Annotated in this window: 54 protein-coding genes, 1 tRNA gene and 2 pseudogenes; 32 read left to right on the top strand and 25 right to left on the bottom strand. The window is 67.7% G+C overall.

Annotated features, from left to right (window positions below; all coding sequences use genetic code 11):
- Positions 1–71: 71 nt before the first annotated feature.
- The 4 genes from QSJ19_RS21290 to QSJ19_RS21275 all read left to right on the top strand — a co-directional run bounded on the left by QSJ19_RS21290 (position 72) and on the right by QSJ19_RS21275 (position 3857).
- Positions 72–1379 carry an MFS transporter gene (locus QSJ19_RS21290; RefSeq protein WP_286322998.1) on the top strand — a complete coding sequence of 436 codons (1308 nt, stop codon included), beginning with the start codon at positions 72–74 and terminating at the stop codon, positions 1377–1379.
- 68 nt (positions 1380–1447) lie between these two features.
- Positions 1448–1651: an NfeD C-terminal domain-containing protein gene (locus QSJ19_RS21285; protein ID WP_286322997.1), complete on the top strand. Its 204-nt coding sequence runs from the start codon at positions 1448–1450 to the stop codon at positions 1649–1651.
- 139 nt (positions 1652–1790) lie between these two features.
- Positions 1791–2930, top strand: coding sequence for a flotillin family protein (locus tag QSJ19_RS21280; RefSeq protein WP_286322996.1), 1140 nt, complete (start codon positions 1791–1793; stop codon positions 2928–2930).
- 60 nt (positions 2931–2990) lie between these two features.
- Positions 2991–3857: an MBL fold metallo-hydrolase gene (locus tag QSJ19_RS21275; RefSeq protein WP_286322995.1), complete on the top strand. Its 867-nt coding sequence runs from the start codon at positions 2991–2993 to the stop codon at positions 3855–3857.
- A gap of 79 nt (positions 3858–3936) precedes the next feature.
- Here QSJ19_RS21275 and QSJ19_RS21270 read toward each other — a convergent pair whose 3' ends face one another.
- Both QSJ19_RS21270 and QSJ19_RS21265 read right to left on the bottom strand, forming a co-directional pair.
- On the bottom strand, positions 3937–4611 hold the full coding sequence (locus tag QSJ19_RS21270) for a Crp/Fnr family transcriptional regulator (protein WP_286322994.1): 675 nt from the start codon (positions 4609–4611) through the stop codon (positions 3937–3939).
- A 185-nt stretch (positions 4612–4796) separates the two neighbouring features.
- Entirely contained in the window at positions 4797–5069 is a 273-nt protein-coding gene (locus QSJ19_RS21265; RefSeq protein WP_187588019.1) for a hypothetical protein, read from the bottom strand.
- A gap of 157 nt (positions 5070–5226) precedes the next feature.
- Here QSJ19_RS21265 and nth point away from each other — a divergent pair, with 157 nt between their 5' ends.
- Genes nth through QSJ19_RS21245 form a run of 4 tightly spaced genes read left to right on the top strand, consistent with a single transcriptional unit; the run spans position 5227 to position 8817 of the window.
- The gene (gene nth, locus QSJ19_RS21260; RefSeq protein WP_502876304.1) at positions 5227–6018 is read left to right on the top strand and encodes an endonuclease III; all 792 of its coding nucleotides are present in this window, start codon (positions 5227–5229) and stop codon (positions 6016–6018) included.
- Positions 6015–6776: a TlpA family protein disulfide reductase gene (locus tag QSJ19_RS21255; protein WP_502876303.1), complete on the top strand. Its 762-nt coding sequence runs from the start codon at positions 6015–6017 to the stop codon at positions 6774–6776. The genes nth and QSJ19_RS21255 overlap by 4 nt, the downstream gene beginning before the upstream one ends.
- On the top strand, positions 6773–7621 hold the full coding sequence (locus QSJ19_RS21250; RefSeq protein WP_286322993.1) for an NUDIX hydrolase: 849 nt from the start codon (positions 6773–6775) through the stop codon (positions 7619–7621). The genes QSJ19_RS21255 and QSJ19_RS21250 overlap by 4 nt, the downstream gene beginning before the upstream one ends.
- On the top strand, positions 7618–8817 hold the full coding sequence (locus QSJ19_RS21245) for a MarP family serine protease (RefSeq protein WP_286322992.1): 1200 nt from the start codon (positions 7618–7620) through the stop codon (positions 8815–8817). Before QSJ19_RS21250 ends, QSJ19_RS21245 begins: the two co-directional genes overlap by 4 nt.
- 260 nt (positions 8818–9077) lie before the next feature.
- Here QSJ19_RS21245 and QSJ19_RS21240 read toward each other — a convergent pair whose 3' ends face one another.
- The 5 genes from QSJ19_RS21240 to acs form a co-directional block, all read right to left on the bottom strand.
- Positions 9078–10022 carry an alpha/beta fold hydrolase gene (locus QSJ19_RS21240; protein ID WP_286322991.1) on the bottom strand — a complete coding sequence of 315 codons (945 nt, stop codon included), beginning with the start codon at positions 10020–10022 and terminating at the stop codon, positions 9078–9080.
- 3 nt (positions 10023–10025) lie between these two features.
- Positions 10026–10565, bottom strand: coding sequence for a phage holin family protein (locus QSJ19_RS21235; RefSeq protein WP_286322990.1), 540 nt, complete (start codon positions 10563–10565; stop codon positions 10026–10028).
- Positions 10566–10682: 117 nt separating this feature from the next.
- Positions 10683–11681 carry a MerR family transcriptional regulator gene (locus QSJ19_RS21230; RefSeq protein ID WP_286322989.1) on the bottom strand — a complete coding sequence of 333 codons (999 nt, stop codon included), beginning with the start codon at positions 11679–11681 and terminating at the stop codon, positions 10683–10685.
- Complete coding sequence (locus tag QSJ19_RS21225; RefSeq protein ID WP_502876306.1) at positions 11668–12351, bottom strand: HEAT repeat domain-containing protein; 684 nt, start codon at positions 12349–12351, stop codon at positions 11668–11670. Before QSJ19_RS21225 ends, QSJ19_RS21230 begins: the two co-directional genes overlap by 14 nt.
- 141 nt (positions 12352–12492) lie before the next feature.
- On the bottom strand, positions 12493–14445 hold the full coding sequence (gene acs, locus QSJ19_RS21220) for an acetate--CoA ligase (protein WP_286322988.1): 1953 nt from the start codon (positions 14443–14445) through the stop codon (positions 12493–12495).
- A gap of 187 nt (positions 14446–14632) precedes the next feature.
- On the opposite strand from acs, the gene QSJ19_RS21215 reads away from it, so the two are divergent.
- Positions 14633–15406, top strand: coding sequence for an oxidoreductase (locus tag QSJ19_RS21215; RefSeq protein WP_286322987.1), 774 nt, complete (start codon positions 14633–14635; stop codon positions 15404–15406).
- A 571-nt stretch (positions 15407–15977) separates the two neighbouring features.
- Here QSJ19_RS21215 and QSJ19_RS21210 read toward each other — a convergent pair.
- Positions 15978–16862, bottom strand: coding sequence for an HAD family hydrolase (locus QSJ19_RS21210; protein WP_502876302.1), 885 nt, complete (start codon positions 16860–16862; stop codon positions 15978–15980).
- A gap of 353 nt (positions 16863–17215) precedes the next feature.
- Between QSJ19_RS21210 and QSJ19_RS21205 the strand changes: the two genes are divergently transcribed.
- The 10 genes and pseudogenes from QSJ19_RS21205 (at position 17216) to QSJ19_RS21160 (ending at position 24903) form a co-directional block, all read left to right on the top strand.
- Positions 17216–18199, top strand: coding sequence for an esterase/lipase family protein (locus QSJ19_RS21205; RefSeq protein WP_286322985.1), 984 nt, complete (start codon positions 17216–17218; stop codon positions 18197–18199).
- Positions 18200–18291: 92 nt separating this feature from the next.
- Positions 18292–19353: a septum site-determining protein Ssd gene (gene ssd, locus QSJ19_RS21200; protein WP_286322984.1), complete on the top strand. Its 1062-nt coding sequence runs from the start codon at positions 18292–18294 to the stop codon at positions 19351–19353.
- Positions 19350–20522 (top strand): TadA family conjugal transfer-associated ATPase, encoded by a 1173-nt coding sequence (locus QSJ19_RS21195; protein ID WP_286322983.1) that lies wholly within the window; start codon positions 19350–19352, stop codon positions 20520–20522. Before ssd ends, QSJ19_RS21195 begins: the two co-directional genes overlap by 4 nt.
- 10 nt (positions 20523–20532) lie before the next feature.
- On the top strand, positions 20533–21327 hold the full coding sequence (locus QSJ19_RS21190; protein WP_286322982.1) for a type II secretion system F family protein: 795 nt from the start codon (positions 20533–20535) through the stop codon (positions 21325–21327).
- 11 nt (positions 21328–21338) lie between these two features.
- Entirely contained in the window at positions 21339–21944 is a 606-nt protein-coding gene (locus QSJ19_RS21185) for a type II secretion system F family protein (RefSeq protein WP_286323024.1), read from the top strand.
- 89 nt (positions 21945–22033) lie between these two features.
- A complete protein-coding gene (locus QSJ19_RS21180) occupies positions 22034–22252 on the top strand; it encodes a DUF4244 domain-containing protein (protein WP_286322981.1) in 219 nt (72 codons plus the stop codon).
- Positions 22253–22324: 72 nt separating this feature from the next.
- Positions 22325–22690, top strand: a complete 366-nt coding sequence (locus QSJ19_RS21175) for a TadE family type IV pilus minor pilin (protein WP_286322980.1) — start codon at positions 22325–22327, stop codon at positions 22688–22690.
- The gene (locus QSJ19_RS21170; protein WP_286322979.1) at positions 22687–23079 is read left to right on the top strand and encodes an Rv3654c family TadE-like protein; all 393 of its coding nucleotides are present in this window, start codon (positions 22687–22689) and stop codon (positions 23077–23079) included. The genes QSJ19_RS21175 and QSJ19_RS21170 overlap by 4 nt, the downstream gene beginning before the upstream one ends.
- 135 nt (positions 23080–23214) lie before the next feature.
- On the top strand, positions 23215–23727 hold the full coding sequence (locus tag QSJ19_RS21165) for a hypothetical protein (protein WP_286322978.1): 513 nt from the start codon (positions 23215–23217) through the stop codon (positions 23725–23727).
- A gap of 127 nt (positions 23728–23854) precedes the next feature.
- Positions 23855–24903 (top strand): annotated as a pseudogene (locus tag QSJ19_RS21160) (TIGR03857 family LLM class F420-dependent oxidoreductase).
- Positions 24904–24936: 33 nt separating this feature from the next.
- On the opposite strand, the gene QSJ19_RS21155 reads toward QSJ19_RS21160, so the two are convergent.
- Both QSJ19_RS21155 and QSJ19_RS21150 read right to left on the bottom strand, forming a co-directional pair.
- A complete protein-coding gene (locus QSJ19_RS21155) occupies positions 24937–25488 on the bottom strand; it encodes a hypothetical protein (RefSeq protein ID WP_286322977.1) in 552 nt (183 codons plus the stop codon).
- Positions 25481–27808, bottom strand: coding sequence for a DEAD/DEAH box helicase (locus tag QSJ19_RS21150; RefSeq protein WP_286322976.1), 2328 nt, complete (start codon positions 27806–27808; stop codon positions 25481–25483). The genes QSJ19_RS21155 and QSJ19_RS21150 overlap by 8 nt, the downstream gene beginning before the upstream one ends.
- A 328-nt stretch (positions 27809–28136) precedes the next feature.
- Here QSJ19_RS21150 and QSJ19_RS21145 point away from each other — a divergent pair, with 328 nt between their 5' ends.
- The 3 genes from QSJ19_RS21145 (at position 28137) to topA (ending at position 32411) form a co-directional block, all read left to right on the top strand.
- A complete protein-coding gene (locus QSJ19_RS21145) occupies positions 28137–28340 on the top strand; it encodes a cold-shock protein (protein ID WP_004022110.1) in 204 nt (67 codons plus the stop codon).
- 153 nt (positions 28341–28493) lie between these two features.
- A complete protein-coding gene (locus tag QSJ19_RS21140; RefSeq protein ID WP_286322975.1) occupies positions 28494–29081 on the top strand; it encodes a hypothetical protein in 588 nt (195 codons plus the stop codon).
- Between the two features lie 228 nt (positions 29082–29309).
- Positions 29310–32411, top strand: a complete 3102-nt coding sequence (gene topA, locus QSJ19_RS21135; RefSeq protein ID WP_286322974.1) for a type I DNA topoisomerase — start codon at positions 29310–29312, stop codon at positions 32409–32411.
- A gap of 139 nt (positions 32412–32550) precedes the next feature.
- Here the strand turns inward: topA and QSJ19_RS21130 are convergent, their stop codons facing one another.
- Complete coding sequence (locus QSJ19_RS21130; protein WP_286323023.1) at positions 32551–34008, bottom strand: adenylate/guanylate cyclase domain-containing protein; 1458 nt, start codon at positions 34006–34008, stop codon at positions 32551–32553.
- Positions 34009–34180: 172 nt separating this feature from the next.
- Between QSJ19_RS21130 and QSJ19_RS21125 the strand changes: the two genes are divergently transcribed.
- Positions 34181–35467, top strand: a complete 1287-nt coding sequence (locus tag QSJ19_RS21125; RefSeq protein WP_286322973.1) for a DNA polymerase III subunit delta' — start codon at positions 34181–34183, stop codon at positions 35465–35467.
- A 34-nt stretch (positions 35468–35501) separates the two neighbouring features.
- Here QSJ19_RS21125 and QSJ19_RS21120 read toward each other — a convergent pair whose 3' ends face one another.
- Positions 35502–37139 (bottom strand): acyl-CoA synthetase, encoded by a 1638-nt coding sequence (locus QSJ19_RS21120; RefSeq protein ID WP_286322972.1) that lies wholly within the window; start codon positions 37137–37139, stop codon positions 35502–35504.
- 231 nt (positions 37140–37370) lie between these two features.
- Here QSJ19_RS21120 and QSJ19_RS21115 point away from each other — a divergent pair, with 231 nt between their 5' ends.
- From QSJ19_RS21115 to QSJ19_RS21100, 4 genes are read left to right on the top strand one after another with little or no spacing between them, the layout of a single operon-like run.
- Positions 37371–38219 (top strand): ABC transporter ATP-binding protein, encoded by an 849-nt coding sequence (locus QSJ19_RS21115; protein ID WP_286322971.1) that lies wholly within the window; start codon positions 37371–37373, stop codon positions 38217–38219.
- Positions 38212–38988, top strand: coding sequence for an ABC transporter permease (locus tag QSJ19_RS21110; protein ID WP_286322970.1), 777 nt, complete (start codon positions 38212–38214; stop codon positions 38986–38988). The genes QSJ19_RS21115 and QSJ19_RS21110 overlap by 8 nt, the downstream gene beginning before the upstream one ends.
- Entirely contained in the window at positions 38985–39782 is a 798-nt protein-coding gene (locus tag QSJ19_RS21105; protein WP_286322969.1) for an ABC transporter permease, read from the top strand. Before QSJ19_RS21110 ends, QSJ19_RS21105 begins: the two co-directional genes overlap by 4 nt.
- 38 nt (positions 39783–39820) lie before the next feature.
- Positions 39821–40900, top strand: a complete 1080-nt coding sequence (locus tag QSJ19_RS21100) for an ABC transporter substrate-binding protein (RefSeq protein WP_286322968.1) — start codon at positions 39821–39823, stop codon at positions 40898–40900.
- Here the strand turns inward: QSJ19_RS21100 and QSJ19_RS21095 are convergent.
- From QSJ19_RS21095 to QSJ19_RS21045, 11 genes and pseudogenes are all read right to left on the bottom strand, one after another.
- Complete coding sequence (locus QSJ19_RS21095) at positions 40890–41813, bottom strand: LysR family transcriptional regulator (protein WP_286322967.1); 924 nt, start codon at positions 41811–41813, stop codon at positions 40890–40892. The genes QSJ19_RS21100 and QSJ19_RS21095 overlap by 11 nt on opposite strands.
- 10 nt (positions 41814–41823) lie before the next feature.
- On the bottom strand, positions 41824–42030 hold the full coding sequence (locus tag QSJ19_RS21090) for a hypothetical protein (protein ID WP_286322966.1): 207 nt from the start codon (positions 42028–42030) through the stop codon (positions 41824–41826).
- A 148-nt stretch (positions 42031–42178) separates the two neighbouring features.
- Positions 42179–43159: an ABC transporter substrate-binding protein gene (locus QSJ19_RS21085; protein WP_286322965.1), complete on the bottom strand. Its 981-nt coding sequence runs from the start codon at positions 43157–43159 to the stop codon at positions 42179–42181.
- 163 nt (positions 43160–43322) lie between these two features.
- Entirely contained in the window at positions 43323–43508 is a 186-nt protein-coding gene (locus tag QSJ19_RS21080) for a hypothetical protein (RefSeq protein ID WP_286322964.1), read from the bottom strand.
- Positions 43509–43848: 340 nt separating this feature from the next.
- A pseudogene (locus tag QSJ19_RS21075) lies at positions 43849–44988 on the bottom strand (IS3 family transposase).
- 218 nt (positions 44989–45206) lie between these two features.
- Complete coding sequence (locus QSJ19_RS21070) at positions 45207–45965, bottom strand: hypothetical protein (RefSeq protein WP_286322963.1); 759 nt, start codon at positions 45963–45965, stop codon at positions 45207–45209.
- A 403-nt stretch (positions 45966–46368) separates the two neighbouring features.
- Positions 46369–46444, bottom strand: a tRNA-Thr gene (locus tag QSJ19_RS21065).
- A gap of 69 nt (positions 46445–46513) precedes the next feature.
- Complete coding sequence (locus tag QSJ19_RS21060) at positions 46514–47377, bottom strand: esterase/lipase family protein (protein WP_502876300.1); 864 nt, start codon at positions 47375–47377, stop codon at positions 46514–46516.
- Between the two features lie 75 nt (positions 47378–47452).
- On the bottom strand, positions 47453–47884 hold the full coding sequence (locus QSJ19_RS21055) for a VOC family protein (RefSeq protein WP_286322962.1): 432 nt from the start codon (positions 47882–47884) through the stop codon (positions 47453–47455).
- A gap of 59 nt (positions 47885–47943) precedes the next feature.
- Complete coding sequence (locus QSJ19_RS21050; protein ID WP_286322961.1) at positions 47944–48399, bottom strand: helix-turn-helix domain-containing protein; 456 nt, start codon at positions 48397–48399, stop codon at positions 47944–47946.
- A gap of 7 nt (positions 48400–48406) precedes the next feature.
- Entirely contained in the window at positions 48407–49042 is a 636-nt protein-coding gene (locus QSJ19_RS21045) for an ASCH domain-containing protein (protein ID WP_286322960.1), read from the bottom strand.
- Between the two features lie 45 nt (positions 49043–49087).
- On the opposite strand from QSJ19_RS21045, the gene QSJ19_RS21040 reads away from it, so the two are divergent.
- Positions 49088–49756 (top strand): 4a-hydroxytetrahydrobiopterin dehydratase, encoded by a 669-nt coding sequence (locus QSJ19_RS21040; RefSeq protein WP_286322959.1) that lies wholly within the window; start codon positions 49088–49090, stop codon positions 49754–49756.
- A gap of 57 nt (positions 49757–49813) precedes the next feature.
- Here the strand turns inward: QSJ19_RS21040 and QSJ19_RS21035 are convergent, their stop codons facing one another.
- On the bottom strand, positions 49814–51040 hold the full coding sequence (locus tag QSJ19_RS21035) for an NAD(P)-dependent malic enzyme (RefSeq protein WP_286322958.1): 1227 nt from the start codon (positions 51038–51040) through the stop codon (positions 49814–49816).
- Between the two features lie 249 nt (positions 51041–51289).
- Here QSJ19_RS21035 and QSJ19_RS21030 point away from each other — a divergent pair, with 249 nt between their 5' ends.
- The 3 genes from QSJ19_RS21030 to QSJ19_RS21020 are packed head-to-tail and all read left to right on the top strand — an operon-like array spanning position 51290 to position 55443.
- The gene (locus QSJ19_RS21030; protein WP_286322957.1) at positions 51290–51958 is read left to right on the top strand and encodes a GntR family transcriptional regulator; all 669 of its coding nucleotides are present in this window, start codon (positions 51290–51292) and stop codon (positions 51956–51958) included.
- Positions 51955–53355, top strand: a complete 1401-nt coding sequence (locus tag QSJ19_RS21025) for an MFS transporter (RefSeq protein WP_286322956.1) — start codon at positions 51955–51957, stop codon at positions 53353–53355. The genes QSJ19_RS21030 and QSJ19_RS21025 overlap by 4 nt, the downstream gene beginning before the upstream one ends.
- A 39-nt stretch (positions 53356–53394) precedes the next feature.
- On the top strand, positions 53395–55443 hold the full coding sequence (locus QSJ19_RS21020) for a DUF6541 family protein (RefSeq protein ID WP_286322955.1): 2049 nt from the start codon (positions 53395–53397) through the stop codon (positions 55441–55443).
- Positions 55444–55513: 70 nt separating this feature from the next.
- Here the strand turns inward: QSJ19_RS21020 and galE are convergent, their stop codons facing one another.
- Entirely contained in the window at positions 55514–56533 is a 1020-nt protein-coding gene (galE, locus tag QSJ19_RS21015; RefSeq protein ID WP_286322954.1) for a UDP-glucose 4-epimerase GalE, read from the bottom strand.
- An 87-nt stretch (positions 56534–56620) separates the two neighbouring features.
- Between galE and QSJ19_RS21010 the strand changes: the two genes are divergently transcribed.
- Complete coding sequence (locus QSJ19_RS21010; protein WP_502876298.1) at positions 56621–57544, top strand: alpha/beta hydrolase; 924 nt, start codon at positions 56621–56623, stop codon at positions 57542–57544.
- The last annotated feature ends 127 nt before the right edge of the window (positions 57545–57671 follow it).

Here is a 57671-nt window from a genome sequence, read left to right as displayed (position 1 = left end):
GCGATGCGCCGGGAGCGCAGTCTGACGGGGTGACGAACCGAGCCGTACCCGACCCGGGTACCCCCGAACCGATGACCGCCGCTCCCGGGGGCGGCCCGATCCGCGACGACGCGAGCCGCACCGTCCCGCGGGGTGCCGATCCCACGCCGTCGCGGACCCTCGCCGACGATGCCCGGCGGCGCGTCCAACTGCGCACCGTCATCCTGCTCTGTCTGGCCCAGGTGCTCGGCGGGCTGGCGATGGGGGCGTCGCTGGCACTGGGTGCGATTCTCGGCGAGCGTCTCTCGGGGTCCGAGTCACTGGCGGGATTGCCGACGACGGTCCTGACGCTCGGCGCCGCGGCCGCCGGTCTGCCACTGGCCGCACTGGCCCAGAGGTCGGGCCGACGTCCCGCCCTCGCGACAGGATTCCTGATCGCCGCCGTGGGCGCGTGCGTCGTGGCCGTCGCGGTCGACGTCGGATGGTTCGCCCTGCTCCTCGTCGGCATGGCCGGTGTGGGCTCCGGCACGGCGGTCAGTCTCCAGTCCCGCTTCGTTGCAACCGATCTCGCGAGTCCTCGCACCCGTGGGCGCGATCTGTCTCTGGTCGTGTGGATGACGATGATCGGTGCGGTCGCCGGGCCCGCGCTCCTCCCGATCGGCGCGGACCTCGCCGACATCGCGCACATCGACGAACTCGCGGGGCCGTTCGTCATCGGCGCGGTCGGCACTGCGGCCGCGGCCCTGGTGCTCTGGGTCGGGCTCCGGCCGGATCCACTGCGCTTCTCCGCCGACGGCGCACCGACCGCGATGGCGGCGAAACCATCTCTGGCCCAGGGATTCGACACGATCCGACGGACACCCGGCGCGCGGAACGCGGTCGCCTCGGTGGTCTGCGCGCACGCCGTGATGGTCGCGGTGATGGCGCTGACGCCGGTGCACATGACCCACGGTGGGGCGAGCCTGACGGTCGTCGGGCTGTCGATCAGCGCGCACGTGGCCGGTATGTATGCCCTCGCACCGGTGATGGGTCTGCTCACCGATCGACTGGGCCGCGTGCCGACGGTCCTCGTCGGTCAGGGGCTGTTGCTGGCGAGCTGTGTCGCCGGATTCGTCCTGCATGACAGCCAGACCGGGCTCGTCGTGGCGCTGGTCCTGCTCGGTCTGGGGTGGTCGGCGGCAACCGTCGCGGGCTCGACGATGCTGACCGACAGCGTCGCGGTGGCCATGCGGCCGCGGGTGCAGGGCATCACCGACACGTCGATGAGCCTGGCCGGCGCCGTCGCCGGGGCCCTCGCCGGTGTCGTCGTGGGGCTGTTCGGCTATCCCGTGCTGGTCTTGGCGGCGGGTGCGGCGAGCATCGCCGCCGCCGTTTACCTCGTGGTCGACCGCCCCGGGTGACGGCCGTCGTCGTCGCGGCTACGGTTGTGCCACCGCGGATGTCCGCGGCTGGATCGGAAGGGGACGGCGTGATCGGTGCGACGGGCGTGGTCACCCTCGCCATACCCGGTGGCGACCCATTGGGCGAGGTGGAACTGGCCGTCGGCGGCGGCACCGAGCGATATCTGGCCACAGCCGCCGAGCCGGTCGAGCTCGATCGTACGGTTCTGGTCATCGGTGTCCGGCCGGGGCGGGTCATCGAGGTCGAGCCGTGGTTCCCGGCCCCCGCCTGACCTCGCTGTCCGTGGCGCCGAGATCTGTCGTCCGAGCGAACGACAGCATGGAACCAGGCCGTAGCATGAGCCGTCCAAGAGGTGATCGTGTTCGCGCCGCGCGCATCTCCCGTGCGGTGCACCGACTGAGGAGGGCATAATGCTCGGCTACAACGTTCCCGAACCCGACGAGGCGATGCTGATCTCGGGCAAGAAGGGCCAGGAGGGAGCGCCGTTCGACGTCGTCGTCGGCCACGGCAAATGGGTCATGCCGTTCTTCCGTAAGGTCCGCTTCCTGTCGATGGCGTTGCACGAGGCCCAGATCCGCGAGGTGTGCGTGACGACCCAGGGCATCCAGCTCAACGTGCGTGCGGTGATCGCGCACAAGGTGGGCGGCGATGTCGCGTCCATCGTCAACGCCGGGCAGCGATTCATCTCCGAACAGGAGAACGAGATGAATCAGCTCACCGGGCAGGTCTTCTCGGGCCACCTCCGGTCGATCGTCGGGTCGATGACCGTCGAGCAGATCATTCGCGAACGCGACACGCTCGCCCGGCAGGTGCTCGAGGCGTCCAAGCGTGAGATGGGTTCCATCGGCCTGGTGGTCGACTCGTTCCAGATCCAGTCCATCGACGACATGGACTCCGGTTACATCAACGCGCTCGCCGCACCCAACATCGCGAAGGTGCAGCGCGAGGCGGCGGTCGAGCGTGCCCGCGCGGACCAGGAATCGGCCAAGGCGCAGCAGGAGTCGCTGCGCAACCAGGCCGACTACGAGCGGGAGACCTCTATCAAGCGTGCTCAGATCAAGTCCGAGACCGACAAGGCGAACGCCGAAGCGGCCCAGGCCGGTCCGCTCGCGGAGGCGCGGGTCAACCAGGAGATCATCCGCGAGCAGTCGGTGCTGGCCCAGGCACAGGCAGATCTGCGTGAGCAGCAACTGATCTCGGAGGTCGTCAAGCCTGCCGAGGCCGAGGCCCGCCGCACCCAGATCATCGCCGAGGCCGACGCGCGTGCCGTCGAGATCCAGTCCGCGGCCGCCGCGAAGCACAATCGCATCGCACTCGATCAGCAGATCATCGAACAGCTGCCGGCCCTGGTCGGCGAGATCGCGAAGGGGCTCGGGTCGTCGAACCTCACGGTGTTCAACGGCGCCGAGGGCGTCAACGAGGTGATGACCGGGGTGGTCACGCAGGGCGCCGCGTTGCTCAAGAGCCTGCAGAGCGAGTTCGTACCGAAGGTCGTCGACGAGGCGGCCGACGACACCGGACCCGTAACCCCTGAGCCGACTTCGCTCTGATGTGATCGCAACCACGCCCGTCGCCGGGTGGCGGTTGCGTCATGGGTAGTGTCGGAAGGCATGACCGACAACGGGAGTGACGCCGGGGACACTGCCGGTGACGAGATCGCACACCAGGCGGGGGACGTCCCGGTGCATCCGGCGTACGGCGTCGTGCGTGGGGTGACGCCGTACGCCTCCGTCCTGCTCTGCAACAACCCCGGCAACATGGAGCTCGACGGGACCAACACGTGGATTCTGCGGGCGCCGGGCAGTGCGGAATGCGTCGTCGTCGACCCGGGGCCGCCGAACAAGAAGGGTCACGTCAAGCGGGTCGCGGAGCAGCCGGGCATCGCACTCGTGCTGATCACCCACCGGCACTTCGACCACACGGGCGCCATCGCACGGCTGCGGAAACGGGTCGATGTCCCGGTGCGTGCACGGTCGGCCAAGTACACGCACGGGGCCGCACCGCTTGCCGATCGCGAGGTGATCGAGATCGCCGGGCTGCGCATCACTGTGCTGTACACCCCTGGCCACACGGGTGACTCGGTGAGCTTCCTGGTGGAGTGGGAGGACCGGCGCGCACTGCTGACCGGTGACACGATCCTCGGCAGCGGTACGACGGTCATCGACCCGTCGGACGGCACGCTGCGCGACTACCTGAACTCGCTGAACCGGATCATCGTCGAGGGTGAGGACGCGGTGTTGCTACCCGCCCACGGACCGGATCATCCGCAGGTCGGTCCGGTGGCCCGGTACTACAAGAAGCATCGCGAGGAGCGGATCGATCAGATCGTCGCGGCGCTCGACGATCTCGGCGTCTCGGCGAAGAAGGCGAAGCCGATGAAGGTCGTGCGGAAGGTCTACGCCGACGTCGACAAGAAGCTGTGGCCGGCTGCGCGGATGTCGGTCAAGGCGCAGCTGGAGTATTTGCGCGAGCACTGACGGAACACAAAGGACCCCCACCGACATCCGAAGCGATCCGGATCGGTGGGGGCCTCCTGGTCTGTGGTGTCCGCGAGACCTAGCGGGCGCGGCGGGCGAGGCGCTCGGAGTCGGCGATCAGCACGCTCTTGCCCTCGAGGCGCAGCCAGCCGCGCTGCGCGAAGTCGGCGAGGGCTTTGTTGACCGTCTCGCGGGACGCGCCGACGAGCTGTGCGATCTCTTCCTGGGTCAGGTCGTGCGTCACGCGGAGTGCGCCGCCCTCCTGCGTACCGAAACGCTGCGCCAGCTGCAGCAGCTGCTTGGCGACACGGCCCGGGACGTCGGTGAAGATCAGGTCGGCCAGGTTGTTGTTGGTCCGGCGCAGACGACGCGCGAGCACGCGCAGGAGCTGCTCGGCGATCTCCGGGCGATCCTTGATCCACGCCCGAAGGGCGTCGCGGTCCATCGAGACCGCGCGTAGCTCGGTCACCGTCGTCGCCGACGACGTCCGTGGCCCGGGGTCGAAGATGGACAACTCGCCGAACATGTCCGACGGTCCCATGATCGTCAGCAGGTTCTCGCGGCCATCGGGAGAACGACGGCCGACCTTCACCTTGCCGGACAGGATGATGTACAGCCGGTCACCGGGTTCGCCCTCGTGGAAGATCACGTGGCCGCGAGGGAAATCGACCGGTTGAAGCTGTTTGGTCAGCGCCGCGACGGCAGAGGGCTCGACACCCTGGAATATGCCGGCCCGCGCCAGTACGTCCTCCACCTAAGGAACCTTTCTCGTCCTGATCACACTCGCATGACAACCGCACACCAGGATTCCGCACGTGCCGCCGGCTGCAGTGTTGCCTCGTGCAACGCTACCCGCAGCCCAAGCATAAGTGTTGAATGGGTCACTGGCCGCACCATTGCGGCGAGTCGCGCAACTCCTCTGGTGGTGGATCCGCCGGTTCAGCTGGCCCGCTGCGGAGATGTCCGCAGGGTGGCCTCGGTACCCGCGGCGGCGGGCTCACCTTTCGTGCGGCGGCTGCGGAACTCGTCGAGCGCGGCCGGGAAACCCTCCTTGGCCAGCGTGTCCACCTGGTCGGCGTCTGCCGATTCGAGGAACTCCTCGACGTGATCGCGGGAAACCGCGAGACGATCGATCCTGGTCTGAACCTTTTCCATGGCAAGAGCGAAAAGCATCAGGACAGCCGGGAAGAGCAGCGCGGCGAGACCTTGCATGGGGAACAGTAAACACAATCCGATCTCCCTCCCGCCAACCCGAGTGGCCGCCTTCACCCACTTGTTACCAATGCGTCGCCTACCCGGCGACAACGAAATCCGGGAGTCGGACACGGTCCGCGAGTCCGTTGTCGGCGATCTGGCTAACCTGAATCAGGTGAGTGCACGCAAGACCCCGGACGCCTCCGTGACCCCGGCCCGTCCCCGTCGATCCAGGGCGCCCGAGACACCGCTCGGTCTGGTCCGTCGCGCCCGACGGATGAACCGGGCCCTGCAGGTCGCCTTCCCGCACGTCTACTGCGAGCTCGACTTCACCACGCCGCTCGAGTTGTCGGTCGCCACGATCCTGTCCGCCCAGTGCACCGACGTCCGGGTCAACATGGTGACCCCGGCATTGTTCGCGAAGTACCCCACCGCACAGTCCTACGCCGAGGCCGACCGCACGGAACTCGAGGAGATGATCCGCACCACCGGCTTCTACCGGAACAAGGCGAACTCGATCATCGGGCTCGGACAGGCGTTGGTCGAACGGTTCGACGGCGAGGTGCCGAGCACGCTGAAGGAACTCGTCACACTGCCGGGCTTCGGTCGCAAGACGGCCAACGTCGTGCTCGGCAACGCGTTCGGGGTGCCCGGGATCACCGTCGACACCCACTTCGCCCGACTGGTCCAGCGCTGGGGATGGACCACGGAGACCGATCCGGTCAAGATCGAGCACGCCGTCGGTGAGCTGATCGAGCGCAAGGAGTGGACCGACCTGTCGCACCGGGTGATCTTCCACGGACGCCGGGTGTGCCACGCGCGCAAACCGGCCTGCGGGGTGTGCATCCTCGCCAAGGACTGCCCCGCCGCCGGGACCGGTCCGATGGACAAGACGGAGGCCGCCCGGCTGGTGAAGGGCCCGGAGACCGAACACCTGTTGGATCTGGCCGGACTGTCGGCGCAGTGAACCAGACCCCCACCACCGATCCCGATCCCACCGATCCGGCGTCGGAACCCGACCCACCCGAGACGACCGCGCGGCTGGGCCGCCCGCGCCGTCGGTTCCCGGCGGCGGCCCGCTGGACCGTCGTCTTCATCGTCGTGATGATCGCGCTGATCGTCGCGATCTGGCCGCGCGACGACGGCGCGGGGCCCGGATCAGGAGCATTGCCGACGGCGTCCGGCGCGCGGGCCACCGACGCACAGGTCGACGACGCCCAACTCGCGCAGGCACGGACCGAGGCCGCGCTCGCACCGTGCCCGACGACCGGGCTCCCGGTCGGCGAGGGCTCGGTCCTCGCGGGCGTCAGCGCGCCGTGCCTGGCCGACGGCCGGTCCTACGGCGTCGGTGCCGGTACCGCCGGCAAGCCGTTGCTCGTGAACATGTGGGCCGTCTGGTGTCTGCCGTGTCGTCGGGAGCTGCCTGAACTCGCTGCGTACGCGGACCGCGCCGGCGATCAGGTCTCAGTGCTGACGGTTCACGCGCAGGAGGGGGCCCAGAACCCGTATCTGGCGCTGAAATTCCTCACCGAGACCGGGGTGCATCTACCTGTCGTGATGGACACGGATGCGAGGATCGCGGCCGCGCTGGGCGCGCCGCGGGTGTTCCCGTCGACGATCCTGGTGCAACCGGATGGCACAGTTGCCGAGGTGCTGCCTCAGGTGTTCGAGAACCCCGACCAGATCGCCGATGCGGTGCAGCAGTATCTGGGGGTGACGACATGACTGGTGGCTCATCGTCGGGAGCGCGGTCGTCGGGACCAGTCGTGCCGACCGAGCAGATCCCGCCCTGGATGCGACGGCTGATCATCGATGTCACGGCGGTCACGGACTCGGTGATGAATCGTGGCGGCGACCGGACCCGCTGGGCGTCGATGCTCGGGCGCAACCGCCGTGATGCAGCGGTCCTGGTGCTGCTCTCCGGCAGCTGGGACGGCGCCGCCGATCACCCCGGCGGTCTCCCCGCCGATGCCGAGGTGCTGCTCACCGAGCGCGCGCCCACCCTGCGCCAACACAGCGGGCAGGTCGCCTTCCCCGGTGGCGCCGTCGACCCCGGCGACGACTTCCCGGTCGGAACCGCGCTGCGTGAGGCGCAGGAGGAGACCGGCCTCGTCGCCGACGGTGTCGACATCGTCGCCAACCTCCCGTCGTTCCCGGTGCCGGTGTCCGGTTTCGACGTCACACCCGTCCTCGCACACTGGAGCCGACCCGGCGATGTCCGGGTGATCGACACCGCGGAGACGGCCCGGGTCGCCCGGGTCAATCTCCGTGAGCTGCTGTCGCCGGCCAGTCGATTCCAGGTGGAACGAAAAGTGCTGGGCGCGCGCGCCTATCGCGGTCCTGCCTTCATGGTCGACGGGCTTCTGGTGTGGGGATTCACCGGTGGGCTCATCGCGGCGATCAGTGAGGTGGCGGGGTGGGACGTGCCCTGGGATCGTGATGACGTCCGCCCGCTCGACGAGGCGATCGAGGCCGCCGGCAGCGCGCAGATCGTCGGCGAGGCGTCGGTGTTGTCGGACCCGATGCGGCAGGAGCTGCTCGACGACGAGCGCCGGGGCGGTCGTCGATGAGCGGGTCCGCATGGGTGGACCTCATCGTTCTCGTGATCGCGTTACTCGCGGCCGCCAGCGGATTCCGGCAGGGCGCCGTCGCGTCGGCCCTGGCGTTTCTCGGCGTGATCCTGGGTGCCGTCGCCGGGATTCTGCTTGCACCGCACGTCATCTCGAACTTCGACGACCGCACGGTGCGGCTGCTCGTCGGGGTGATCCTGCTCGTCGGTCTGATCATCGTCGGCGAGGTGTCGGGCATGGTCCTGGGCCGCGCCGCACGCAGCGGAATCCGTTCGCGGGGCGTGCGCCGCATCGACAGCGTCATCGGTTCGGTGCTGCAGGTGATCGCGGTGCTGGTGGCCGCATGGCTGCTGGCCATCCCGCTGAGCAGTTCGGCCGAGACCCAGGTGTCCACCGCTGTCCGCGGCTCGAAGGTACTCGGCGGCGTCGACGTCCTTGCGCCGCAATGGTTACGCGATCTGCCCAAGGATTTCAGCGCGCTCCTCGACAACACGGGTCTGCCGCAGGTCATCGGTCCGTTCGGCCGCACCCCGGTCGCGAACGTCGGACCGCCCGACCAGGCCTTGCTCACGCTGCCCGTCGTCGACCAGGTGCGGCCGAGCATCATCAAGATCGAGGGCAACGCGCCGAGTTGTCGGCAAGCTCTCGAGGGCAGTGGATTCGTCGTGTCGCCCGAGCGGGTCATGACCAATGCTCACGTGGTGGCCGGTACCCGTCGGCTGACCGCGACGTCGCCGAACGGTCAGCAACTGCCCGCGCGGGTGGTGCTGTTCGACAGCAGCAACGACATCGCGGTCCTCGACGTCCCCGGATTGACCGCGCCCGCACTGCCGTTCGCCGACCGCGAGGCCCGCACCGGAGACGATGCGATCGTGCTCGGCTATCCGGAAGCCGGTCCGTTCACGGTGAACGCCGTCCGCGTCCGCGACGTGATCAACCTGTCCGGGCCGGACATCTATCGCGCCGGACGCATCTTGCGTGAGGTGTATACCGTGCGCGGCCAGATCCGCCAGGGCAACTCCGGTGGCCCGATGATCAACGCCGACGGCGAGGTGCTCGGCGTGGTGTTCGGTGCCGCCGAGGACACCACCGACCAGACCGGATTCGTGTTGACCGCCAAGCAGGTGCAGAGCAACTTCACCGATTCGGAGGGGCGCTCGGCGCGGGTGAGCACGCAGGCCTGCGTGCACGCCTGACCCTCGCCGATCGTGCCCAGAATCGCGCCGATCGTGCCCAGAATCGCGCCGACCGTGCCCAGAATCCCGCCGATCGGGGCCCCGGACCCCGCCGACCGTGCCCAGAATTCTGCCGATTGTGCCCACACCGACCCGCCCGCCGTACGCGACATTCCCGATCATGCCGGCATCGGACCCGATCGATGGAATCCAGGGCACGATCGGCGAAAAACAGGGCACGGTCGGCGAAGTGGCGGATGCTTCCGGCGGCAGGTGCGGCCTCAGAAGGGTTCGCGGGCAAGTAGTTCGACGAGATGGTCGGTGACCTGGCCAGGCTGCTCCTGGTGGGCGAAGTGCCCGCTGCCGTCGACCTGCCGGTAATCCATGTGCGCGGCCCATCGCTGGCTGGCCGCCATCAGGTGGTCGAGGATGTACGGGTCCTCGCGGCCGCGCAGCGCCAGGACGGGGATGTGCAGCCGCTGGTTCATGAGGTCCATGAATCGCACACCGTCGGGGCGGAACTGGGAGCGGAACGCCCAGCGTTGGTACTCGAGGCTGCAGTGCGCGACATACGGGATCTGGACCGCTTCGCGATTGCGCCGGATGGTCTCGGTGTAGTCGTCGGTGTCCTGCCAGCCGTTGGATGCGCGCTCGGCGAAGAACTCCTCGATGAATGCTCCGTCGCGTCGGGTCAGGTGGCGCTCACCGACGCGGGGGAGCTGATTGCGGAGGAAACCGGTGAGGAACGCCGACCGCTGTCGTCGGTTGCGGATGACCTCGCGACGCAGTGCGCGTGGATGCGGCGATGCGACGACGGCTATGCGGTTGACCACGCGCGGGTGCAGGGTGGCCGTCGCCCAGCAGACCAGCCCGCCGTCGGCGTGACCGACGAGTGTCGCGTCCGTGTGGCCGAGGGAGCGGACGAGTCCGTTGGTGTCGCCGGTCAGTGTCCAACCGTCGTAGCCGCGAGGCGGTTTGTCGGTGTCGCCGTAGCCACGCAGGTCGACGGCGACGGCCCGGTATCCCGCCTCCGCCAGTGCGGTGATCTGATGTCGCCAGCTCCACCAGAACTCACCGAAGCCGTGTAGCAGCAACACGAGTGGACGATCCGCCGACCACCGGCCGTCGGCCTCGACGGCATGGAACCGGACGCCGTTCGCGCGGACGTCGAAATGGTGCCAGTCTCCGGGGACCCGGACGATCGACGGGTCGGGCGGGACCGACAAGACTCAGCCCCGCGCGGGGTCGTGCGCTCGGGGCAGTTCGGGATGGTCGCCGGCGCGGGGGCGCGACAGCGGGTCACCGGCAGCGTCGTGCTTTCCGGGCAGGACGGTCGGCACCTCGCGCACGGACTCGATGGTCTTCTTGGGTCCGCGGACCTTGCGGAACAGGACGTACCCGACGAACGCCATGATCACGGTGATCAGCACCAGGATCAGGAACACGATCAGGAACGCCAGCCAGCGCGGCATCCAGTTGTCGAGCAGTTCCGCCAGGAAGAAGAAAAAGAAGAAGCTCGAGTAGAGCGCCATCACGCCGGCGACGACCAGCAGGCCGGTACCGGCGCCGGCCTTCTTCGCCTCTCCGACGAGCTCGGCCTTGGCCAGCGCGACCTCCGACCGGAACAGCGTCGACACGCTCGCGGTGGCGTCCTTCACCAGGTTGCCGATCGTCGGCTCGCCGTCGCGGCCGAGCGTCGGGTCCGACAGCGGGATGGACGGGACAGATCCGGTGTCCTGCGTGGTCTGGCCGTGCTCGTTGCGGCTCACTGCATCCTCCGTAGCTCGGGTCTCCGGCTTATGTTGCCATGCGACCGGGCATCGGGGCGCGGGCGACCCGGGTCGCGGGCGCGGCATCTCACTCGCGTCCGGGGCGGCGCCACCAGCTCAACGCCTACGCATCCGCATCGACGCGACGGCCGCCACCGCCGGATTCTCGTCGCCGACGAGGCCCGCAAGCACGTCGACGGCTCGTTCACCGGGCAGTTCGACGAGGGCCTGGGCCACCCGACTGCGGGCGTCGGGCGGGATCGTCGTGTCGTGGACCAGCCGGTCGAGGTCGTCGGCTATCCGATCGGCATCACGCGGATCCCGTGCGAGGTCCCGGAGCAGGTCGGCGGCGTCGACGTCGTTGATCGCGTCGACGACCAGATCGATCAGTGCCGGGACGATATCGCGGTGGCCACGCGCACCGAGCGCCAGCACCGCGCGGCTGCGGACCGTGGCGTCGTCGTCGTGCAACGCCCGGCGTAGATCGTCGACGACCGTGGGGCCGGAGAGCTCGGCGATCGCCGACACCGCGCGCCGACGGACTCCGGCGTCCGACGATCGCAGTCCCGCGGCGAGGACGTCCGTCCCGGCGTCGCCGGCGGTCTCCGCCAGCGCCCACGTGAGAGCGCCCGACACGTTGAGATCCGATTCGGTGAGCACGGCTTCGGCGATGGCCTCGGACGACAGATGTGCGCCCGTCGCCGCGAGGGCGGCCCGGTGCCGGGTCGGTGCGGAGTCCGACCCCAGGTCGCGGATCAACCGCACCGACCGCAGCACGTCCTCCCAGCCGGCCGGCGTGGACGCCTCGATCCGGTGCAGCAGCGTGAGCAGCTCCTGCTCGCGGGCGAGTCGTCGGCGCGACTGGTCGGCCAGCTCGCCGATCAACTCGGTCGGTCCCGCTGGCCCGGGGGTGTCCAGAACACTCTTGACCTCGGCCAGCGACAACCCGAGCGATCGGAGTCCCTCGACGCGGAACAGACGAGTGATGTCGTCGGGCGAGTAGTCGCGGTACCCGCCGGACGTGCGTCCGGCGGGCGTCACGAGCCCGAGCCGGTCGTAGTGCCGGAGCATCCGGGTGCTGACCCCGGATCGCTCCGACACCTCACCGATCAGCATCGACACCCACCGTCGGCGCGTTCGTCAGCGACAACACCCGTCGGGCGTGATCCACCGCGTCCGCGAAGTCGCTGTCCGGATTCTCGATCAGGTGTTCTGTCACAGCCGCATGCCGGCGGACCGACTCATCCCGATGCGACCGGGCCGAGGCCAGCAGGGGGATGGCCGACTCACCGAGCGACACCAGGGCGCGGCTCAGACTGCGCTGAAGGTCGTGGTCGCCGCGACCGAGCTCGGCGACCAGCTCACCGGCCAACCCACTGATCTGGTCATCCGGCACCAGCATCACCGCGGCCCGCCACGCGCTGCGTGCGACCTCGTCGTCGGAGTCGTGCAGCAGGTCCGGCGTGATCATCGCCCAGACGGATCGGTCCCCGATCTTCGACAACGTGTGCAACGCCTGGCTGCGGGCCTGCGGAGTCGACGACGTGAGTTCGCCGACGACCCGTGTCACCGCCACATCGCGCGGACACCGGGTGAGCGCCCAGGTCAGCATGTCGCGCACGAAGAAGTCCGGATCGACAGCACACCGGCGCACCAGCTCGTCGACGAACGAGTCGTCGGGCTCGGTTCCCGCGGCCAGCGCCGCCCGCAGCCGGGTCGACGACTGCGGGGCCGACAACGCCCTGATCAGTCGTACCTGTCGATCGTCCTGCATCGCGTGATCCATCGCGATCACCTCCTCGCCATCCAGTGAAGACCTTGTCACCGTGTGAAGGTCAAGGATCGGCGCGACAATCGCGTCGCCCCGCCCGGAAATGATCCGGACGGGGCGAGGAGGCGATCGCGATCAGTTGGGTACGAGAGGTGGTCAGGCCTTCTTCTGCCGGATGGCCTCGAAGACCGAGGGGTCGACGAGGGTGGAGGTGTCACCGAGTTCGCGGCCCTCGGCGACGTCCTTGAGCAGGCGGCGCATGATCTTGCCGGAGCGTGTCTTGGGCAGTTCCGGGACGACGTTGATCTCGCGCGGCTTGGCGATCGGGGAGATCTCGATGGAGACCTGCTCGCGCAGTTCGGTGATCAGCTGGTCACCGGAATCCTCGACACCCTCGCGGAGGATGACGAAGGCGACGATGCCTTGGCCGGTGGTCTCGTCGGCGGCGCCGATGACGGCCGCCTCGGCGACACCGGAGTGACCGACGAGCGCGGACTCCACCTCGGCGGTGGAGATGCGGTGTCCGGAGACGTTCATGACGTCGTCGACGCGGCCGAGGACCCACAGGGCGTGGTCGTCGTCGTAGCGGGCGCCGTCGCCGGCGAAATACCAGCCCTGCTCGGCGAAGCGGGACCAGTAGGTCTCGCGGAAGCGTTCGTCGTCACCCCAGATGCCGCGCAGCATCGACGGCCATGGCTGATCGAGCACCAGATAGCCCTGCTCGCCGGCACCGACGGGTGTGCCCTGATCGTCGACGATGTTGGCGCTGATACCGGGCAGCGGAGCCATGGCCGAGCCGGGTTTGGCCGCGGTCACCCCGGGCAATGGGGAGATCATGATGGCGCCGGTCTCGGTCTGCCACCAGGTGTCGACGATGGGTGCGGAGTCTGCGCCGATGACCTCGCGATACCACTTCCATGCCTCGGGGTTGATCGGTTCGCCCACGCTGCCGAGCAGTCGGATCGAGCTCAGGTCGTGGGCGTCGGGGATCTCCCGGCCCCACTTCATGAAGGTGCGGATCAGGGTCGGTGCGATGTAATAGATCGTCACGCCGTACTTCTCGATGATCTCGAAGTGGCGATGTTCGTTGGGGGAGTTGGGAGTTCCCTCGTACACGACCTCGGTGGCGCCGTTGGACAGCGGCCCGTACACCAGGTAGGAGTGGCCGGTCACCCAGCCGATGTCGGCGCCGCACCAGAAGACGTCGCGTCCTTCTTTGTGGTCGAAGACGTAGTGGAAGGTGTAGGACGCCTGCGTCAGATAGCCGCCCGAGGAATGCACGATGCCCTTGGGTTTGCCGGTCGTGCCGGAGGTGTAGAGCAGGAACAGCGGGTGCTCGGCGTCGAAGGCCTCCGGTTCGTGCGTCCTCGACTGCTCGTCGACGGTGTCCTCCCACCACACGTCGCGCCCGGAGACCCAGCTGAGGTCGGGGTCGTGGTTGGTGCGACGCACCACCAGCACCTTCTCGACCGACGTCGCGGCGTCCTGGCCGGTGCCGAGCGCTTCGTCGACGGCGGTCTTCAGCGGCGCCGGCTTGCCGCGGCGGTACTGGCCGTCGGTGGTGATGACGAGCTTGGCCTCGGCGTCGTCGACACGCGAGCGCAGCGCGCCGGCGGAGAATCCGGCGAAGACCACCGAATGTGTCAGTCCCAGACGGGCACAGGCCAACATCGAGATCAGCGCCTCGGGCACCATCGGCATGTAGATCGCCACGCGGTCACCGGCGACGAGGCCGATGGCACTGAAGTAGTTGGCGGCCTTGGACACCTCGTCCTGCAGCTGGGCGTAGGTCAGGTCGCGTGAATCCCCGGGTTCGCCGACCCAGTGGATGGCGACGCGATCGCCTTTGCCGGCGGCCACATGCCGGTCCACGCAGTTGTAGGCGACGTTGAGCTTGCCGCCGACGAACCACTTCGCGAACGGCGCATCCGACCAGTCGAGCACCTGGTCGAAATCGGTGGCCCAGTCCAGACGCCGGGCCTGCTCGGCCCAGAACTCCAGACGATCGGCATCCGCGCGGTCGTACAACGCAGCAGTCGCATTGGCTTGCGCGGCGAACTCCTCCGACGGTGGGTAGCCCTGGGCGGACGAGGTGGTGGCGGGAGTCATCTTCTCAGTGAGCCTTTCACTATCGAGGACACATCTAGTGCCGTGACGTGCGTACATGCCGGGTTCTCATTGTGAGGGTAGTCACGTTGGAACCCCGTTGCAGGTGCCGATCGGTCCGAGCACCGCGGATCCGCGACGAAAGGTCCGATGCACACGACGAGCGGTGTCCTCATTATCGTGGGGAGTCGTGAGCCCTGTTCCCTCGGCGTCTGATCCGCTCGCCCCGCTGCTGGATCTCCCCGGTGTCCGCGAGGCCGCCGACCGCGCCCGTGACGCGCTGAGCGCCGTCCATCGGCACCCGTCGAATCTCCGGGGATGGGACAAGACGGCGACCGAGGCCTCGTGGCGGGCGGGCCGGTCGTCGGCGGCCATCGACGGAGGCAGCGTCGAACTCCGGCGCGATGGGGACTTCGACGACCCGATCCTGTCGGGTGCGATGCGGGTGGCCCAGGCGCTCGATGGTGACGCGCTCGAGCAGATCACCGGCGTCTTCCGTCGTGCGCCCGCCCAGGCCTTCGCGCGGCTGCACGTGCTCGCGGCCGCCGACCTCGTCGACGACGCGGACGAGTTGGGCCGCCCCAGTGACCGCCCGGGGGTGGCCGAGCGGCTGGGTCTGCTCGGTCAACTCGTCACCGGTTCCACCGCGGTGCCGGCCCCCGTGCTGGCTGCCGTGGTCCACGGGGAGTTGCTCGGGCTGGAAGCGTTCCCGACGGCGAACGGGGTCATCGCACGGGCGGCCTCGAGGCTGGTGTGTACGGCGTCCGGTCTCGATCCGCACAACCTGGGCGTCCCGGAGGTGACGTGGATGCGACGGGTCGATGAGTACCGAGCGCTGTCGGCGCAGTTCTCGCAGGGTTCCGCCGACGGCGTCGGCGGATGGGTGGTGCTGTGCTGCGAGGCACTCGAGGCCGGGGCTGCCGAGGCGCGGTCGATCGCGGACGCCGCGCGGTCCGGCGGCTGACGTTCGGCCAACCCGCGCAACACTTTTCGATGAACTCCCCAACAACGCACTGCGGGCGGCATCTCGGCCAGATGGCCGGGTTGCCGCCCGCGTAAGCACGGACCCAAGTTACCAAGCGTGCTCGGTGGGTTGTGTGGATCGCCTCGGCGATTGACCGCGTGCCGGTCGGTCGTCTCGGTGGTTCTCTTTCGAATGACGGTGCCGTGCAATCGAATCGAGCATCCTCGGATCGATTCTTTCCGTCCGGCGGACCTTGCGGCTCGCGAGAGATCGGATCGATTCGTCCGGCTCGACTGGGAACTCCTCGTGCTCCCGGTCTACGGCCCGTTGATGTCACCGGATTTCCGTGCCGACCCACGATGTCGCAGGCGCACAACGCTTTTGCCTCTATGCGGCGCGCTCCGCGTGGGTGCTTGCCGCCCGTGCTGGGAAGTGCTCGGCGTGGGGGTCCGTTCCTTCTCTTCCGGAGCGAACTTTGCCTTCCGAGATTCCGTAACCCCTTTTGTACACCGTGACCGCGGTCACAGCAAGAGTGATTCAGACCAATGTCGATTGGTGTCGTCTGTGCCACTCAGGCACTACGTGCGCGGTGTCTGCGGTGCAGGAATGCGTGCACGCCGACGCGGCTCACGGCCGCCAGACCTGCACCGACGGCCAGCGCCGCGGCCATCCTCGTCGGCGGTGTGGGGATGCGTGCGCGGAGCGGGACGGGGCGGTCGAACGACATCACCGGCCACCCTTCGTCGGTGGCGCGCCTGCGCAGCTGCCGATCGGGATTCACCGCGACCGGGTGGCCCACGGCGGCGAGCATCGGGAGGTCGGTGATCGAATCCGAGTACGCAAAAGACGCGGCGAGGTCGTAACCGCGGGACTTCGCCAGGGCCGTCATCGCGATCGCTTTGTTCTCGCCGTAGCAATAGAACTCGAGTTCGCCCGTGTAACGCCCCTCGACGACCCGCATCTCGCTGGCCTCGACGTGATCGACGCCGAGCAACTCGCCGATCGGTTCGACCATCTCGCGACCCGAGGCGGAGATGAGCACGACGTCGTGCCCGCGCCGGCGATGTTCGGCGATGAGGTCGGCCGCCTCGGCGAACACCAGCGGGTTGACGACGTCGTGCAGCGTCTCGTTGACGATGGCGCGGACCTGCTCCACATCCCATCCACGGCACATGTCGGTGACGTGGCGTCGGAGGTTCTCCACCTGATCATGGTCGGCTGCGGTCACGAGGAAGAGGAACTGGGCGTAGCTCGACTTGAGAACCGAACGGCGGTTGATGAGCCCTTCGTCGAAGAACGGGCGGGAGAACGCCAGCGCACTGGACTTCGCGATGACCGTCTTGTCGAGGTCGAAGAACGCGGCGACCCGGTCCGTGCGATCGGCCGGCGGCGTCGTCGACGTGCGCTCCGGCGAGGTGTCGGTCACGCAGGTCAGCGTACGGTCTCGCGGCCCCATCGGGAACCCCGGATGCAACGTGACTGCAGCGTAAAAGGGCAGGCTGCGATATGAAAATGTGACCTCACGACGAGGTTCGTTGTAGTTGCAATGACTCAAAAACGGTGTGTATAGTCGCCGGTAACCGGTTCACACCGGTGCCTTTCAGCCCGACCCCCCGGGGCTGAAACGCGATGACCCCGGCCTCCTCCCCCCCTGGCCGGGGTCGTCCTCTGTCTACAGCCTTTTCGGTGCCGGCCAGTGTGCCCGGTTCCCTGCGTGGGTCGGACCGGGACACTCGACCAAAACGGGGACACCTGACCAAGCACTTGCTAGGTTCACTCCCAGCCTTATCGATCCGGGGAGGGGTTCACATGTCGGTGAGTGCGAGGGCGCGCGGGCGGACGGCGATCATCGGGACGGTCCTCGCGTGCGCGATGACCGTCCTGGGAGCGGGGATCGCGCAGAGCGCACCCACTCAGCGGCCCGAGACGTTCAACTTCTTCTCCGGCATCCCCGGAGAGCTCGCCCATCCGGGTGGTTCGCTGCCGGGTTCCAACGACTACACGTGCCGACCGAGTGCTGCACATCCACGCCCGGTCATCCTCGTGCACGGCACCGGCGGATCGCAGCAGACGAACTGGGGAGCCTACGTCGCGACCCTGGCCAACCGCGGATACTGCGTCTTCGCGCCGACATACGGAGCGATACCGGGTGCGCCGTGGCCGGTCTCGGCGATCGGCGGCATGGGACGGATCCAGACGAGTGCTGCCCAGTTCTCCCGATTCGTCGATCGCGTCCTCGACGCGACGGGTGCGAGCACGGTCGACCTCGTCGGTCATTCGCAGGGCACCTACATGCCGACCTACTACCTGAAGTACCTGGGCGGCGCATCCAAGGTCAGCAACTATGTGTCGTTGGCGCCGTTGTGGCGCGGCACCCTCGGTGACACCCCGTTCCTCGCGCCGGCCCACCTGCCGCAGGAGCAGCCGATCACCCGGCAGTTGCTCGGCGACACCGAGTTGCCGATCTGTGCCGCGTGCACCCAGATGGCCGGCGGGTCGTCGTTCAACGCACTGTTGTGGCGTGGCGGGAGCCCGTACGTCCCGGGCATCGCGTACACGAACATCTCGACCCGGTACGACGAGCTGGTCCTGCCGTACACCGCCGGTCAGGTACCCGGCCGGCGCGGGGAACGCGTCCGCAACATCGTGGTCCAGGACGGTTGCCCGTCCGACTACAGCGATCACCTGGCGATCGCCGGATCCCGCCGGGCCGCCTACATGGTGCTCAACGCTCTCGATCCGGCACATCCGGTGCGTGTGCCGTGTCAGAACGTCCCGCCGTTCACCGGTTAGCGAGTTCTCCACAATCGCGCCGGATTCCACAGATCTCGTCACAGTCGCCCGCCGTGGCATGCCCGGCCGGACCGGACGACGACGATGGACTCGTGGCCGATGAACTCCTCACCCTGGTGGGTCCCGATCTCCATGGCGACGTCGCGCGCTGCGCGGCCGCTGCGGGCTACCGCATCGTGACCGCCCATCCCGCGGACTGTCGGCGGGAATGGTTGCGGGCCGCAGCAGTGGTCGCCGACGCCGACGCCGTCCGCGTCCTGGCCGGACAGTCTCCGCCCCGACGCACGGGCGTGGTCATGGTGACCGACGACGATCCGCCGTCAGACATCTGGCGCACCGCCATGGACTTCGGCGCCGAGCAGGTGGTGGCGTTGCCGGCCGACGAGTCGGCCCTTGTCGGGCTGCTGGGCGGATTTCGTTCGCCGCGAGGGCATCCCGGTGGAGCGATCGCGGTCGTCGGCGGTCATGGCGGAGCCGGGGCCACGACGCTGGCCGCGGCGGTTGCGATCACCGCCGGTGACGTCGCGTCGAGGGTGTTGCTCCTCGACGTCGATGAACACGGTGCCGGCATCGACCTGACCCTGGGTATCGAGGGCCGCGCCGGACTGCGTTGGCAGGACCTCACCCTGGAGGGTGGTGCGGTCCGGGCGGAGTCGCTGCACAGTGCGCTCCCGCATGTCGACGACCGACTCTCGGTGCTCGCCCCACGTCGCGACGGCCGGCGTCCGATCAGTGCGGACGCCGTCGTCGCGGCGCTCGACGCGGGTCGCGCCCACGGGGACACCGTGGTCATCGACGTCCCTCGCGCGGCAGGCGCTCTTGCCGACATCGTCCTCGACACGGTCGACCTCGCGGTCCTCCTCACCACGGCCACCGTGCACGGAGTCGCCTCGACACGCGCGGCGGCAGAGCGCATACATCGTCGTGGTGTCGTCGCGGGTCTCGCCGTCCGCGGGCCCGCACCCAGCGGGCTGCGAGCCGTCGACATCGCGGCCGCCGTCGACCTTCCGCTGATCACGACCTATCGCTCTGACCCGGGTCTGCCCGCACGTCTGGAGGCCGGACGTCTACGGGTGACACCGCGGAGCCCGCTCGGCCGCGCCGCTCAGGCGATCCGTCGTCGCGCCGCCGCCGACGACCGGCTCGCCGCATGAGTGCGCACGAGGCACTGCTCGACCGCGTCCGCGAGCGTCTCGCCACCCAGTCGGCCGAACCCACCGCGGAGGTGATCGCCGACGCGATCCGCGCCGAATCCCGAGGCATGCTCGGAGACACGGATCTGCTTGCCGCACTACGATTCCTGCAAACCGAGCTGATCGGCGCGGGACGACTCGAGCAACTGCTGGCCGAACCCGACGTCGCGGACATCCTCGTCGTCGGCGCCGACAACGTCTGGGTCGACCGTGGCGACGGATTGCAGCGCACCGGCATCCGCTTCGACGACGAGGCCGCGGTACGCCGACTCGCGAGCCGACTGGCGCTCAGCGCCGGCAAGCGGCTGGACGACGCGCAGCCCTGGGTCGACGGACAGCTCGCCGACGTCGGTCGCCGCGGACACACGGTACGGCTGCACGCGGTGATCCCGCCGGTCGCCACCGACGGGACGTGCATCTCGCTGCGGGTGCTGCGCACCGCCACCCGCGACTTCGAGGAGCTCGTCGAACTGGGTGCGATCCCCGAACCGACCGTGGCGACCGTTCGAGCAGTGCTGCGGGCGCGGCTGGCGTTCCTCATCATCGGCGGGACCGGCTCGGGGAAGACGACGCTCCTCGGATCGCTGATCGGGGCGATGGATCGCTCCGAGCGAATCCTGTGTGTGGAGGACGCTCTCGAGCTCGATCCGCCGCATCCGCACGTCGTCCGTCTGGTGGCACGGACGGCGAATGTCGAGGGCGTGGGCGAGGTCCCGGTACGTGCGCTGGTACGGCAGGCATTGCGGATGCGTCCCGATCGGATCGTCGTCGGAGAAGTGCGCGGTGCGGAGGTGATCGATCTGCTGACCGCGCTGAACACCGGGCACGAGGGGTGTGCCGGTACGCTACACGCGAACTCGACGGCCGAGGTGCCGGCCCGGATGGAGGCGCTCGCGGCGCTCGGTGGGATGGAACGCGCAGCGCTGCACAGTCAGCTGGCCGCGGCGGTACACGTCGTGTTCGGCGTCGCCCGCACCCCGGGCGGTGCGCGGGGACTCACCGAGATCGGCATGGTGACGCGCGACGACGACGGGTGGGTCCGGATCCGGCCGGTCTGGACGAGGCTCGGCGGATTCACCGATCTCGCCGACGACCTCGACGATCTCGTCGCCACGCGGTCGGCCCGATGACGTCGTCACCATGACCCCGATCCTGTTGGCGTCGGCCGTCGCCGTCCTGTGGTGGCCACCGAGCAGGTCGGAACACCGACTGGGTGGTATCAGGAACTCCGAGACCCCGACCGCGACCCGACACTGGCGGGTGGGCGCCCTGCTTGCGGTGCCGATTGTCGCGGCGGCGGCACTCGGTGTGCCTGCGGCGATCGCGGCCGTCCTGATCTGCGCGACCGTCGCCTCGAGGTGGCGTCGCTCGGCACGAGCCCGCGTGCGCGAGCAGGAGACGGCGGATCTGCTGCTCGCGCTGTCGGTCATGATCGCGGAGTTGTCGGTCGGGGCGCCACCCGCGCGGGCGTGCGCCTCCGCGGCGGTCGAGCTCGACGGCACGCGGCCCGGGTCACCGGTGTCGGCGGGGTTGGCCACCATGGCCGGACGTGCCGAACTCGGTGGTGAGGTGATCGCCGAGGACGGCACGAACGGTGAACTGTCCTGGCGTCGGGTGGGTATCGCCTGGCAACTGGCCGACCGGCACGGTCTCCCGATGGTCGAGTTGCTGACCTCGGCACGCGCGGACCTGCTCGCGCGGCGGCAGTTCGCGGCACGCACCCGAGCCGGATTGGCCGGGCCGCGCGCCACCGCCACCGTCCTCGCCGGGCTCCCGGTGATCGGTGTCCTGCTCGGCGAGATGATGGGCGCGAATCCGCTGGCGATTCTGACCGGCGAAGGTCTCGGGGGTGTGCTGCTGGTCGTCGGCACGGCACTCTCGGTGGCGGGATTGATGTGGTCGGAGCGCATCACCGACCGGGTGGCGGGACAGTGAATCCCGCGACGTTGTGTGCGGTGATCGTTGTCGCGGTGGCGATCTGGGTCTGGCCGGCGCCCCGGTGGTCGTTGGGCCGGGTGGTGGAACCCGGCGGCTCTGGGTCCGACGACCAGGACACCGGATCGTCGGACACCGACGATCCCTTCGCGACGGCAGCCGCCTTCGACCTGTTCGCGGTCTGCCTGCGGGCCGGGCTGCCGATCGGATCGGCGGCCTCGGTGGTCGCACGCTCGGCGCCGGCCGGGCTGGCCCGACCTCTGGCGTCCGCGGCCGAACGTCTCGGGTTGGGAGCCGATCCGGATCAAGCATGGCGTGATCTCGCGGAGCCCGTCGGTCACCGACGATGGTGTCGGGTGAAGATCGACGGGTCGGAGCGATTCGAGGCGCTGGCGACGATGGCCCGTCGTTCGGCGCGATCGGGTTCGTCGCTGGCGGGTGGACTGGAGGAACTCGCCGCGACCACGCGCCAACAGGCCCACGACGACGCACTGGCCGCCGCCGAGCGCGCCGGCGTCGCGATCAGCGGCCCGCTCGGTCTGTGTTTTCTGCCCGCGTTCGTCTGCCTGGGAATCGTGCCGGTCGTCGTCGGATTGGCGGGCGGTGTGCTCGGCTGAACGCCCGCCGACGGATCGAGGGAACCGATCGCCGGGTCCGTGCGTCCAAGAGTCACAAGGCGCAGACCGCGCCCAGAGGGGAGAACATCATGCATGACAGCACCTTTCACGAGCGATGGGGCCGGGTTCAGGAGGCGTTCGTCCGGCTGATCGCCGACGACGAGGGGATGAGCACGGCGGAGTACGCGATCGGGACGATCGCCGCAGCAGCCTTCGGCGCGATCTTGTACACAGTCGTCACCGGTGACAACATCGTGAGCGCGTTGACCGGCATCATCGGCAAAGCGCTCAACACCTCGGTGGGCTGAATCATTACGGCACAGCCGAACTCATCGTCGATCAGTCGTCATCTCCGACGTCTGGCCCGCGACGATCGAGGAATGGTCACCGTCGAGGGCGCGTATGCGATCGCTGCCATCGTGACGACCGTTGTCTTCGGGGTGGGTGCGGTCGCCGGTGCGTCGGTGCAGATCCGGTGCACCGACGCGGCACGCGAGGCGGCGCGGCTCGCTGCCGTCGGCGATCAGTCGGCACGGACGACCGCCGCCGCGATGGCCGGCGATGGAGCGCAGATCACGCTCAGCGACAACGGGTCACGAGTCGTCGCCGAGGTGAGATCGGACGTCTCGCTCCTGCCGATGCTGGAGGTGTCGGCTCGCGCCGTCGCCGCGAAGGAGCCCGATGACTCCGACGTCGGCATCTCCGGCACGCCGGCGACCGTCGCCGAGCCCGAGGATCCTCCGTGATCCAGACCGACCATGACCGCGGATTCGCCACTGTGCTGGGTGCTTTCGTGATCGCGGCCATCGCCGCGACGATCGTCGGCGTCCTCTACGTCGGTGGCGCGGTGGTGTCCCGACACCGGGCACAGTCGGCGGCCGACCTGGCGGCGCTCGCCGCCGCGCAGGAACTCATGCTGGCCGAGAAGGAACCGTGCGCGGTGGCACGGCAGCTCGTCGACGAGCAGAAGGTGAAAGGACGGCTCGCGCGCTGCGTGATCGACGGTGACGACGTCGAACTCACAGTGGATGTGCCGGTCTCACTGGGGCCGTTCGGCGTGCACCTGGCCACAGCGTCGGCGCGTGCGGGACCGGTCGGCGGTGGTTCCGAAGGTGCTGCAATGTCGGAAACGTGAAGAATCAGAGCGTTTTCCGTCACGGGGTGTGCGATGCTCTCGGCTCTCGCGCATCCTGTCGCTCTGGAACCCAAGGGTATACGGTGAAGATGCAGATGTGAACCGGGGTCGGGGTTTCGACGAGGAGTGACTCTGATGCGCAACCGACGACAACACGCGTTCCTGGCAGCGACAGCGGCGATATCGATGGGGGCCGGACTGGTGATCTCGACGGTGCCGGCCGCGGCCGCGACGCCCGCGACACTGTCCATCGAGGGCGACCTGCAGATCGCACCCGACGTGCATCTCCTGCGGATCGACGCGATGGGTGCTCGGGACAAGGACGGGATGACGAACGGCACCTATACGGCGACCGTGCTGACGGGCATGAATCCGACTCCGATCCAGGTCAAGGGTCCGGTGACCTGCATCTACGTCGAGGGCAAGACCGCATCGCTGGTCTACCCGATCAGCGACGTGCGACCCATCGGCGTGCCCGCTGGTCTGAAAGATGTTGCTGCGGTGCAGATCACCGTTCGGAAGGACGTCGAGGGCACGACCGACAAGGTCGGCGTGGTCGGTCCGTTGCCGACAGCGAGCTTCCAGGGGTGTGATCCGGCGGCGACGCCGTTCACGTTCGCCGGAACGGTGACGACGACCGGCGGCTGACGCCTCGGTCCTGCGGCTCACGGCAACATCTGGCGCGAGCGCTCGATCCGCGCGGTTCGGCCTCCGGCATCCGCCCTCCCGTGGTAGACCCACTGCAAGAACTGTCTACTCGGCGGGGCGGGTGTGGGTGAGCGAACGACGGGTACTCGACGAGTTGGGGTACCACCTGCTGGCCGGGGCGGGTGGTGACGGGCCCGCGAGCCTCATGGACGAGACACGGCAGGGTGAGAACCTCGGCCTCGGAACCGCGTTCATCTCCGAACGATGAAACATCAAGGAGGCGTCGTCGCTCGTCGGTGCGGCCTGCGCGGTCAGCGAGGGTATGCAGATCGCCACCGCGGCAACCAATCACAACACGCGTCATCCGCTGATCACCGCCTCCTGGGCGATGACGATGCACCGACGGTCCGGCGGGCGCTTCACGTTGGGCCTCGGCCGCGGGATCGCACCCATCTACAAGGCGTTCGGTGTGCCGCCGGTGACGACGGCGCAGATGGAGGACTTCGCGCAGGTCATGCGCCGCCTTGGCACGGGGAACTGATCCTCGGACACAAGGGTCCGATCGGCTCCGATGACCTGCTGTATCTCGACCCCGACTCCGACGAGGACATCCGGCTCGCGATCGTTGCCTTCGGCCCGCAGACCCTGGCGTTGGGCGGGCGGGAGTTCGGCGACGTCGTCCTGCACACGTATTTCACGCCGGAGACGTTGCGGCGTTGCGTTCGGACGGTGAAGGAGGCTGCCGAGCAGGCCGGTCGCGACCCCGACTCCGTGCGGGTGTGGTCGTGCCTCGCGACGGTCTCCGATCATCTCCCCGAGGCGACGCGCTTGCCGAAGACGGTCGGCAGGCTCGCCACCTGCCTGCAGGGATACTGTGATCTGCTGGTGCGCACCGACGACTGGGATCCGGCCGTGCACCGGCGGTTCCGCGAGGGCGAGGTGGTGCGGTTCGTCCCGGGTGGCATCGACCACAGGGCGACGTCTGGACAGATCGAGCACATCGCCGATCTCATCCCCGACGAGTGGCTCGAGGCCGCCGCCACCGGAACACCACAGCGGTGCGCCGAGCGGATTCGGCGCGAGCGTGCTCTCGGCGCGGATGCGGTGATCATGCTCGGTGCCACCCCGGCCGAACTCGCTCCCGTCGTCGAGGCCCACCGGGCGATCGGCCACTGACCGACCACTGACCTGCCCGGGGTCGGCCGCGGGTCACGTGTCGTCGTCGCCGACGACGATCCGCTTCGGGTAGACGCGACGAGACTGCAACGGGGAGAACCAGATCTGGCCGAACTCGACCTCGTCGTCGCCGAGGTGTGCCAGCCCGTAGGCCGGCGACGGCGGGGTGCCCGGGATGTAGCGGGTCACCGCCCGTACGAATGGTGTCCAGTGGATGAGCTCACCCTCGGTGAGGAATCCGCCGGCGACCGCCCGGGACCGTCCTGGTTCGTCGACGGTGGACGCGAGAAAGACGTCGCCCAGTCCAGGCGTCACACGCCGACCGACCATCGCACTCTGCAGATACCAGTGAGCCGAGCGGACGACAGCGGATCCGAATCCACCGTGCTGAGCCGCACACCACGCGAAATGCAGATCGAGCGCATCCATCGCCTCGTCGTCGCCGAAGAAGACGTCGCGTTCGCCGATCGTCGCGGGCAGTTCGTCGGAGTTCTCCGTCGGGCGCGCGAGCAGAAACCAGACCGGTTGTACCGAGGTGATCGTATGGGTCGAGTCCTGGCGTCCATCTGCGCGATCGTCAGTCATACGACGAGTATCGCCGACACAGTGTCGTGAGCACTTTGATCGCGCCTTCTTTGTCGAGCGGATCGTTACCGTTGCCACACTTGGGGGACTGCACGCATGATGGGCACCCGGTCTCACACCGGCAGCTCGACACCGCGTCCCGGGTGGCCGCGATCCAGGTGTCGAAGGCCGCGAAACCACGGTCGGCGAAACCCGCCCCGCCCATGTAGCCGTCGTAGACGAAGACGGTCGGGAGGCCTGTGTCGGGATGCAGATTCGTCGACAACCCGCCGATGTCCCAGCGATCGCACGACGCGACCAGCGGCAGGAGACCGATGGCGGCGTGTTCGGCCGCGTGCAGCGCACCCGGGAACCGGCCGACGGTCACACCGACCTCCTCCAGTGCCTCGGGGGTGAGCGTGTACATGACCGCGCGGGTGTTCAGCGTCTGCGCGGGCATGTCGAGCTCGACGGCGTCGAGGACCTCACCCGACAGCAGGGTGCGCAGGTAGCCGATGACCTGATGGGTGACGTCGACGTCGACCAGCGCGACGGTCAGCTCGCCGCAGACGCGACGCTCCACCACGTCGGTGATGGTGATGTCGGTGGTCTCGCGGGCCGACGTCGTCCAGTCGGGTTCCTCCGGATGTGCCAGTGCGAGACCGTCGGTGAGATCGAGCTCGTCGACGACGTAGGACTCGCCCTGATGGATGTGGAGCGCACCCGGATGCACCGTCGACATCGCCCGGCCGGAATCGACGGTCCCGAGCAACTGCGATGTGGTGGTGTCGACGATCAGGACCTGCCCGCCGATGCCCCCGCGGATGTCGATGTCGGCGTGAGGTTCGACGCCGGCGGCGACGTACCAGCCGGCCTTGCGGCGCTTGAGCAGGCCGTCGGCGGCCAGCTGTGCGACGGTCTCAGCCGCCTGCCACGCCTCGATCTCGCTGTCGCGCAACGGGAGCTCCGAGGCTGCACACAGCAGATGTGGTCCGAGGATGTACGGGTTGGTCGGATCGGTGACCGTCGCCTCGATCGGCCGGCCCAGCAGCGCCTCCGGATGGTGCACGAGGTAGGTGTCGAGCGGGTCGTCGCGGGCGACGAGGACGACGAGGGAATCACCGGATGTGCGTTGGCGACCCGCTCGTCCGGCCTGCTGCCAGAACGACGCGACGGTGCCCGGGTAGCCGCCGACGATGACCGCATCGAGTCCGCTGATGTCCACGCCGAGTTCGAGCGCGTTCGTCGTCGCGACCCCGATGAGATCGCCGTCGGAGATCGCACGCTCGAGGCGTCGTCGGTCGTCGGCGAGATAACCCGCGCGGTAGGCCGCGACCCGGTCCACCAGCTCGGGTGCGCTCTGGGACAGCAGATGTCGGGCCTGCCGTGCCGTGAGTTCGACACCGCGCCGACTACGCTGAAAGCACAGGGTGCGCGCGCCCTCGACCACGAAATCGGCCAGCAGTCGGGCGGATTCGGCCCCGGCGGATCGGCGCACGGGTGCACCGTTCTCCCCGGTGACCGCGGGCAGGAAATCGGGTTCCCACAGCGCGACCGTGCGTTCGCCACGCGGGGACGCGTCCTCGGTGACGGCGACGGCCGGCTCGCCGATCAAGCGGGTCAACGCTTCTGCGGGCTCGGCCATCGTCGCACTGGTGCCGATGACCGTCGGATCACCGCCGGCGGCGCGGGCGATCCTCAACATTCGTTGTAGAACGAGCGCTGTGTGCGAACCGAATACGCCTCGATAGTGGTGTGCCTCGTCGACCACGATGTAGGACAGATGCCGGAAGAAATGCCGCCACCGCGCATGCCCGGACAGGATGCCGATGTGCAGCATGTCCGGATTGGTGAAGATCCACCGCGAATGCGCGCGGGCCCACTGCCGGATCTCGACGTCGGTGTCGCCGTCATACGCGCACGGTTGCAAATGGGTGAACCCCCGGCGTCCGGCGAGTAACGAAGTCACCGAACGGATCTGATCTGCGCCGAGAGCCTTGGTCGGTGAGAGATACAGCGCCGTGGAATTCGGATCCTTCAACAAGGTGGTCAGAATGGGTATCTGATACGCCAACGATTTACCCGAAGCCGTTCCGGTGCACAGCGCGACATGCTTGTTGGCGTAGGCGAGCTCGGCCGCCCGGGCCTGGTGTGTCCACGGTCGGTCTATTCCGGAATCGACGAAGGCGGTCACCAATTCGGGTGTCATCCAATCAGGCCACTCGGCGAAAGAGGCTGCACGGGAGTCGATTACCGACATGTGGGTGAGGCAGGACGCCTCGGCGTCGGTGCCGGCCATGCTGTGTCCGAGGAGCTCGGACCCGAATGTGGGATTCTGCATTCTTACTGACTCGATCGTCGACGCCGTTCGCCAACGTGGACTCCGATGTTACTTGGGGATGTCCGAGACGGCGAAGACCGCCAGGTTTTTACCCAGTTTGGTTGGGGTGACTATCGCGGGCGTCCGTAACATGATTGACTAGTGGCGGTCGCAGCTTTCGTGAGCTGCCGGACATCCGGTGGTCTCCCGAGATCGTGTTGTGGCCGTGGTACTGAGGCTGATTTGGCGGGTTCTCCGCAAGGTCCATCGAGGTATGGCGGTCGGAACCGACCACGACACGAGGCTCATCGTGTCGCGTCTGTTGGAATGTATGTAAAGGATTGCAGTAATGGCACAGGGAACTGTGAAGTGGTTCAACGCGGAAAAGGGCTTCGGCTTCATCGCGCCTGATGAGGGGTCCGACGACGTGTTCGTCCACTACTCCGAGATCCAGGGCTCGGGATTCCGCACCCTCGAGGAGAACCAGCGCGTCGAGTTCGAGGTCGGCCAGGGCACCAAGGGCCCGCAGGCCACGGGCGTCCGCGCCGTCTAGGAGTCACCTCCTGCAAGCTGCGAAGCACGCTTGAGCGCAGTCGCTCCCGGTCACCACACGGTGACCGGGAGCGACTCATTTCCGGCGGTCTCCACGTCCCGACGTAGGCGCGCACCTCCCGACGAGAGGCCGTCGACAAAGTAACCTCGGTGTGTGGGCCAGTTGTCGTTCTTCTCGGCACAGATCGATCAGCCCGCGTACGACGATCTCGCGGGTCTGCTGGCCGCCCAGGGCCAAGCCGTCCGTTCCGATTCCGGTACGCGGGTCTCCGTCGTGGTCGGTGAGATGTGGCGCGCGAACGCCCTGACCCAGGAGATGGCCGCGACCGGTGCCGGCACCGAGATCGTGACGTCCGACGAGGGCAACCCCATTGCGCGCACCGCGCACAGTCATCAACTCGACGAACTCCACCGCCGATGGACGTCCGGGGCTGTCAAGGCGATGCCGGCTGGATGGGTCCCGTCGCCCCGCGCGCTGCGGTTGTGGACGATCGCTGCCGGCGAACGAGACGGGGAGCGATATCTACTCGGGCTCGACGCCCGAGCCCCCGACACACACGCGCCGCTGGCGACGGCACTCATGCGGGTGGGCGTCGCCCCGACGCTCGTCGGGACCCGCGGGACCTCGCCGGCCCTGCGTATCGCGGGCAAACGCCGCCTCACCCATCTGCTCGAATATGTCGGCGACCCGCCGCCCGAGCCGGAGGCGGACAGCCACTGGCCCGCCGTTCTCGGCTTCTGACCTGCGATGTCGCCCGGCGCTGGGGCGGCACACGCACCGAAATTGGGACTTTGGTCCTACAAACGGACGATGAAAACCGCCCTGAACTGGCACTTTGCCATTCGGGCGCGACGTGGCCCGGCTCAATTTGTCACACTGGGTCTTTACGAAGGGAATCCGGATGTGCAAACAGCGCTATATATAAGGTACAAACCTCAGCGAGCAGCGAAAGCGAAGTAAGGACGCCCGGTGGCCGATACCAGCACCGCATCTCCCGCGAAGGGGAGCACGACCCGACGATTGGTCATCGTCGAGTCGCCGACCAAGGCCCGCAAGATCGCGGGGTATCTGGGGGCGAACTATGTCGTGGAGTCCTCGCGCGGTCACATCCGGGACCTCCCGCGGGGCGCGGCCGACGTTCCCGCCAAGTACAAAGGCGAGTCCTGGGCGCGGCTGGGCGTGAACGTCGACGACAACTTCGAGCCGCTCTACGTCGTCTCGGCCGACAAGAAGTCGACCGTCTCGGAGCTGCGGTCCCTGATGAAGGACGTCGACGAGCTCTACCTCGCGACGGACGGTGACCGTGAGGGCGAGGCCATCGCCTGGCACCTCCTCGAGACGCTCAAGCCGAAGATCCCGGTCAAGCGGATGGTCTTCCACGAGATCACCGAACCCGCGATCCGCGCCGCCGCCGAGAGCCCGCGCGACCTGGACATCGACCTCGTCGATGCCCAGGAGACCCGACGCATTCTGGACCGCCTGTACGGCTACGAGGTCAGTCCCGTGCTGTGGAAGAAGGTCATGCCGAAGTTGTCGGCAGGCCGAGTGCAGTCGGTGGCGACCCGCATCATCGTCGAGCGCGAACGTGAGCGCATGGCGTTCGTGTCCGCCGAGTACTGGGACATCGACGCCACGATGGACGTCGGCGAGAACGCCGAGTCGACGCCGCGTACCTTCGGCGCTCGGCTGGTCAACGTCGACGAGGCACGCGTCGCGACCGGCCGGGACTTCGATGCCCGCGGTGGTCTGAAGCGCTCCGACGGCGTCGTCGTCCTCGACGAGGCACGCGCCACTCGCCTGGCAGGGGCGCTCGACGGCGCCGACATGACGGTCAGCTCGGTCGAGGAGAAGCCCTACACCCGCCGCCCGTATGCACCCTTCATGACCTCGACGCTGCAGCAGGAGGCCGGCCGCAAGCTGCGATTCTCGTCAGACCGGACGATGCGCATCGCACAGCGCCTCTACGAGAACGGCTTCATCACCTACATGCGTACCGACTCGACGACGCTGAGCGAGTCGGCGATCAACGCGGCCCGTGCGCAGGCGCGCGAGCTGTACGGCGAGTCATTCGTCCATCCGACCCCGCGTCAGTACAACCGCAAGGTCAAGAACGCGCAGGAGGCACACGAGGCGATCCGCCCGGCCGGCGAGACGTTCCGGACGCCCGGTCAGGTCGCCAACCAGCTCGAGACCGACGAGTTCCGTCTCTACGAACTGATCTGGCAGCGGACCGTCGCATCGCAGATGGCCGATGCGAAGGGCACCACCCTGAGCCTGCGCATCACCGGCACGGCCTCCTCCGGCGAGACCTGCACCTTCGCCGCATCCGGGCGCACCATCACGTTCCCCGGTTTCCTGTCGGCCTACGTCGAGACCGTCGACGATCAGGCCGGCGGCCAGGCCGACGACGCCGAGCACCGGCTCCCGCAGTTGCGCGAGGGGCAGGCGCTGACCGCGACGAGCCTGACCGCCGACGGCCACTCGACGAACCCGCCCGCGCGGTTCACCGAGGCATCGCTGGTCAAGGTGCTCGAAGAGCTCGGCATCGGTCGACCGTCGACGTACGCATCGATCATCGGCACCATCCAGGACCGCGGATACGTCGTGAAGAAGGGCAACGCCCTGGTCCCGTCGTGGATCGCTTTCGCGGTCGTCGGGCTGCTCGAGGCGTACTTCCAGAGTCTCGTCGACTACGACTTCACGGCGTCACTCGAGGACGACCTCGACCAGATCGCCAGCGGCAACGCCAACCGCACCCGATGGTTGACCGAGTTCTACTTCGGAGACTCCGCTGAGCACGACGCCGGGAGCGGGCCGCCGGAGGTCGCGGAGATCGCCGGGTCCGATATCGCCAAGCACGGCGGTCTGAAAAAACTCGTCGGCGTGAACCTCGAGGAGATCGATGCCCGCGAGGTCAACTCGATCCGTCTCTTCGACGACGAGGCAGGCCGACCGGTCTACGTGCGGGTCGGTCGTTATGGGCCGTATCTCGAACGTAATCTCGCCGCCGGGAGCGCAGCGAGCGGGGCGAATGGTGCTGCAGCCTCTCCACCCGCCTCACCGGATCTGCAGCGCGCCAATCTGCCCGCCGACATCACCCCCGACGAGCTCACCCTTGCGGTTGCGGAGAAGCTCTTCGCCACCCCGCAGGAAGGTCGCTCGCTCGGCAACGACCCGGTCACCGGGCACGAGATCGTCGCCAAGGAAGGACGATTCGGCCCATACGTGACCGAGATCCTGCCCGCCGACGACGAGGACGACGGTGGCAGCGCACCCGTGGCGGTGCCCGCGGGCCCGACCCCGCGGGATGGCGGCGAGGGCGGTGACGGTGGTGTGGTGCCGCTCGACGACGCACCCGCCGGCGGTGGAACGGCGACCAAGACCGCCAAGAAGACGGCGAAGAAGGCTGCCAAGAAAGCCGGACCGAAGCCGCGCACCGGATCACTGTTCAAGACGATGGACATCTCGACCGTCACACTCGAGGACGCGCTGAAGCTGTTGTCGTTGCCGCGTGTCGTCGGCGTCGACCCGGAGTCCGGCGACGAGATCACCGCACAGAACGGCCGATACGGTCCCTACCTCAAGAAGGGTACCGATTCGCGGTCGCTGGCCGGCGAGGAACAGCTCTTCGAGATCACCCTCGACGAGGCATTGAAGATCTACTCCGAGCCGAAGCGCCGAGGCCGCCAGGCCGCCGCCCCACCGCTGCGCGAGTTGGGCAACGATTCGGTCAGCGAGAAGCCGATGGTGATCAAGGACGGCCGCTTCGGACCGTATGTGACCGACGGTGAGACCAACGCCAGCCTCCGCAAGGGTGACGAGGTCGCGTCGATCACGCCGGAACGGGCGATGGAACTCCTCGCCGATCGTCGGGCGCGCGGGCCGGTGAAGAAGGCGACCAAGAAGAAGGCCGCCGCGAAGAAGGCCCCGGCCAAGAAGGCCCCGGCCAAGAAGGCGGCCGCGAAGAAGACCACGGCGAAGAAGACTGCGGCGAAGAAGACTGCGGCGAAGAAGACCACGGCCAAGAAGACCACGGCCAAGAAGACCGCCGCGAAGAAGTCGACCGACTGACGTCTGCCCTTCCGCTGGTTGAGTTCGGTCTTGCTCCCGGTGGTCGAGTACGACCGAGCCGCGAGGCGAGGGAGATATCGAGACCACTTGCGCCGCATCCGGTCTCGATACGGCGCGCAAGCCCGAGCACTCCGGTGACTCAGGTCCCCATGGGTGCCAGCAGCGGTCGGGCGAGCAGGGTCTCGATGCCGCGGCCGCGCAGTTCGACGCCTTCGCCGATGTCCCAGTGCTCGGCCTCGCTCTGCGCCGCCAGGAACACTGCGCGAGCCGACCCCAACACCCGGGTCGGTTCGTCCTTGGCCAACTCGGTCAGGCGTGCCGCCTCGTTCACGGGATCGCCGATGACCGTGTACTCGAGGCGCTGCTCGGAGCCGATGTGCCCGGCGATGGCCTTGCCGGCCGACACCCCGATGCCGATGTCGGTGTCGCCGAGGGTCTGATACAGCTCCGTCCGGAGCTCGCGCGCCGACGCCAGGGCACGCCCCGCGAAGTCTTCGAGGTCCAGCGGTGCCCCGAAGATGGCCAGGGCGGCATCGCCCTGGAACTTGTTGACGAATCCGCCGTGGCGTCCGACGACCGCGACCACCACCCGGAAGAACTCGTTGAGCAGTTCGACGACCTCACGCGGCGGCCGGTTCACGGCCAGCCGCGTCGAGCCGACGATGTCGACGAACAGGACGCCGACGTACCGTTCCTCGCCACCGAGCTCGGTCCCCGTCTCGATCGCCTTGCGGGCGACGTCCTCGCCGACGTACCGACCGAACAGGTTGCGCAGCTGCTGCCGTTCGCGCAGGTCGGCGACCATGTCGTTGAAGCCCGCCTGCAGCAGGCCCAGGTCGGAACCGTCGTAGATCTTGACCGCGACGTTGAGATTACCGCCACTCACCTCGCCCTGCGCGCGGCGCAGCTGCTTGATCGGGTCGTTGATCGCGGCGACGACCCGCACGATCGCGATGACGCTGAACGCCAGGGCCGCGCCCGACATCCACAGGATCGGGCGCTGTAGGCCTGCCGGGTCGGTGGCGATCCAGCCGAGCCGCTGCAGGGTGATCAGACCGATGATGACGGCCAGCGGCGCGACGACGCTGACCACCCAGAAGACGGCGATGCGGGTGGTCACGCTCGGCGCGACGGCGGCGTCGGGGTCGTTGGCCATCGCGGCGACGGTGATCGGTCGCAGGACCTTCTCCGCCTGCATGTACGACAGCACGCAGGTCACCAGCGCGCCGATGGCGCTGGCCATCGCCACGATGAACGCATCCCGGTGGGATACCACGAAGTTCACCAGCGTGAAGATGACTCCGCCGATGAGCCAGAGTGTGGCGTTCACGACCGAGAGCAGGTAGGGCAGTTTGAGGGCTCGACGGCGGGCGGTCTCGTTGTCGAGGCGGGTGCGTCGTCGGTGCCAGACGAGGACGGGCAGCGAGAGCTGGATGCTGAGGAACCCGCCGACGAGCATCGCGAGTATCAGGTAGACCGCGAAGATGATCTGGTTGAGGGCGGTGATCTCGTCGAGTCGGATCGAGTCCTCGACCGGCATGCCGAACCGCAGGAAGGCGAAGGTGAACAGGGCGCCGACGACGTTTGCGCGCAGCATGTCGAGGGCAAGGATCGGCCACGGTGTGTGTATGAGCCATCGGGCCAGATGCAGGCCCTTTGACCACCGAGACCGACGTTCAATCACGTAACAACGGTAGCTGTCTGCTTGCAATTGTTAAACACGCGCTGGTCGATGGGTGGTGTCCGAACAGCGCATTACGCTGGCCGTTGTGACAAATGTCTTCGAGCGCCTGATCGGGCAGGTCGCGGTGGCCGAGGAACTGCGGTCGGCTGCCCGCGCTGCCCGCAGTGTCTCCGCACGTCTCGACGAGGGCGACATGGGCGCCATCTCCATGTTCGCGACCGCCGACGACGCGGACCCGGCCGCCGCGGACGGGGTGGCCCGCGCGTCCATGACCCACGCATGGCTGTTCACCGGTCCGCCGGGCAGCGGCCGGTCGGTGGCCGCCACCTGTTTCGCCGCTGCGTTGCAGTGCCAATCGCCCGGCGAGATCGGATGTGGCGAATGCCGCGCCTGTGTGACGGCGATGGCGCAGACCCATGCCGACATCCGCCACGTCGTGCCGCAAGGTCTGAGTCTCTCGGTCGCCGAGGCCCGCGACGTGGTCCAGGCCGCGGCGCGACGCCCGGGGACCGGTCGGTGGCAGATCGTCGTCGTCGAGGATGCCGACCGGCTGACCGAACAAGCTGCCAACGCCCTGCTGAAGGCGGTCGAGGAGCCGGCGCCGCGGACGGTGTTCCTGCTGTGTGCGCCGTCGGTGGACCCCGAGGACATCTCGGTCACCCTCCGGTCGCGCTGTCGGCACATCGCGCTGACCACGCCGTCGGTGCCCGACATCGCGCAGGTGCTGGTCGACCGCGACGGCATCGAACCCGAACGCGCCGCGTGGGCGGCCGGGGTGTGTGGTGGACATGTCGGGCGGGCCAAGCGCCTCGCGACCGACGACGACGCGCGAGCGCAACGCGAGAAGGCGCTCGGACTGGCGCGTGCGGCCACCCGCGATTCGACTGCCTATGCCGCCGCCGAGGCGCTCGTGAAGTCGGCCGACGAGGCGGCGAAGGCCATCAGTGCCGAGCTCGACGAGGCCGAGACCGAGGAGATGAAGACCGCGCTCGGCGCGGGCGGAACGGGTAAGGGGACGGCTCGTCCTCCGCGCGGCACGGCCGGCGCCCTGAAAGAACTGGAGAAGCGCCAGAAGTCACGTGCCACCCGCGTGTCCCGCGACGTCCTCGACCGCGCGCTGGTGGATCTCGCCGCACTCTTCCGCGACGCGCTGGTGGTCGCTGTCGGCGCGCAGGTTACCGCGATGCATCCGGACAAGACGGACGACATCGTCGCGCCGATGGCCGGATTCGCCTCTCCCGAACAGCTTCTGCGGTGTGTCGAGGCGGTCCTCGAATGCCGGACCGCCTTGGACGTCAACGTGAAGCCGAAGTTCGCGGTCGACGCGATGGTCGCGACGATCAACCTCGCGATGCGACGCGAGAACGCTTGACGGACGGGTTCGTCCCCGGGGATCGGGCCGGGGCTCAGTTCAGCGGACCCGTCGGCAACAACCGGCGGACCAGCTTGCCCGTGGGATTGCGTGGCAGTTCCTCGATGAAGACGACATCGCGCGGCACCTTGTAGCGGGCCAGATTCGACTTCACGTGGGCCTTGATGTCCTCGACCTGCGGGTCGGCGCCCGGGAGGCGAACGATGAACGCGCGCAGGCGGGTTCCGAACTCATCGTCCTCGACCCCGACGACTGCGACGTCGGCGACGTGGGGATGCTCGGCGAGCAGGTTCTCCACCTCGAGCGGATAGACGTTCTCGCCCCCGGAGACGATCATGTCGTCGTCGCGACCCTCGATGAACATCAGGCCGTTCTCGTCGAAGCGCGCCATGTCGCCGGTCGACATGTAGCCGTCGATGATCTGCTTGTTGCGGCCGTCGGTGTATCCCTCGAACGGCGCCCCGTTCTTCACGAACAGCCGTCCGCGCACGTTGGTGTCGGTGATGCGCTTGTCGTTCTCGTCGTAGAGCGCGAGGTGGCTGCTGACCGGGGCGCGACCGACCGTGCCGGGGGCCAGTCGCAGCTCCTTCGGCTGCGCCACCGACGCGACCGCGACCTCCGTCGAGCCGTAGAGGTTGTAGAGGACATCGCCGAACGCGTCTTGGACCGCTTCCGACAGTGTCGGCGACAGGGCTGAGCCGGCGATGACGATGATCTTCAACGATGACAGGTCGTACTTGCCGATGATCTCCGGTTCGAGGGCCACCATGCGGTGCAGCATCGTCGGGACGGCGACCAGCATGTCGGCGCGGTGTTGGGCGATCGCGGCGAGGGTCTTCTCGGCGTCGAAGCGGCGCATCACGACCGTCTTGTTCCCGAGAGCCGTGCTGACACCCCAGAGGGCGAAGCCGGTCGAATGGAAGATCGGCGAGACGATGACGGAGGTGCCGTGCTGGGGGATCGGGATGCGATCCAGGATGAGTGCACTCGTGAACGGTGAGAACCGGCCTCGTGCAGCACCTTTCGGCAATCCGGTGGTACCGCTCGTCAGGATGACGAGTCCGCCGATCTCGTTCGGCTCGGGGGGCGTGCTGGTGTCGCCGGTGCGGACGATGTCCTCGAGGGTGCGTGCACCCTCCGGGACGGGGCGGTTGCCGTCGACCCACGTCAGATAGCGCGAGATGTCGGCGGGCAGATCGTCGAGCAGGTCGATGAACTCCTCGTCGAAGAGCATCGCCTTGACGTTCTCGCGCTCGGCGACCTCGGCGAACTGGGTCTTGCCGAACCCGGTGTTCATCATGGCGAGGCGTACCCCGGCGAGGCCGGAGGCGACGAGCACGGTCAGCAGACCGCGGTGGTCGCGGGCGAGCACTCCGACGACGCTGCCGGGCGTCAGACCCGAGGCGAGCAGGTCGTTGGCCAGGGCGTTCGCGTTGCGCTGCAGTTCGGCGAACGTGAGGGTGCCGCGTTCGTCGGTCAGTGCGGGATCGTCGGGATACTCCTCGGCGCCGTGCATGATGATCGTCGCCGGGGCGCCCAGAGTCTTGCTGCGCTTGACGGAGGTGATCAGCTCCTTGGGCTTGCCGAAGTCCAGTGCACCGGACTTCTGGAGGACCCGCATCGCCCCGACGGTGTCGGTGAGGGTCTGAAGATGATCGCGGATCGATGGCATGCGCCAAGACCTCCCTGCTGTGTCGCACATCACGGTACCGTTGCCACTCTATGCGCAACTGACAATCGGCGTGTTCAGAATCGAGCTGAGCTTAGTCGGTGTGCTCGCGCGCCTCGATGCGGGCGGCCTGCCGTCGTGGTCGGGTCGGCACCGGGCGATGTTGCCAGTGGTGCGACACTGATAATTCAGCGGTAATCAGCCAGCAACACCCGGCTCCTAACGTCACGATCCATGAGCGCAGCCGATCCGCGGCCGCCGGGCACCGGCATCGATATCACCGACCTGACGAAGACCTTCAGCACTCGCACCGTGCGTGGGTCGTCGAGCGTCACCGCACTCGACGACGTGTCCCTCGCGACGCCCGAGGGCTCCTTCGTGTCATTGCTCGGACCGTCGGGCTGCGGGAAGTCGACCGTGCTCCGAATCCTGGCCGGCCTCGAGGAGCCGTCCGCGGGCAGGGTGCTGATGAACGGGCAGTCTCCCGCCGAGCTGCAGCGAGATCACGAGTTGGGCATCGCGTTCCAGGATTCGGCGCTGCTCCCGTGGCGATCGGTCGAGTCGAACATCAAACTGCCGCTGCAGGTCGGCCGGGTGCCCGTCGACGACGAGCAGATCGCGGACCTGATCGAGCTGGTGGGGCTGACCGGATTCGAGAAGTCCAAGCCGGCAACCCTGTCCGGCGGTATGCGACAGCGCGTGTCGATCGCCCGGGCCCTGGTGGTGAAGCCGACGGCGCTGTTGCTCGACGAGCCCTTCGGTGCCCTCGACGACATGACCCGGCAGCGCCTCAACATCGAGTTGCTGCGCATCTGGACGGAGAAGCCGGCGACGACCCTGATGGTCACCCACGGGATCGCCGAGGCGGTCTTCCTCTCCGATGTCGTCGCGGTGATGAGTCCGCGGCCGGGCCGGATCATCGAGATGGTCCCCATCGATCTGCCGCGACCGCGCGTGCCGGAGATGATGCGCACACCCGAGTTCCATGCGATCCACGATCACCTGTCCGGTCTGCTGTTCGGCACCGGGGGAGCGGCCGGGGTCGCCGACGCGGCACCCGTCGTCGGGACCACCGGTGGGTGATCGTCGGACCGGGAACCGTTGGTATGCAGGAATCCTCGGGATCGTCGGGCTGATCCTCCTGTGGTGGGCCGCCGGCGCGTGGGAATGGTTTCACGGCACGATACCCACCCCGGGTGCCGTTCTCGCGACCATCGCCGACACCGGAGCGTCCTTCTACGTCGAGAACTTCTCGTCCACAGTGGAACTCGCGTTGCGCGGATTTCTGTGGGGCAACGGCCTGGCCATCGGCCTCGCAGTGGTCGTGGTGCTCATCCCGCCGATCGAGGGCCTCGCGACGCAACTCGCGATCATCTCCTACTGCACGCCGATCATCGCGGTTGCGCCGATCATCCAGGTCGCCTTCGCGCAGGTCCAGACGATGATCGTGTTCCTCGCCGCCATCTCGGTCTTCTTCACCACGATGATCGGCACGCTGAGCGGTCTACGGTCTCCGGCGCGCGGAAGTCTGGACCTGGTCAAGGTCTACGGCGGCGGACGGATGTCGCAGCTGTGGCGGGTGCGCTCGGTGTCGGCGCTGCCGAGCACGCTTGCCGCCGTGAAGATCGCGGCCCCGGCCGCCGTCCTCGGCGCGGTCCTCGGTGAGTTCCTCGCGATGCCCGACAAAGGGGCGGGGCCGGCGATGATCGTGGCTCAGCAGCGCGGCGACATCCCCGAGGTGTGGGCGATCGCATTGCTCAGCGGCGCCATCGCCGGCGTGGCCTATGCGGCGATCAGTGTCGTCGCGCGGTTCGCGACGCGGTGGTCGTCCGGGATGGCGGTGTTGCGGTGACCGCGGCGGGCGTGGCGGGCATCGGCCGGTTCCTCGGATCGCTGCTGCTGTCGTTCGTGCTCATTCTCGTCATCTGGTGGTTGTTTCTGCTCGCGTTCCCCGACATCGGGCCGATCATCGGGCGCACCCCGGTCGACGTGTTCGGGTACCTGTTCACCGCTCCCGACGCTGATGTCGCGCGCGGTGAGATCCTCGACAACCTGTGGATCACGTTGGGCGACGCGGCGATCGGCTTCGTCGTCGGCATGATCGCGGCGATCCTGACGGCCGCCCTGTTCGTGCTGTCGCGGCCGGCGGCGCAGACCTTCATGCCGATCGCCATGCTGCTGCGGTCGGTGCCGCTGGTCGCGATGACGCCGCTCATCACGCTGGTCGTCGGACGCGGCGTTGCGGTCGTGGCGATCATGGGCGGCATCGTGGTGTTCTTCCCCGCCCTGGTCATGATCATGACCGGCCTCGCCAACGCGCCGCGGCAGATCGACGACGTGATCACCGTCTACGGCGGCAGTCCCCTGACCGTGCTGCGCCGGTCGGCGGTCCCCGCGGCGGTCCCGTCGCTGTTCAGTGCCGCGAAGGTCTCCGTGCCCGGAGCGCTCGTCGGGGCGACCGTCGCCGAATGGCTCGGAACCAACACGGGTCTCGGAGCGACTCTGCAGCAAGCACTCCCGGCCGCGGCCTACGACGAGCTGTGGGCATCGGTTCTTGTCATCACGGTGGCCTCGATCGTCCTTTACGCCATCGTCGGCGTCGCGGAGACCCTCGTCCTCAGCCGGATGGGGATGCAGCAGAACTGATGTCCCGGGATCGGATCCGGGGGAATGGAAGGGAACACATGAACAACTCCATCGGGCGTGCCGCCTTCGACCGGCGCTCGTTCCTGCGGTATTCGTTGACCGGGATGGGCGCCGTCGGTGCTCTCGGTGCGACCGGAGTGCTCGCGGCATGCAGCAGCGGAACCAGCGATTCCGGCGGTGGCGCTTCGTCGACGAATCCGAAAGTGCAACTGTCATGGCAGAAGAACATCGAGTTCGCCGGTGAGTACTGGGCGCTGGAAAAGGGGTACTTCGAGAAGGCCGGGGTCGGGACGCCCGAGTTGATCACCGGCGGAGGGGCGGGAACCGGCGTCGAGACCGGGCTCACTTCCAACAAGGTGTGGATCGGGATGACCGCGCCGCAGCTGACCGCACCCGTCATCCTGCAGGGTGCCAAGCTGATGACCGTCGCGGCCACGTTCCAGAAGAATCCGTTCTGCATCGTGTCATCGGTAGACCGCCCGATCGCCACGCCGCAAGAGATGAAGGGCAAGAAGATCGGTGTGCAGGCGTCCAACGAGAACGTCTTCAAGGCGTTGCTCACCGCGAACGGGATGACCGAGAACGACGTCCAGAAGATCACCGTGCAATACGATCCAACGCCCTTGACCAAAGGGGATGTCGACGGGTGGGTGTCGTACGTGACCAATGAGCCGATCACGCTGGCCGCCAGCGGTTTCCCGAATACCAACTTCTTGTTCGCCGACTTCAACCTGCCGCTCGTGGCGGAGACGCTGGTGGTGCGTCAGGAGACGATCGACAACGAGCGCGACAAGGTGAAGGCCTTCCTCGAGGCCGACATCCAGGGCTGGTACGACGCGGTCGCCGACCCGGCCGGCTCGGCCAGGCTCGCCGTCACCGAGTACGGCAAGGATCTCGGGCTCGACGAGGCCGAGCAGACCAAGGAGGCGACCGCGCAGAACGGGCTCGTCGTGTCCGCCGACACCGACGCCAACGGCCTGCTCACGATGACCGATGCGTTGATCGAGGAGAACATCGTCGCCCTCGAGAAGGCCGGTTACACACTGAAACCCGAGCAGATCTTCGACATGTCGTTGATCAAGGAGGTGTACGCGGAGAACCCGGGACTCAAGCGGTAGGGCCGGACGTCGCCCGGCCGGTCGCGATCGCGATGTCGAGCAGATCGCGCGCGGGGCCGCGCAGCGTGATGCTCGGCGTCCACACCGCGCGCAGCGGACGCACCATGCGCAGACCGGCGACGGCGATCTCGACGAGTCGGCCGGCGGCGATGTCGTCGTCGATCGACAGTCGGGAGAGTACCGCGGCGCCCGGTGAGTTGAGCACGGACGCCCTGATCGCCGTCACCGACCGCAGTTCGATCAAGGGTTCGGCTGGTGTGACGCCCGAATCCCTCAGTGCTGCTTCGTAGGTGACCCGCGTCCCGGAACCGTGTTCGCGTTGGATGAGGGGGGTGGCGGCCAGTTCCTCCAGCGACACCGGCCGTCCGTCGGCCCAGCGATGACCCGGTGCCGCGACCACGACCAACTCGTCGCGGGCGACCACCGCGGAATCGAGATCGGTGACCGGCCCTGGGTTCTCGATGAACCCGAGGTCGGCGTCTGACGCGTGGACGGTGTCGATCACCTCGGTCGAATTCATCGGCCGCACAGAGATTTTCACGTCGCTGCGATGCGCGAGTGTGCTGATCCAGATCGGCACCAGGTATTCGGCGACCGTCTTCGATGCGGCGACGACGAGGGTGGCATGGCGGGCGCCGACGAGTGTGTCGACGCCGGCCATGAACTGGGCGGCTCGTTCGACCAGGGCGTTGGCCCATTCGAGGACGGGCATGCCGTTGGTGCTGATATCGACGCCGCCGGCGGACCTGATGAAGATCTCGATGCCGAGCTCTCGTTCGACGCCGCGCACGCGCGCACTGACCGCCTGCTGGCTGATGCCGAGGTCGCGGGCGGCGGCGCCCATGCTGCCCAGGCGGGCGACCGTCACGACGACGTCGAGCGCGGCGATGTCGGGGAGTCGGCGCGCGACCACGACCGCGGAACTACTTCGTAGGCGTCCCGCCGCCCTCGGTGTCGTCGCTGCCGTCGTCGGTGTCACCGTTGCCGCCGTCGCCGCCCCTGTCCGCCGAGTCCTCGTCGTCGCGGAGCGCGTCGTAGCCGTCCACACCCTCGAGCACGGTGAGCTCTTGGTCGATCGCGGCGGACACGGCTTTCGCCTCGTCCCTGATCTTGTTGATGAAGTCCGACATCGTCTGCTCCTCGTGGTGGGCGATCGGGTCTTGCCATCGGGTGTCGCCAGCCGGGTGATGCCCGTCGGCGCCGCCGCTGACCGGTGGTCCTGCCTCCACTATAGGGAGGTGGCGGCGAGCCTGATCTGCGTTCGCGGGTGCGCGCGTCTCACGGATTGCGGTACTGCGCCAGAGCGGTGTCGAAGCGGTCGAGAATGTCGTTGGCCTGACCATAGTTGCTGACCAGGCCGTACCCGCCGGGGTGGACATTGCCTGCCCGCCCGGCCGCGGAGTCCGCGACGAACGGGGAATTCACGACCGAGGCGACTTTCCCGAACGGCTTGACCGGATCGCTCATCGTCGAGCTGTAGAGGATCAGCGATCCGTCCACATGGTCGCCGAGCTTCTCGCGGGAGAGCTGTGCCTCGCCGGGCCCGCGGGTGGCGGTCATCGTCGTTGCGGACGGGGCGAACTGCGCACCGGCCGCGGTGAGGATCTTCCCGACCATCGACTCGGGGCCGTACGCCCAGAAGTCGGCGTCGTCGTAGGAGTCGAGGAAGTTGATGCGCGCCGCGCGCAGTGCGTCGGTGTGGGACGCGGCGACGGCCTCGGCGTGACGGGCCAGATCCGCGTCGAGCTGCTTCTTCTGCTCGGGTCGGTTGACGGCGTCGGCGATGATGCCGACCCGTTTCTGCCAGTCGCTGCGGAGTTCGCCCTCGATCGGGACGAGGACGACCGGCGCCACGCTCCGCATCTGGTCGAGAACCCCGCTGTTGGTGTTGCTGTGCGCGAGGATCAGATCGGGCTTCAGCTCGAGGATCTTCTCCACGTTGATGTTCTCGCCATTGGCCACGACCCGTACATCCTGCAGCTTCTTCGCGTACTCCGGGATGACGATCGACGACGGCACCTTCGCGATGCCGACGGGGACGATGCCGAGGTCGAGGAGGGGCTGGGTGCCGATGTTGTGGGTGGCGACGACCCGCTCGGGATGCACCGGTACCTCGACCTGGCCGGCGGGTGTGTCGATGGTCCGCGTCTGCGCCGCGGCATCGTCGGTGTCTGTGCCGCCGCAGGCCGCGAGCACGAGGGCGACCGCGCTCAACAGGGCGATGGCCCACGATCGGGTGCGGGTGGATGCGGACGTCATGCGAGGCCTCCGTCAGGTTCGATGATACTTAGGTGAACCTAACATTCGGTCGACGACAGTTGGCGTGTGCCTCCCGTGACGGGCATTCAGATGATGTGCTCAATGGGCTCACCGACGACATGGCCCTGTCCGCAACGGCGGGCGCCGCAGGTCAGGCACCAATCTAGACGGCGGCCAGCTGGTTCTCGTCGTATAGTCCGGAAACTGGTTCGTCGGCACCGTCGATGTTCAACTCCACATGTACTTGCCCACCACGCACGCTGGTGACCACTCCGTCAACGAGACGGCGACCGAAACGGACGCGGATCCGATCGCCTGGCTGCAACGCAGCGTCTTTGTGCTCGTTCATGGCGTCCTATCAATCCCAGTGATTGCCTGTGAGGTCGACGACGTGTGCGCCCACAACCTTATCGAAGCCGGAACTCGCAGTATGTAGCGAACTCCGCCATCTTCTGAACGTCGCAAGACTGAGTGGTTGCTTGTGACGAACTTCTGCGAGGAAGGTTCCGAGCGCCATCGCCGATACGCCGGCGAACGAGTTTGCACGCCGGTCGTCGTCTGCGGGGGTCAGCACCGCGTCGAGTTGTCGCGCGTCGGCACCTCGTCGGCACCGATGGATCATGTGGTCTCGTGGCAGGTCCCCGATAACCGGTCCAGGCAGTTCTAGAGCCAGTTCCTTGTTGTGATCGTCAGTCGATCTCGCAGCCCACGGGATGTTTGTGGGTGCATCCGGCAGCGTACTCGGCCGGGGTCTGGTAGCCCAGCGCTGAGTGTCGGTGTCGGTGGTTGTGGTTGTCTTTGAAGTCTTCGATGACCACGCGGGCCTCGAGCAGGGTGGGCCAGCAGTTGCGGTTCAAGCACTCGTCGCGCAGCCGGTTGTTGAACGACTCGATGAACCCGTTGTTCCAGGGTGTGCCGGGGCGGGATGTAGGAGATCCCCACCGACCCCGCGCAGAACGCTTGTAGTGCTTCTGAGATGAACTCAGGGCCGTTGTCCATCCGCAGCACCATCGGCGGGCCACCCCAGATCGCGAACACCTTCTCCAACTCCTCGATCAACCGCTCAGCCGGGATCGACCGGTCCACAATGTTCAGCAACGACATCCGGGTGTGCTCATCCACCATCGACGCGATCTTGACCTTCTTCCCATCCACGGTCGAATCGAACTGAAAGTCCAACGCCCACACTACCTTCGGTGCGTCCGCGGCGATGATCGGCACCGATGACTGGCCCGCCCGTTTACGCCGCGGAGCGCGGCGAACCTGCAGGCCCTCCTCTTTCCACAACCGGTGCACCTTCTTGTTGATCTCGATGCCGTCGTCGAAGCGCAGATGCGCCCACGCCCGCCGGAACCCGTGCCGCGGATTCTTACGGGCATAGGTGCGAAGCTGCTCGCGTAGTGCGGCATCGGGATCGGCCGGGGTGTGTGCCTGCGGCAGCCGCCGATACGCGGAACGGGAAAGCCCAACTACCTTGCACGCCATGCGTTCTGACATGCCCTTGACCTCTTTGAGCATCTCGATGGCGGCCCGTTTGGCGGTTGGGCTCAGAATTTTCCCTTGGCGATGTCCCGCAACGCGTCCTTCTCCAACTCGGCATCAGCGAGCAGGCGTTTGAGGCGGCCGTTCTGCTCGCGTAGCTCTTTGAGTTCCTTCGCGCCGTCGCCGTCCATGCCGCCGTACTGGCGGCGCCAGTTGTACAACGTGGCCGCCGACACCTCGAGATCGGCAGCGATCTCCTCACCGGTCTTGCCGTCAGCCGCCAGCTCGTCGGCTCGGCGCAATTTGCGCACGATGTCCTCCGCCGAATGCCGCTTACGTCCTGCCATGTCCTTCATCGTCCCTTCTCCGCCCTCATCAGGGCAATCAGGACTCTAGAAGAACCCGGACCGGATCACGGGGGACACGCCACTCGGGTACGAGTCCTTGGGGGCTAACGCCGAAATGGGCTCTCGACGGGTTCTTGTGGATCCGATAGCCGTCGCTAACGGCCGCCCACGCGCTCCATGTCAACGAAAGGGTCTGCCGCGTAGAGGGTTACGTGTTTCTAGACCGCTACACGGGTGTACCCGTGATCCTCTGTCAGATTGCTGTCGTGTGAACGCACGGACTCCCGCAACGCAGCCAGTAGATCAGCGACCGCAGAGTCGTCCTCCGCGGGGTGGTTGCCCGGCTCACCTCCTCCGGCGCCAGCTTCGCTGGCTCCCGCATACAGACCAAAACCGCGGAACAAGTCAGCGAAAGTGCTGTCAGGCGTGAGCCCCAGGTCTCCAAGGTTCTTTGCCTCAACGTCGTCGTTTGACTCCGCGGAATGGCCTTCCAGGGCAAGCCAGAGCAGCATATTGCTGCCGTCGCCGTGAGTCCCTCGCGATACGACCCAAACTGAGTCGAACGGGGTCATTTGTGAGGTGACTGAACCCAGGGTGTCGATGGGCTCGACCGGAACAATGATTGCGTCGCCACTGGCCGCTGGCTGCTCGAAGAACCATTGGACCTGATCGGCGGACTGGCTCGATACATACGTCGTCAGAACCCGCACCGCACCTTCAAGTGTGGCGGAGTCGAGTTCTCCACGAATCCAAATGCCCGTACCCTTATCCGCCTCATACTCGACGAGCTCGCGAATCTCCGGAAGTTGATTGGTCGGAACGTCGAGTGAGAATGCGAGAGCATCACGGTACTGTTGGCGTGCATCATCTAGATCGTCTGCACCGCCGACGATGCTTTCGGGCATGGAGTAGAACTGCCACTGGGGCCCGCCGGACATGCAGGAGCGGTAGACAACCACTTGTGTGTTGCTAGTCATCAACTCACACCTCTCTCCGTGCGTCCTGCGCGCTAAGTCCGACATCTTTAACTAGGACACGCCGGACGATGTTCCCGTTGATTTCAACACGGTCATGATATGCGAACGTGAACTCAGCATCGTTGCCCTTGTATCGACGGTGTGAACCGTTCTGGCGGATCGGCGGTCCACAGTGACGCTCGATGATGCGAACCAGGTCGGATGCGCGTACGGACGGCCGCCTATCACCCATGCGGTCTCCGTATGGTCACGCGGTGATGCTACTTGACAGTTGAGACGATTGGACGTCACGCGAGACGCACGGACGCGCCGAGCTTTCCGACACGTGTGAGATCGTCGCCCTCAAACGCGCGGTCTAATGACAGGTGTCGCCGCGAAAACTGCTTTTACCTGCTGTTACTCGTGGAGCCGCCCAGGGGAATCGAACCCCTGACCTATTCATTACGAGTGAATCGCTCTACCGACTGAGCTAGGGCGGCGTGCTGCGCGCGGCAGCGCTCACGAGTGTAGCGAGGGGTGCCGCGCCGCTCCAAACCGGCGGTCGGCGGTCAGCCCGGGTAGTCGTCGCCGCAGGGAATCGGCACGCGGTCACCGGGATCGAGGCTGTTGCGTACGAGCGCGGCGACCGTCGGGGAGAACGCCATGCCGAGGTGCCCGATCTGCGAGGTCGGGCACACGTCCTGGACTCGGGTGTTCGTGACGTCGGCGCCGGGCGTCATCAGCGAGTTCTGCCACGGGGTGACGATCTCGTCGAACGTCGTCGCCAGATTGACGTATCGGATGCCCGGGTGTCGTGGTCCCCAGTCGTTCTCGCCGGGCTCTCGTTCGGCGGCGGGCAGGCGGTCGGTGATGTTCCCGGTGCGCGAGAAGCCGCGGTTGGGAGCCGACAACCCGATGATCGCGTCGATGTGCTGAGCGCGACCGGGAAGCTGGCTCACCAGTTGTGCGATCGCACCGCCCTGCGAGTGCCCGACGAAGTCGACCTTTCGGGCGTGGGTCGCGGCGAGCACGCGGTCCATGAGGGTCGCGGCCTGTCGGGCCGACCGGTCCTTGTCGCCGAGGCCGCCCACGTTGCCGCTCCAACTCGTCTGGCCGTAGGTCAGGCTGAACACGCAGTAGCCGGCGTTGGCCAGTGTCGGGGCGAGATAGGCGAGGTTGGCGTCCTGGTTCAGTGCGGTTCCGTGCAGGAGGATCACCGGATCGCGACCGGTGCGATCCTGGCAGCCGGGGCGGTTCGATCCCGGAGGAGCGGTCGTCGCCGGGCGGCTGAAGCCGGTGGCGATGGCTGTGTTCACGTCGGTCGTCACGGGGTACGGCGCCGCTGACGCCGCACCTCCGAGCACACCCGTCGCCATCGCCGCGACCACGACAACACCGCTGATCAATCCGAACCGCCGGGACGTCCGCTTCATCAGCTCAGTCTGCGCCCTGCGGGCCTCGGTGATACGGCGGTCACGAAGATCCGCCATCGGCGCCCGGCCTCCGCCTCACGCAGACGCGAGGTCCGGTGCCAACTGCGTGAGGCGCACGCTGTTGCCCGATGGGTCACGGAAACCGGCGTCGATGCCATAGGGGCGCTGCTCCGGCGCCTCGGTGAACTCGACACCGCGCGAGGTGAGTTCGTCGTACGACGCCTGGCAGTCGTCGGTGGTGAGAAAAACCGTCCCGGCGAAGCCCTTCGCGGTGAGCGAGGCGATCTCTCCCTGTGTTCCCGCATCGATCATCGGGGGTCCGGGGATGGCCATCAGGACGATGGACACATCCTGTTGTCCCGGCGGGCCGACGGTGAGCCATCGGAATCCGCCCATCTCCGGGAAGCTGACGTCCTGCCGGAGCTCCATACCGACCTTGCTCGTCCAGAAGTCCAGTGCGGCATCCTGGTCGTGGACCCAGAGCTGCGCGCTCGCAACGCGAATCATGTTGTTCACCTTTCGTTTTCGGCGCTCGCGGCGCCTCATCGTGTGTGGTGAGGTCCACGCTACGAGGTGGGATGGCCGGCGCTCTTCTTCCCCTGTGCTGTCTTGTCGGCGCGAGTGGTCGGCGCGGGCCGTGTGAACAGGCGCATGACGCAGGTAGGCACCGGCACGTATGCCCGTGCAGGCGGGAAGGACGCGCGGTAGGCGGTCGGTGTCGCGCCGAAGGCCTTGCTGAAACTCGTCGTGAACGACCCGACACTGGACAGGCCGACGCTCATGCAGATGTCGGCGACCGATCTGTCCGTGGTGCGCAACATCGCGGCCGCACGTTCGAGTCGACGGGTCTGCAGATATGCGTGCGGCGATTCGCCGAAGGTTGTCGCGAATGTCCGGCTGAAGTGCGCGCGGGACAATCCTGCGGCAGAGGCCATGTCGTCGACGGTGAGGGGCTCCGCGAAGCGGGCGTCGACGAGATCCTTGGCGCGCAGCAGGTGGCGTGCCGGCGGCGGGCTGGGCATGGGTCGATTATGCGCCGTCGGCGCCGGGCTCATCGAGCTTCGCGAGCAATGCGCGACCTCGCGGCGACAACTCGTAGCCCACCTCCAGACTTCGCGTCAGTCCCAACTTCTTGAGCTTGCGGACGTCGAGCTTGAAATCAGGCCGGCCCCTGCCCAATTCGGCCGCCAGTTCGGTGGAGGCGACCGCCGGTCGGCGCGCAATGACGTCGAGCACAGACCGGGTCCAGGGCCCGTGGGAGGACCGATCGTCGAGACGGGCGAGCCGAAGCCGCAGATCGGCGACGTCGTCGTCGGAGAGTTCATCGTCGGCGCGCAACGCGATCCGCGGATCCGGTCCGGCGTACCGCAGACCCACCCGGAAGGACGGATCGGCCCCATCCGCCGCCGGTCGGGTCGACGTGCTGCGGCCGTCGGGCGCCCGGAGTCGGGTGACGGCCTGTTCGGCCGAGTCGAATCCCGCACGCCGGGCGTCGTCGTCGGAGATGTCGGTGGGGTCGATCTGCTCGACCGACACGATCTCGACGACGCCTGCCGAACTGATGAAAGTGGAGCCGACCGTGACGCGGACCGCCTTCCATCGGCGGAAGGCCAGGTCAACTGTCCCGTCCGCGACACCCTGGGCGATCCGGGCCGGCAGCAGCACATCAGTAGGGTACCCAGATCGCGGGTACGGTCGTAGTGTCGAATCATGACCGGATCCACTGGAACACCTGTCAGCGGTGCCCAAGCTACCGAAGCCCTCTCCGAACCATGGCGTGTTCTCGCCGACACCGTGTACGCCGCGTACAAGACCGGCGGCATGGTCAAGGGCGGCGAGTTCGTTGCGAAGATCATCGATGCCGCGGAGGCCGTCCAGCATCACCCGGACATCGACCTGCGTTACGGCTCAGTGCATCTCGCGCTCACCACGCACAGCGCGAAGAAGTTGACCGAAGCCGACGTCTCGCTGGCCAATGCGATCGCCGGGATCGCGGCCGACCTGGACCTCGAGCCGTTGCCCGCGCCACCCGGACGTTTCGACCTCGCGATCGATGCGCTCGACATCTCGGCCATTCGCCCGTTCTGGCTGGCCGTTCTCGGCTATCAGGACGAACCCGACAACCCGCACATCGACCTGACCGACCCCGCCGGAATCCTGCCCGGGGTGTGGTTTCAGCAGATGGACGAACCCCGGCCGCAGCGCAGCCGAATGCATGTGGACCTGTGGGTGCCACACGACGTGGTCGACGAGCGCATCGCGGCCGCCGTCGACGCGGGCGGCACGCTGGTCACCGACGAGTTCGCGCCGGAATGGTGGGTGCTCGCCGACGTCGAGGGCAACGAGATCTGCCTCTGCACCTGGCAGAACCGGGACTGACAACCGATTCAGGGCAATGGTCCGCGCGAGTCGCGGACCATTGCCCTGAATCCGGGGTCAGGCGTTGTCTTCCGCCTGCGCCGCTGCCGCGACAGCTGCGGCGACAGCGGGTGCGACGCGCTTGTCGAGCGGGCTCGGGACGATCCGGTCCGCACGCAGGTCGTCGGCGACGACGGAGAAGATCGCCTCGGCCGCAGCCAGTTTCATGCCCTCGGTGATGCGGCGGGCGCCGGCGTCGAGCGCTCCGGCGAACACGCCGGGGAACGCGAGCACGTTGTTGATCTGGTTGGGGAAGTCGCTGCGCCCGGTGGCGACGACGGCTGCGTACTTCTCGGCGACCGTCGGGTGGATCTCCGGATCGGGGTTCGACAGCGCGAACACGATCGGGTCGGCGTTCATCGAGGCGACGAACTCCTCGGCGATGGTGCCCGCGGACACCCCGATGAACACATCGGCGCCGGCCATCGCCTCGGCCGCGCCACCGGAGAGCGCGCGGGGATTGGTGCGGGCCGCGAGGTCCTGCTTGACCTCGTTGAGGTCGGAGCGGTCCGCGCTGACGATGCCCCGCGAATCGAGGACGATGACGTCGGGCACGCCGGATGCGAGAAGGATGTTCGCGCAGGCGACGCCGGCCGCACCGGCACCGGAGATGACGACCTTGAGGTCGGGCGCGTCGCGATCGAGCAGTCGCAGTGCACCTTTCAGGGCGGCGAGCACGACGATGGCGGTGCCGTGCTGATCGTCGTGCATGACCGGGCAGTCGAGCGCCTCGATGACGCGCCGCTCGATCTCGAAACAGCGTGGCGCCGAGAGGTCCTCGAGGTTGACCGCGCCGAAGCTGGGCCGCAGGCGGATCAGGGTCTCGACGATCTCGTCGGGGTCGTTGGTGTCGAGCACGATCGGGATCGAGTTGAGTCCGGCGAAGGTACGGAACAGCGCGGACTTGCCCTCCATCACCGGCAGCGACGCGCGCGGACCGATGTCGCCGAGACCGAGCACTGCCGACCCGTCGCTGACCACTGCGACCAGCCGATCCGTCCACGTGTACTTGTTCACGAGATGGGTCTCGCTGTCGATCGCGCGGGACACCTGTGCCACACCCGGGGTGTAGGCGATCGACAGATCGCGCTGGGTGTCGATCGGCGCCCGCAACTCGACGGAGAGCTTCCCACCGACGTGGGCCATGAAGATCTCTTCGTCGGTGATCGGCAACTCGTCGATCGTCGGCTCGTTGAACGGGGCGCCCGCCTTGTCGGTGTGGGCGTTGTCTGCCGTGCTGGCCACGGTTCTCCTCCTGATAACCCGCATCGATCACCGGGTGTCGACGGTGGCGCCACGTCAGTGGGGCGCCCCTACATCTGCTGGTCTCGGGGGACTCTGGATGGGGTTGCCCTCCGGCCGAACCACGAACCACCGCGTCCTGACGAGAGGTGAACCCGGGCGCGGAACCCGATCAGTGTCGCACCGCCTGAGCGGCCGGATCAAGGTGCCCCCCGATTGATCGTTCGGGTTGATAAGATGCAACTTGTGTCTATGTTGTCCACAAGCGGTGAATCGGCTGCTGAACGCGTATATCGCGAGGTCAAGGCCCAAATCCTCACCAACGGGATTGCCGGCGGTGAGCTGATCAGCGAGGGCGATGTGGCTACCCGATGTGCCGTCAGCCGGACCCCGGTGCGGGAGGCATTCCTCCGTCTGGAGGCCGAGGGCTGGATGCGTCTGTACCCGAAGCGCGGTGCGCTGGTGGTGCCGATCTCCGATCGAGAGGCCCGCGATGTTGTCGAGGCGCGTGCGTTGCTCGAGGAGCACGCCGTCCGAGGGATCGCGGGCCATGCCGCCGATCGGGTGGCCCTGGCCGGTCAGCTGGGCGACAACGTGGCCGCGCATTCCGCGGTCGACCCCGACGATCTGGCCGAGTTCTCGCGCCTCGACGTCGAGTTCCATCAGCTGATCGTGTCGGCCGGCGACAACCCGCTCCTCGCCGACTTCTACGTGAGCCTCGGCGAGCGGCACCGGCGGATGACGACGTCGAGCGTCCACCGCAACACGGCGGTCGCGTCTCGCATCCTCGACGACCACCGCGCCCTGCTGGCCGACATCGAGCGTGGAGACGCGGACGCGTTCGCCGCCGCGGTCGTCGTGCATCTGGCCGGTGTGCACGACCTGCGGGACGTGACGACGACGCTGCGAGGCCGACAATGAGTCTCACGACGGCCCGGCGCGCGGCGCCGACAGAGGTCGCCCGACGCCGACGGTGGTTGCCGGTGTCGCTGGCCGTGTTCACCGCGGCGTGGGGTGGCAACGAATTCACGCCCCTGCTCGTGATGTACCGGCAGGACGGCGGTCTGTCGGCGGTCGCGGTCGACGGTCTGCTGTTCACCTATGTGCTGGGGATCGTTCCGGCGCTGCTGATCGGCGGGCCTCTGTCGGACCGTCTGGGTCGTCGTCCCCTGATGATCCCGGCGCCGGTGTTCGCCGCGCTCGGATCGTTGCTGCTCGCCGTGGGACCGCATTCGCTGGCATTGCTCAGTGCGGGTCGCATCGCCAGCGGTGTCGCGCTGGGGTTGTCGATGGCCGTCGGCGGAAGCTGGATCGCCGAGATCAGCGCTCGCGACGGGGACCGGCCGGGGGCGGGTGCGCGTCGAGCGGCGATGAGCTTGACCGCCGGTTTCGGTGTCGGGGCCGGACTGGCCGGCGTGCTGGCGCAGTGGGGTCCGTGGCCGACGGTGACCCCGTACGCGGTCAACATCGCGCTCGCGGCGGCCGCGCTGGCGGCGCTGGCCCGCGCGCCCGAGACCCGCCGGCGTCAGACCGTCCGTGGGCGTCTCGTCGATGATCTTCGGATCCGCGGCATAGGACACCGGCGGTTCGTGTCGGTCGTGGTCCCGGTCGCGCCGTGGGTGTTCGGTGCGGCCGCGTCGGCGTACGCGATCATCCCGGCGCTGATGTCGGCGCGGACCGCCGGCGCGCCGATCGCCTTCGCCTCACTGTGTTGCGTGCTCGGGTTGGGTGCGGGTTTCGGGATCCAGTCGCTGGGCCGACGGATCGACGATCCGGATCGTGCCCGCGGTCCGGTGCTGGCGTTGATCGTGCTGGCCGCGGGCATGGCGCTCGCCGCCGCGGCGGCCGTGCAGTTGACGATCTGGTTGTCGCTGGTCGCAGCCGTGGTCCTGGGGTGTGGGTACGGCATGGCGATGATCGCCGGACTGCTCGAGGTGCAGCGGATCGCAGATGCAGGGAATCTGGCCGACGCCGGGAGCGGAGTGAGCGGGTCGAATCTGGCCGACGCCGGGAGCGGAGTGAGCGGGTCGAATCTGGCCGACGCCGGGAGCGGAGTGAGCGGGTCGAATCTGGCGGGCCTGACCGCGGTGTTCTACAGCGTCACCTATCTGGGGTTTGCGATCCCGGCGCTGCTCGCCTGGATCTCGGAGACCTTCAGCGCTGTCACCTATCCGTGGATGTTCGGTGCCGGGGCCCTCGCCGCGGTGGTCTGCCTGGTGGTGGTCGTCGTCGGGCACCGCGCGGATCGTCGGATCGCGGTCGCGACGATGTCGCCGGTGGGCGATGCGCTCGGACGAGGCGAGGTGCACGACCGGTAACCTCATCGTGATTCGTGAGGATGCGGGAGGTTGCGGGCGATGATGCTGGGGGCGTGGGTCACCGTGGTGACGGCCCTGGTGCTGGTCGTGCCCGGTGCCCTGGTCGGACGCCGGATGACGTTGCCGTGGCCGGTGGCGATCGCGGCGGGCGCGCCGATCACCTTCGCCGTCGTCAGCGTGTTCACCGTCCTCTACTCGGCGATCGGGTTCGAGTGGAACGCGGTGACGGCGCTGTTGGCAGTGGTGCTGACTCTGCTCGCGGGTTGGGCGTACGCGGCGGTGCTCGGCACCCGACGATTGCGCGGGTTGACGCCCGAGCCGACTCCCGACGACCCGCCGCTCGATCGGCGCGCGACCCTCGCCCTTATCGGTGGGGTGCTCGTCGGGGCGGTCATCATCGCGATCACGTGCATCCGTCCGCTGGTCAACACCGCGTTCGCCGGGTTGAACAACATCTCGCAGGTGTGGGATTCGCTGTGGCATGCGAGCTCGCTGCAGTGGATTCACGAGACCGGGGTCGGCTCGGCGCTGCGCATGGGTGAGTTGATGAACTACGACACCCACGGCTTCAACTACTACCCGAACACCTGGCACGCGCTCGGTGCGGTGATCATGCCGCTCACCGGCGCGAATCCGGTCGAGCTCTACAACACGTACTCGCCCGCCGTTCTCGCGATCACCGTTCCGTTCGGTGTCGCGTCACTGGCCTATTGGTTCGCCCGTCACCGCTTCGACGCGAATCGTTCGGCGGTGCTCGCCGGGGCGGCGGCCGCGGTGTCGGCGCTGTTCCCGTCACTGCCGTATGTGGAGGTGCAGCTGACGTCGGTGCCCAACGCGGTCGGGGTCTCGATCGCGCCGATCGCCGCGATGCTGGTCATCAGCGCGGTTCGTGACCGGCGACGTGTCCTGCCCGCCGCGGTCGCGCTGTCGGGTGTGACCGCGACGCATCCGTCGGGGCTCATCCTCGCCGGGGTCATCGTCGTGCTGTGGTGGCTTCTGGAAGGTCTGTGGCGTCCTGCGTACGGGCGCCTGACCGATGTGCTGACGTTGGTCGTCACCGGCGGGATCACGGTGGTCGGGATCGCGCCGGTCGTCTACGGGACGATCTCGGTCGCCGACACCAACGAACTGCCGTTCTTCGATTTCCGTGAGGAGGGGATCGGGGTCCTGAAGGGTCTGGGGCAGGCCGCCTTCAACGGCACGATCCCGCTCGAGCAGCACTATCCGCTGTGGGGTTTGATCATCCTCACCCTGCTCGGTCTCGGTGTGCTCGCATGGATGCGTTGCTGGGCAGGTCTGGCCGGGTGGGTGGTGTTCGTTCTCGTCACCGCCAACTCGGTGGTCGCGCTCGGAGCCCTGTCTTATCCGCTGGGTGCGATCGGCGGCTACTTCTACAATTCGCCGCACCGGTTGACGTTCGTCGTCGCGATGTTCTCGGCGGCGGCCGCTGGGCTCGCGCTCGGGGTGATCGCATTGGCGGTGGCGCGGCTGGTGGGCGGGTGGTTGTCGTCGGACGAGAGGGGCCGCTCCGCGCGGGCGCGATGGGCGATGCCCGCGGCCGTCGCGGTCTTGATGATCCTGATCGCGGGGGCCGGGGTGGTGCGCTACGCCGCCGATGCCCAGATCGCGTCGAAGGAGCGGGGCGGCAAGTACATCGGGCCCGACGACCTCGCCGCGTACCACTGGCTGGAAGGACAACCGGGCGCCCGGGATTCACTGATCCTGAACAACCTCGACCAGGGCACGGGCTGGATCTACCCGGTCACCGGACTCACCCCGCTGTTCCCGTTCTATCGGGCCAACGACTTCTCGCAGCGTCAGCGCGATCTGTACTGGGGTGTCTCGATGATCGGTGCCGACCCGCACATCGATCAGATCGTGCGAGACATGAACGTGCGCTATGTCATCGACAGTCCGCCGAGCTACTGGCCGTTCCAGAACGGGGTGCCCGATCCCGAGAACGGGGTGCAGGGTGACCCGTTCCTCGCGCTGCGGCTGCACGGCGCGCCCGGCCTGGCACCGGTGTTCCGGCAGGGCAACGTCACGATCTATCGTGTCGACGACGCCGTGCTGGCGCCGCAGGGCTGAGCCCTTCCCTGGTCCGATCGCGTCGCGGGCCCGGTCCATCGGATCTGGTCCGTCGTCGTCGAGACGCGGGTCAGGCGTCGGGATATCCGTCCGGATTCTTCGACTGCCAGCGCCAGGTGTCGGCGCACATGTCGTCGATGGTTTTGGTGGCCCGCCAGCCGAGTTCGGTATTGGCCTTGGTCGGGTCGGCGTAGGAGGCGGGGATGTCGCCGGGTCGTCGGGGGGCGATCTCGTAGGGGATCGGCCGTCCGCTGGCCCGTTCGAAGGCCTGGATCACCTGCAGCACCGAAACACCTTGTCCGGTACCGAGATTCCAGATGGACATCGGGTCGTCGGCGTGGCTGATCCGGTCGAGCGCCGCGACGTGGCCGGCGGCGAGGTCGTCGACGTGGATGTAGTCGCGCACACCCGTGCCGTCGGGGGTGTCGTAGTCGTCGCCGAACACCGACAGCTTCTCGCGTCGTCCGACGGCGACCTGCGCGACGAACGGCATGAGGTTGTTCGGGATGCCGCTCGGATCCTCGCCGATGTCGCCACTGGCGTGTGCACCGACGGGGTTGAAGTAGCGCAGGGCGGCGATCCGCCACCGGTTGTCGCTCGCCGCGACGTCGGTGAGGATCTGTTCGATCATCACCTTCGTCCACCCGTACGGGTTGGTCGCCGACGTCGGCAGATCCTCGGTCATCGGCAGTGAGGGTTCGGCGCCGTACACAGTCGCCGACGACGAGAACACCAGGGTGCGGACGTCGTGGCGTCCCATCGCCCGCAGCAGGGAGAACGTGCTGTCGAGGTTGTTCTGGTAGTAGTCGAGCGGCTTGGCCACCGATTCGCCCACCGCTTTGAACCCGGCGAAATGGATGACCGCGTCGATCGGCTCGTGGCTGAACAGGTGCTCGGTCTTGTCGACGTCGGTGAGGTCGAAGGAGTGGACGGCGACGGGACGGCCGGTGAGGGCCTCGAGACGCCCGACGACGGTCGGCTTCGCATTGCTGAAGTCGTCGACGACCACGACGTCGTGACCGGCGTCGGCGAGGCGGATGACGGTGTGTGAGCCGATGTAGCCGGCACCACCGCTGACGAGTACGCGCATGGTGACCACGGTAGGCAACGCGCCTGCGTGTTCGCCGTCGGGTGCCTGTGTGTTGTCGACGTCATCGACTCGGGATACGGTCTGCGTGTGTCGCGGGCAGACGTGGAATTCCTCTCAGGTGACGCCGGGAGTGGAGCGCGCCGAGACGCGTGTCGAGGGTGGCTGTACCTGCCGGAGTCCCGGCAACCCGCGCCGATCATGGTGATGGCACACGGTCTGGGAGCCGTGAAAGAGATGCGGCTCGACGCCTTCGCAGAACGGTTCTGCGACGCCGGTTATGCCTGCCTGGTGTTCGACTATCGGCATTTCGGTGCCAGCGACGGCCGGCCGCGTCAGCTCTTGTCCATCAAGCGTCAACTCGAGGACTGGGCCGCGGCGATCGCGTACGCGAGGACGGTTCCCCAGGTGGATCACGGCCGCGTGGTGTTGTGGGGGACGTCGTTCGGCGGTGGTCATGTGATGGTCGCCGGTGCGCGTGATGGGCGGGTGTCGGCGGTCATCGCGCAATGTCCGTTCACCGACGGCCTCGCGTCGACCCTCGCTCTCGACCCGGTGTCGGCGCTGAAGGTCACCTCGCGTGCCGTCGTCGATCTCGCGTCGTCGGCGCTGGGTCGTGGGCCGGTGACCGTCGGGTTGGCCGGAGTCGGTCACGAGGCGGCGTTGATGACCGCGCCGGACGTCGTGGACGGATACCTTCCGCTTATCCCCGACGGACAATCCTTCACCAACGAGGTCGCGGCGCGAATCGGTCTCAGCATCCCGTTTCATCGGCCCGGGCGGGCGCTGCAGCACATCACCTGCCCGGTGCTCGTCTGCGTGTGCGACCGCGACACGGTCGCGCCGCCGCGGCCGACGGTCCGCTTTGCGCGGCAGGGTCCGACGACACAGTTCATCCGCTATCCGCAGGGCCATTTCGACATCTATCGCGGGGAGGCGTTCGAGGAGGTCGTCGCCGACCAGGTCGACTTCCTCGACCGGGTTGTGCCGCTGCCGGATCAGGGCCCTTCGTGACGCCGCCTTGCCCGCTCGGCGGCTCCTCAGTGGTCGGGGTGGGACACCGAGTTCTTCGATCCCTGAGGAGCGAGCTTGCGAGCGTCTCGAAGGGTCAGCCGATGACTTTCTCGGTGCTCGCGTAGCC

The sequence above is a fragment of the Gordonia sp. ABSL11-1 genome (genome assembly GCF_030315685.1).
GTDB lineage: Bacteria > Actinomycetota > Actinomycetes > Mycobacteriales > Mycobacteriaceae > Gordonia.
Note: the sequence above shows the minus strand (reverse complement) of the source record. Positions and strands in the feature narration are given on the sequence as shown.

Excerpts from the sequence above, each read along its gene's own strand:
- QSJ19_RS21245 (WP_286322992.1), top strand. The coding sequence starts at position 7,618 with ATGAGCGGGTCCGCATGGGTGGACCTCATCGTTCTCGTGATCGCGTTA.
- QSJ19_RS21070 (WP_286322963.1), bottom strand. The coding sequence starts at position 45,965 with ATGACTAGCAACACACAAGTGGTTGTCTACCGCTCCTGCATGTCCGGC.
- QSJ19_RS21055 (WP_286322962.1), bottom strand. The coding sequence starts at position 47,884 with ATGATTCGCGTTGCGAGCGCGCAGCTCTGGGTCCACGACCAGGATGCC.
- QSJ19_RS21280 (WP_286322996.1), top strand. The coding sequence starts at position 1,791 with ATGCTCGGCTACAACGTTCCCGAACCCGACGAGGCGATGCTGATCTCG.
- QSJ19_RS21145 (WP_004022110.1), top strand. The coding sequence starts at position 28,137 with ATGGCACAGGGAACTGTGAAGTGGTTCAACGCGGAAAAGGGCTTCGGC.
- QSJ19_RS21180 (WP_286322981.1), top strand. The coding sequence starts at position 22,034 with ATGCATGACAGCACCTTTCACGAGCGATGGGGCCGGGTTCAGGAGGCG.
- QSJ19_RS21175 (WP_286322980.1), top strand. The coding sequence starts at position 22,325 with ATGGTCACCGTCGAGGGCGCGTATGCGATCGCTGCCATCGTGACGACC.
- QSJ19_RS21040 (WP_286322959.1), top strand. The coding sequence starts at position 49,088 with ATGACCGGATCCACTGGAACACCTGTCAGCGGTGCCCAAGCTACCGAA.
- QSJ19_RS21210 (WP_502876302.1), bottom strand. The coding sequence starts at position 16,862 with ATGGGGCCGCGAGACCGTACGCTGACCTGCGTGACCGACACCTCGCCG.
- QSJ19_RS21085 (WP_286322965.1), bottom strand. The coding sequence starts at position 43,159 with ATGACGTCCGCATCCACCCGCACCCGATCGTGGGCCATCGCCCTGTTG.
- QSJ19_RS21165 (WP_286322978.1), top strand. The coding sequence starts at position 23,215 with ATGCGCAACCGACGACAACACGCGTTCCTGGCAGCGACAGCGGCGATA.
- QSJ19_RS21050 (WP_286322961.1), bottom strand. The coding sequence starts at position 48,399 with ATGCCCAGCCCGCCGCCGGCACGCCACCTGCTGCGCGCCAAGGATCTC.
- QSJ19_RS21150 (WP_286322976.1), bottom strand. The coding sequence starts at position 27,808 with ATGCAGAATCCCACATTCGGGTCCGAGCTCCTCGGACACAGCATGGCC.
- acs (WP_286322988.1), bottom strand. The coding sequence starts at position 14,445 with ATGACTCCCGCCACCACCTCGTCCGCCCAGGGCTACCCACCGTCGGAG.
- QSJ19_RS21275 (WP_286322995.1), top strand. The coding sequence starts at position 2,991 with ATGACCGACAACGGGAGTGACGCCGGGGACACTGCCGGTGACGAGATC.
- QSJ19_RS21025 (WP_286322956.1), top strand. The coding sequence starts at position 51,955 with ATGAGTCTCACGACGGCCCGGCGCGCGGCGCCGACAGAGGTCGCCCGA.
- QSJ19_RS21230 (WP_286322989.1), bottom strand. The coding sequence starts at position 11,681 with ATGCTGATCGGTGAGGTGTCGGAGCGATCCGGGGTCAGCACCCGGATG.
- QSJ19_RS21190 (WP_286322982.1), top strand. The coding sequence starts at position 20,533 with ATGACCCCGATCCTGTTGGCGTCGGCCGTCGCCGTCCTGTGGTGGCCA.
- QSJ19_RS21290 (WP_286322998.1), top strand. The coding sequence starts at position 72 with ATGACCGCCGCTCCCGGGGGCGGCCCGATCCGCGACGACGCGAGCCGC.
- galE (WP_286322954.1), bottom strand. The coding sequence starts at position 56,533 with ATGCGCGTACTCGTCAGCGGTGGTGCCGGCTACATCGGCTCACACACC.
- QSJ19_RS21115 (WP_286322971.1), top strand. The coding sequence starts at position 37,371 with ATGAGCGCAGCCGATCCGCGGCCGCCGGGCACCGGCATCGATATCACC.
- QSJ19_RS21265 (WP_187588019.1), bottom strand. The coding sequence starts at position 5,069 with ATGCAAGGTCTCGCCGCGCTGCTCTTCCCGGCTGTCCTGATGCTTTTC.
- QSJ19_RS21130 (WP_286323023.1), bottom strand. The coding sequence starts at position 34,008 with ATGCTGCGCGCAAACGTCGTCGGCGCCCTGTTCACCTTCGCCTTCCTG.
- QSJ19_RS21195 (WP_286322983.1), top strand. The coding sequence starts at position 19,350 with ATGAGTGCGCACGAGGCACTGCTCGACCGCGTCCGCGAGCGTCTCGCC.
- QSJ19_RS21120 (WP_286322972.1), bottom strand. The coding sequence starts at position 37,139 with ATGCCATCGATCCGCGATCATCTTCAGACCCTCACCGACACCGTCGGG.
- QSJ19_RS21060 (WP_502876300.1), bottom strand. The coding sequence starts at position 47,377 with ATGAAGCGGACGTCCCGGCGGTTCGGATTGATCAGCGGTGTTGTCGTG.
- QSJ19_RS21225 (WP_502876306.1), bottom strand. The coding sequence starts at position 12,351 with ATGGATCACGCGATGCAGGACGATCGACAGGTACGACTGATCAGGGCG.
- QSJ19_RS21080 (WP_286322964.1), bottom strand. The coding sequence starts at position 43,508 with ATGAACGAGCACAAAGACGCTGCGTTGCAGCCAGGCGATCGGATCCGC.
- QSJ19_RS21250 (WP_286322993.1), top strand. The coding sequence starts at position 6,773 with ATGACTGGTGGCTCATCGTCGGGAGCGCGGTCGTCGGGACCAGTCGTG.
- QSJ19_RS21205 (WP_286322985.1), top strand. The coding sequence starts at position 17,216 with ATGTCGGTGAGTGCGAGGGCGCGCGGGCGGACGGCGATCATCGGGACG.
- QSJ19_RS21090 (WP_286322966.1), bottom strand. The coding sequence starts at position 42,030 with ATGTCGGACTTCATCAACAAGATCAGGGACGAGGCGAAAGCCGTGTCC.
- QSJ19_RS21100 (WP_286322968.1), top strand. The coding sequence starts at position 39,821 with ATGAACAACTCCATCGGGCGTGCCGCCTTCGACCGGCGCTCGTTCCTG.
- QSJ19_RS21030 (WP_286322957.1), top strand. The coding sequence starts at position 51,290 with ATGTTGTCCACAAGCGGTGAATCGGCTGCTGAACGCGTATATCGCGAG.
- QSJ19_RS21155 (WP_286322977.1), bottom strand. The coding sequence starts at position 25,488 with ATGACTGACGATCGCGCAGATGGACGCCAGGACTCGACCCATACGATC.
- QSJ19_RS21020 (WP_286322955.1), top strand. The coding sequence starts at position 53,395 with ATGATGCTGGGGGCGTGGGTCACCGTGGTGACGGCCCTGGTGCTGGTC.